Raw genomic sequence first — 57,671 nt, 5'->3', positions numbered from 1 at the left:
CCGCCACAAGCACAAAGATTACGGTTGATCCAAATGAATTGGGCGATGCGCGATGGTTAAGCCGCCAAGAGGCGATGGATGTCTTTTGTGGGTCACACCCAGAAATATCTTCGCCGCGCAAGGGCGCAATTGCGCGGTTTTTGCTGGAAAACTGGCTCGCAGATCGGTTCATATAGGCTGCAAAAGGTGCGCGACTGGGGTGGTCTTTGGCCAGACGCCCTGCCTTCACAGCGCGCAAAGGATCGGCGTATAGCATTGGGGTGATCAGCTATGAAATTCAAAGCGACCGAAGATATTGATGCCCCGCTGGAACTGGTGTTCGAGCGGTTTTGCGATTTTAGGCAGATCGAAGCCGATTTGACGGGACGCGGCGCCAAGCTCGTGCGGGAAGGCGGGTGGTTGCAGCCCCGCAAAGGCACAGGGTGGTCAAGTGAGATCAAATTGCGCGGCCGTGCGCGCCCTTGGAGTTGAAGCCAACCACGTTAAGTGCGCGGCTAGTGATTCAATCTTTGAAACTTGCGCGGGGCCGCGTTTTGCAACGGATGACGGGCTATTTGGTGCGCCGTGGCAATGAGGTCGAGGCGGAATATCGCGCCTACTTGGGCTAGGTTTAGCCTTGCGGCGTCATGGCCTTGCGTTGACGTGCGCGCTCTATCCCCAATTGCCGTTCTCTTAGTATGATGGCGATCCCTGCCGTGATGATGATGGCCGCACCCACCAACATGGTCGTGCTTGGGATTTCGTCAAATATCATATAGCCCACCCCAAGCGCCAAGAGCATCGAGCTATATTCAAACGGCGCTATCAAGGAAGCATCGGCTTCGCGATAGCTTGAGGTGAGCAGAATCTGACCCACGCCGCCTAAAACGCCAGCCAAGATCAAGAGCATCGCTTCGCGGGGCCCAGGGATGACCCACCCCCATGGTAGGGTCAAAAGGGACATTAAGGTCGCCGTGATTGAAAACCAAAAAACGATGGCCGATGTGGTTTCAGTTGCAACCATTTTGCGCACAAACACCTGTGCAAGGGCCGCGCATACCGCGCTCATCAAAACAATCATTGCGCCAAGCGCCTCGGCATGGGTGGTGTCAGCGCCGCCAAGGCTGAGGCGCGGAGAAAGAACAATCACCACGCCAAGCATCCCCAAAGCCACCATGCTGAGGCGAAAAAGCCGTACATCTTCGCCCAAGAACATGGCGGCAAAAACAACCACCAAAATCGGCGCGGCATATCCAATCGCGGTTACTTCGGGCAATGGCAAAAGGCCAAGCCCCGCGAACCCAAGCCCCATCGCACTGGTGCCCACAACCCCACGCCAAACATGGCCCAAGGGCGAGACTGTGCGCAGGCCGGTTGACAATTCATGTCGCATCCACAGCCATGCGATGATCACAGGCAGCGCAAAAAATGATCGAAAGAAAACGGCCTGACCCGGCGGCACATGGTCAGAGGTGGCTTTGATCAACGATGCCATCGCCACGAAAACGCATACAGATGCGATTTTCAGGGCAATGCCGCGAAGGGGGTTCATGAGAGGGGCGCTCGCGCAAATCTTGTGTCAGCGCAAACTTTGCGCGAGGCGCGATGGCAATGCAAGGGCGGATTAGGTCCCGTAGTCGCGGCTCGGATCAGCGGGATAGCTGCCTAAGATCCGCAGCTCGCTGGTGAAATATTCCAACTCTTCCAAGGCCAATTGCACGGCGCGATCATCGGGGTGCCCTTCGATATCGGCATAAAATTGTGTCGCCGAAAAGGATCCCCCAACCATATAGCTTTCAAGCTTGGTCATATTCACACCATTGGTCGCGAAGCCGCCCATGGCCTTGTACAGCGCCGCAGGGATGTTGCGCACACGAAAGACGAAGGTGGTCATCATATGTTCCGCGCGTGGGCGCAGATCAGCCTTTGGCTCCATGATCAAGAATCGCGTGCGGTTGCTGTCTTGATCCTCGATATGGCGGGCCAAAATATCGAGATCATAGATTTCAGCAGCAAGTTCCGAGGCAAGCGCGGCCTTGGCCTTGTCGCCCCATGCAGCAACATCGCGCGCGGCGCGGGCATTGTCGGTGGTTACACAGCCTTTAATGTTGTTTTCTTTCAAGAATTTCGAGCATTGCGGCAAAAGAACCAGATGCGACCACGCTTCTTTTACGTCAGAAATCTGGCTACCTTTGACACCCAAAAGATTGATGTGAACGCGCACAAAGGCCTCGCCCACGATATAAAGGCCACTTTCAGGCAACAGACGATGGATATCGGCCACACGGCCATAGGTCGTGTTTTCTACGGGCACCATCGCGGCTTGAGCATCGCCTTGGCGCACCGCATCCATCGTTTCCTCAAAGCTTGCACAGGGCAGCACATCCCAATCGGGGCGTGCTTCGCGGCAGGCTTGGTGAGAATAGGCACCAAGCTCTCCTTGAAAGGCGATGCGGCGTGGGTTTGCAGTGGCAGTCATAATAAATCTTTCAGATGGGCGTTCTGTCGCGCTTCCTACACCTTGCCATCTTGTGATGGAAGACGATAGATAGCCCTCAACTCGGGCTAGAGAACGGGAACGACATGTTTGATACAATGACCATCACGAAAGCAGGTGCATCGCTTTGCGCAGCCCTGCTTGCACTTCTCCTCGCTGGTTGGGCCAGTGACGGGCTATATTCAGTTGGCACTGCAAGCCATGGTGAAGAACACGTTAGCGGCTATCCGATTGAAGTGGCCGATGCTGGTAGCGCCGAACCTGCCGAAGAGGTGGTTGAGGTTGCCTTTGCCGATGTATACGCCGCCGCAGATGCGGGCGCGGGTGAAGGCCTATTTCGCCAGTGTCAGGCCTGCCATTCGCTGGAGCAAGGTGCCAATGGTGTAGGCCCCCACCTTTATGGCGTTGTTGGCCGCGCCAAGCATTCGGTTGACGGATTCAACTATTCGGATGGCATCCGTGCCTTGGAAGGCGATTGGACACCAGAGAACCTCAATGGGTTCTTGGAAGCACCTCGCGAATATGCACCTGGCACCGCCATGGCCTATAACGGGATGCGCAAGGCCGAAGACCGCGCAAACCTGATTGCTTATCTCGCGACCATCGGCAACTAAGCTCGTCTCGAGAGATTGTATTTTTCAGAAGGCCGCCCTGACACGGGGCGGCTTTTTTATTCACAGATTCGCGCGCAAACTTCATGGGGTCTGGTTCTTTGCTGTGTGATCGCTAAGTTATTAGGAAATGACATATCGCCCTGTATGGGCGCACTCAGAGATAATGGTCGGGAGGTTGCGATGCACGAGAGACGGATGGTGCCCAAATCCTTGGCAACGGGCCTGATGGGGGCCGTGATAATTGGCATGGGTGTCACGCAGGCATTTGCGCAAGACTTGATCGAAACCCACGCCATATCCACCTTCGGAACACCAAAATACGCAGCGGATTTTGAGCATCTCGACTATGTGAACCCAGATGCGCCACAGGGTGGGGAGATGTCTTTTTCGTGGCCCTCGGGCACGTTTGACTCGCTGCACCCTTACACGCGCGTGGGTAATTCGGCGGTTTTGTCCTCGATTTTCTTTGAATCCATGCTGACAGGCACGGCGGATGAAATCGGCGCCTCTTATTGTCTTTTATGCGCAACCATGCGGTTTCCTGAGAACCGTGACTATGTGATTTTCACCCTAAGGCCAGAGGTGCAATTCTCAGATGGCACGCCTGTCACCGCGGATGATGTGCTGTTCTCTTACGAAATTCTGCGCGATGAGGGTTTGCCATCCTTCCGTGCATCTCTGCCCATGACTATTGAAAGTGCGGAGGTTTTGGGCCCGCGCGAGATCAAATTCACTTTCAATCCCGAAAGCCCGCTGCGTGGTCGGATTGAGGCGGCGGGTGGCTTGCCCGTTTTCAGCCGTGCGAGCCATGAGGCATCAGGTTTGGCCTTTGAAGACAGCCGCCTCACGCCCCTCATCGGCTCTGGGCCTTATGTTTTGGGCGAAGCGGATCCGGGTCAACGTGTGGTCTATGTTCGCAATCGGGACTATTGGGGAAATGATCTGCCCATCAATCGCGGGCGAAACAATTTCGATAGCATCCGAATTGAATATTATGGCGATGCGATTGCCGCCTTTGAGGGGTTCAAAGCGGGCAATTACCTGTTCCGTCAGGAATCCAGCAGCCAAACTTGGGCCACGGGTTATGATTTCCCGCGTCTGAATGATGGGATCATTATTCGCGAAGAATTGCACGATGGGTCGACCACTTCGGGTCAAAGTTTTGCGATGAATTTGCGGCGCGAAAAATTCGCTGACCCGCGTGTGCGCGAAGCGATTGCGTTGATGTTCAATTTTGAATGGACGAACCAGACCTTGTTCTATGGACTTTACGCGCCGAATACGAGTTTCTGGGAAAACACCTATTTGGCCGCGCATGGCCTGCCATCTGAAGCTGAGTTGGCGCTTTTAGACCCATTGCGGGATCAACTGCCTGCGCGGGTCTTTACGGAAGATGCCTTTGCCACCCCGCCCTCTGATCCTGATCGCAGTCTCGACCGCCGCGCCGCGCGCCGTGCCTCTGCCTTGCTTGAGGAGGCGGGATGGGTCGTTGGTGATGACGGGATGCTGCGTGACGCAAATGGCGCAACATTGGATGTCGAATTCCTGAATGCCAGTCCGTTGTTTGATCGGATCATCAACCCCTATGTCGAAAACCTACAGGCGATTGGGGTAAACGCCATTTTGACCCGCGTTGACCCTGCGCAATTGCAACAGCGGCAACGAGATGCGGATTTTGACATTATCACGGATCACTTCCCTATGGGCTTTGAGCCGGGATCAGGGTTGCGCCAATATTTTGGGTCGCTTGGGGCGGATGAGTCACTCTTTAACGTCATGGGTTTGGCAGATGAGGGTGTCGATGCCTTGATCGAAAAAGTGGTCGATGCTGAAACGCAGGAGGAGTTGACCCCCGCCGTGCAGGCGCTTGACCGCGTGCTGCGTGCCCATGTCTTCCGCGTGCCGCAATGGTATAACCCCAACCATTGGGTCGCCTATTATGACATCTATCGCTATCCCGATACGCTGCCGCCCTATGATCTTGGCTTCCTCGATTTCTGGTGGGTTGATCCCGCGGCTGAAGCCGCGCTCGAAGAACAAGGCGTGTTGTAAGCTTTATGGCAAGCTATATCCTCAGACGTCTTTTGCTGATGATCCCCACATTATTGGGGATCATGGTGATCAATTTCGCCCTTGTGCAATTCGTACCAGGTGGGCCGATTGAGCAGGTGATCGCACAGCTTGAGGGGGAAGGGGATGTATTTGCAGGCATTTCTGGCGGCGGCGGTGACGCAGGCGCGCAGATGGAGCAGGTCGGCAGCGATTACCAAGGCGCGCGCGGCTTGCCGCCGCAATTTTTGGACCAGCTGAAGCTAGAATTTAACTTCGCGCGCCTTGTTTGCGAAGATGGGTTTACGGGCACCCCTTCGTTGCGTGCGCCAGAATGTGTGGCCGAAGACATCCCCGCGATGGAGCGGTTTTTTCTTATGATGGGGGATTATCTGCGCTTTGATTTTGGCGACAGTTATTTCCGTTCAATCTCTGTGGTGGATTTGGTGATCGAGAAATTGCCTGTCTCCATTACCTTGGGGCTGTGGTCGACCCTCATCGCCTATTTGGTCTCGATCCCGCTTGGCATCCGTAAGGCGGTGCGCGATGGCAGCCGCTTTGATACTTGGACAAGCGGGTTGATCATCGTTGCTTATGCGATCCCTGGGTTTCTGTTTGCGATCTTGCTGTTGGTTTTGTTGGCGGGTGGCAGTTATTTTCAGATTTTCCCGCTGCGTGGTCTGACCTCGGACAATTGGGAAGATCTGAGCCTCTTCGGTAAAATCGGGGATTATTTCTGGCACATCACCCTTCCTGTGCTCGCCTCAACCATTGCAGCTTTTGCCACGCTGACGCTTTTGACCAAGAACAGTTTTTTGGACGAGATCAAAAAGCAATATGTCATGACAGCCAAGGCAAAGGGGCTGTCGGAGGGGCGGGTGCTTTATGGGCATGTGTTCCGCAATGCCATGCTGATTGTCATCGCGGGCTTTCCCGCGGTTTTTGTGTCGGTATTTTTTGGCGGCTCACTGATCATCGAGACGATTTTTTCCCTCGATGGTTTGGGGCGTTTGGGCTTTGAGGCGGCTGTGAGCCGTGATTACCCCGTGATTTTCGGAACGCTTTTTGTGTTTGGGCTGATTGGTCTGGTCGTGGGGATCTTGTCCGATCTGATGTACGTTTGGATCGACCCGCGCATTGATTTTGAGACGCGGGAGGTGTGAGCGCATGATCACGCTCTCCCCTCTCAACCAACGCCGTTGGCGCAATTTTAAGGCCAATCGCCGCGCGCTTTGGTCATTGATGATCTTTCTTGTGCTTTACGGGATTAGCCTGTTCGCTGAAATCATTGCCAATGATAAACCGATTTTGGTGCAATATCAGGGCGGCTATTACACGCCTATTTTCAAATTTTACCCTGAGACAGAGTTTGGCGGCGATTTCCGCACCGAGGCGGTTTATCGTGATATTGAGGTGCAATGCCTGATTATCTCGGGCGGGTCAGACGCCTGTTGGGATGATCCTGAAGGCGTGATTGAAACCGTTCAAACCACAGGGCGTGTTGATGGCGTAGAGGTTGTAAAAGGATGGCTCCTTTGGCCGCCTATTCCCTATAGCTACAATACCGTCAACGATATCGGGCGCGCGGCCCCATCGCCGCCTGACGGGAACCATTGGCTTGGCACGGATGACACCGCACGGGATGTTTTGGCGCGTGTGATCTACGGGTTCCGTCTTTCGGTGACATTCGCGCTAATCGTCACCGCGCTGGCCTCGGTGATCGGAATCGCGGCAGGGGCGGTGCAGGGCTATTTTGGCGGTGTCATTGATCTTATTTTCCAGCGTGTGATCGAAATTTGGGGCGCGACCCCAAGCCTTTATATCATCATCATCGTCGCCGCGATTTTCACCATGGATTTTTGGCTCTTGGTGTTTTTGATGGTCTTATTCGGTTGGACATCCCTTGTCGGGGTTGTCAGGGCCGAGTTTTTGCGCGCCCGCAATTTCGAATATGTGCGCGCGGCCCGTGCGCTTGGCGTCTCGGATCGCGTGATCATGTTCCGCCATGTGTTGCCAAATGCGATGGTGGCCACGCTGACCATGCTGCCCTTTATCGTCACGGGCACGATTGGTTCACTGGCTGCGCTAGATTTCTTGGGTTTTGGCCTGCCCTCATCCGCCCCGTCTTTGGGCGAGATGACCTTGCAGGCCAAAAACAACCTGCAAGCACCATGGTTGGCCTTCACGGCGTTTTTTGCCTTTGCGATCATGCTGTCTCTATTGGTGTTCATTTTCGAAGGGGTGCGCGATGCGTTTGACCCCAGAAAGACGTTCCAATGAGCCTGCTGTCGGTCGAAAATCTACGCATCACCTTTCAGCAAGATGGGCGGCGGATCGAGGCGGTGCGCGGTGTGTCTTTTCACATTGAGGCAGGGGAAACTGTTGCTTTGGTGGGCGAGTCTGGATCAGGCAAATCTTTGACTGCGCTTTCTACTGTATCGCTTTTGCCCGATGCGGCCGAAGTATCGGGCGAGGTGCGCTATCGCGGCGAAGGTTTGATCGGCGCGCCTGAGGCGCGGCTGCGCGCGGTTCGGGGCAATGATATAAGCTTTATCTTTCAAGAGCCGATGACATCGCTGAACCCCCTGCATACCATTGAAAAGCAACTGGGTGAGGCGCTGAGCCTGCATCAGGGCCTGAGCGGTGCAGAGGCGCGGGCGCGCAGTGTCGCGCTTTTGGAGAAGGTTGGTATCCCTAATCCTGCGGCGCGGCTCGGGGCCTATCCGCATCAATTGTCAGGCGGACAACGGCAGCGCGTGATGATTGCAATGGCCTTGGCCAACGGGCCTGATCTTTTGATCGCAGATGAGCCAACCACTGCGCTTGATGTCACCATTCAGGCGCAAATCCTTGATCTTTTGGCCGAATTGAAAAAATCCGAAGGGATGAGCCTTTTGTTCATCACGCATGATCTCGGCGTTGTGCGCAAAATCGCGGATCAGGTTTGCGTGATGCAAGCGGGCGAAATTGTTGAGCAGGGCAAAACAGCGGATGTTTTTGGGGCGCCTCAGCATCCATATACCCAAAAGCTTTTGGCGGCTGAGGCCACGGGCGCGCCTGCCCCTGTGGCAAAAGATGCGCCCGAAGTGATCGCATGTGACGCCTTGCGTGTTTGGTTTCCGATCACTGCGGGGCTGCTGCGCCGCAAAGTGGGGGATGTGAAGGCGGTGGATGCCGCCACTCTCTCAATCCGTGCGGGGGAGACAATTGGCATCGTGGGCGAGTCGGGATCAGGTAAAACCACGCTGGCGCTTGCGCTGATGCGCTTGATCTCGTCACAAGGGCCGATCCGCCTTGAGGGGCGAGACATTCAAGGTTTGAAAAGCGCGGCAATGAAACCCTTGCGCCGCGATATGCAGATTGTGTTCCAAGACCCTTATGGTTCACTTAGCCCGCGCATGACGATTGAACAAATCATTGCCGAGGGGTTGAGCATCCATCACCCTGAAAGCAATTCCGCGCGACAAGACCGCGTGGCTGAGATGTTGCGTGAGGTGGGGCTTGATCCAGCCATGATGCATCGTTACCCGCATGAATTTTCGGGCGGTCAACGACAGCGCATCGCAATTGCGCGTGCGATGGTGCTTGATCCAAAGCTTGTCGTTCTAGACGAACCAACATCGGCACTTGATATGACCGTGCAAGTTCAAATCGTGGAATTGTTGCGCGAGCTGCAAGCAAAAAAGGGGCTGGCCTATTTGTTCATCAGCCATGATCTGCGTGTTGTGCGCGCCTTAGCGCATCGGATTTTGGTGATGAAATCAGGCGATGTGGTCGAGATGGGCGAGGCAGCGCAGGTCTTTGATGCACCCGCCCACCCCTATACGCAATCGTTGCTACATGCTGTTATCAGCCATTAGATGACTGAAGAATGTAGTGCACTGCGCATCTTGCGCAGTGATTTTGACAACAAACCTATAGCCGAAATTTACGGCCCAACTACCATGCAGGCTGTGTCGCGCGCCACAAGCCGTGCGCAGGCGCGGGTGGCTTCATCTTCTGTCATGCCCGCGAATTGCGCCTCAAAGCCACCTTGGCGCTGGGTAACATGGCGCAGGGCCTGTTGCAGCGAAGATTCCGACAGAGCCGTTTGCAGCAGCAAACGCTCAGCGGTGTTCTGGGTGGGGTAACGCCCCAACGATATCGCATAAAGCCGCTCGCCCGTAGACGTGGCACGGGTCACAATTTCGGGCGCAGAAGGCAATGCGTTTTCAGAAAGTGCCGCCGCCAATTCGATTGGGCGTTGGCTTGGCAAAGGCGCCTCTTCTGGCGCAAGCGCGTCCTCATCTAAACTTGCAAGGGCGGGGCTTGGTGCGTCATCCACGATCACGGGTTGGGTGTCTACCTCGCTGATGACAGAGGCCGCCCCTTCGGCACTGGGGGCTGCGGCTATGAGCGCCTCCTCAACTGCCACATCAATCGCGGCGAGTAAGGTTTCACTTGGCGGTGTAATTGGAAGCGGGCGCGGTTGCGGCACTAGGCTGCGCGCAACAACCCCTGAGGGGCGGATCGTGCGTGCAACTGGCCCGCGCTCGTAATCGCTGGCAGGCCCACTCCCGCCGCCGCCTGAGCCGCCTGAATAGACGGGGAAGCCTGCCAATCTCAATTCGGCATGGGCAGGCGCGCGGGCAAAGCCCATATCCAATAACTCCGAGACGCGTTGGTTGCGCCATGCCGTAGATTGGCCGCCAAAGACTGTGGCAATGATACGCACATTGCCGCGCTGGGCGGAGGCCACGAGGTTAAATCCTGCGGCGCGCGTATAGCCTGTCTTGATCCCATCGGCGCCACGATAGGCCGACAAAAAAGCACGGTTCGTGTTGCGCACAGTCGCGACACCTGCATCAGTCGAAAGGCGCGAGAACAGGTTATAATATTCTGGATAGTCATAAACCATGCGCCGCCCAAGCATTGTCATGTCATTAGCGGTCGACAAATGGCCCTCCGCAGTTAGGCCATGGGCATTGCGAAATGTTGTGCGCGTCATCCCCAGGGCTTCTGCGGTACGGGTCATGCGCCGTGCAAAAGCTGCCTCTGACCCCTCAATCGCTTCGCCAATGGCCGTTGCAGCGTCATTGGCCGAGCGCACAGCCGCCGCGCGCACCAAATAGCGTAGGCGAATTTGCTGGCCAGCGCGCAAACCGAGTTTCGAGGGGGGTTCTGCGGCCGCATTTTGCGAAACCGTAACCAAGGTGTCCATGGTAATTTCGCCAAGCCGCACCGCCTCAAAAGCGATGTAAAGCGTCATCATCTTGGTCAGAGAGGCGGGGTGCAGCCGGGTGTCCGCATTGCGCGAATGCAAAACCTCGCCCGTTCGTGCGTCAATCACCATAGCCGCATAAGGCGCGGCCTTTACGGGTGTCGCAGCGAAAAACACAACAATTAAAAGCCCCAAGAGGGCGGAAAAAAACCGATTATATGCCACGAGACCTGCTCACTCTGCCTCAATTAACCGTCTGACGCGGTTGTTGTCCTCCGACAATACGGCAGAAGTTTGAAAAAATCCATGATAAACTATTGGAAGGTTTCAGCTTTCTTGATCACAAGAAATTTGCGGCGTGGTGCGGGCCCCATGCTTGCATTTGCAAGCGTATTTTTCATATTTCATTCGGATTTTTGCTTTCAGCGCGTGACCTTATGTCAAAGGTGGTGTTAGGTATGCGCAATACAACTGTAGGACGATTTGCATGACCGATCCCTTTGATGAGCGCAAAGCCCGCGCTGCCGCGTGGTTTAGGCAATTGCGCGATGATATCGTGGCTGCGTTTGAAGATTTGGAAGACCGCCACCACAGCGCCGATGCCGTGGGACGATTTGATGTGTCGCAGACCAAACGTCATTCTGAGGATGGCAGCGATGCAGGGGGCGGCCTCATGAGCGTGATGCGCGGAGGCAGGGTCTTTGAGAAGGTCGGTGTCAATGTGTCCACTGTGCATGGCACATTGGGCGCGCGCGCCGTAGCGGCAATGTCTGCGCGGAAAGATATGGAAGGCCTGCGAGATGACCCGCGCTTTTGGGCTTCGGGTATCAGCTTGGTTGCGCATATGAACAACCCGCATGTCCCTGCGGTGCACATGAATACACGCATGTTCTGGACGCCGCACGGGTGGTGGTTCGGGGGCGGTTCTGACCTCAACCCTTGCATCGAATATGAGGAAGACACAGCGGATTTTCACGCTGTTCTCAAGGCGCATTGCGACAAGCATGGTGACGACATCTATCCCCGTTTCAAAGCATGGGCCGATGAGTATTTCTATGTGCCGCATCGTGGTCGTGCGCGTGGGGTCGGTGGGATTTTCTACGATGATCTGAACACGGGCGATTGGGAGGCAGATTTCGCCTTTACCCAAGATATCGGTCGTGCCTTTCTACCCGCCTTTTTAGGCGTGGTCGAAAAACGGCGCGAGATGACGTTTAATGAGGCGGATCGTGACGTTCAGTTGATTCATCGCGGTCTCTATGCCGAATATAATCTCGTTTATGATCGCGGCACAAAATTTGGCCTCGAGACAGGCCATGATGCCAATGCTGTTTTGATGAGCCTGCCGCCTTTGGCGAAATGGGTTTAAGTCTCGTTCAAGAGGCGCTGATAGACCGAGATAATCGCATCTGCTTCGCGTTCTAGCGAGAAGTGATTAACCATATGGGCGCGGGCAGCCGCGCCCATTTTGTTGCGCAACGGTGCATCCTGCAAAAGGTGGTCAATCTGCGTCTCTAGCGCCGCTTGATCTTCAATCCCGACCAGATACCCGGTTTCCCCATCGCGGATCAGTTCTTCGAATGCGCCTGCGCGGGTGGCGACAACGGGAACACCACAGGCCATTGCCTCGAGCGGGGTTAAGCCAAACCCTTCATATCGCTGCGGGGCCACAAACAGATCCAGCGCCTGATAATAGGGAGTAATCTCATGCGTTGGAACTTCTGTCGGGAAATGAACCCTCCCTGTAAGACCCGCCGCCGAGATCTTTGCCTTTAGCGCTTTCAGATAGTCTTTATGCCGATCGGTTGCGCGGCCCAAGATAACCGCCTCTGCCCCCTCATATTGGGGCAGAAGGTTGATCATTGCATCCACAAACCGATCTGTCCCTTTTGAGGGGCGAATGCGGCCATAACATCCGATCAATGGCCCTTTGCCAAAGCCAAGCTTGGCTTTCAGCGCGCTGTGATCGGGCGCAGGGCTGAACGCGTGAACATCAATTCCGTGTAAAATCACAGTTGCGGGTCGATCTAAGAAGGCCGCCGTTTTCTGAGACGTAGCGATCACATGATCCATGTGGCCAATCAGCCATTTCGTGTAGCGCGTGTGGTTGCGTTGTGATGCGGAGGTGAACAGCAGTTTTAGGCGCTTTCCAAAAACATGCTTCAGCACGATCCCCGCCAACATTTCATTATTGCGCCTTGCGTGCCAGACGCGCAGGCCATGTGGCCCGTTTTTCGGCATTGTAAGCAGATCATTGAGCGGGATTTGTGGCAAGCCTGCGGGCAAGCCGCGCCCCACGACGGCTATCGCCACCTTTTCAGCTTGATGCGGCACGAGGCGCACAATGGTCGCTGTCACCCCAGACAAGCGTTGCTTGAAATTGGGGGCGAGGATGTCGATTTGATCAATCCGTGGGTGCGCCATGCCCCGAGCGTTACCGCGCAAACGCGGCATGGGCAAGCGCCGCGCGACTTACGCGCGGCGAATTTCCTCAAGCAGAACGTGCACATTTTCAGGATCAGCTTCAGGTGTAATGCCATGGCCGAGGTTGAAAATATGAGGCCCGTTTTTCAGTGCGTCCACAATGCGCCGCGCCTCTTGGCGCAAGGCATCACCGCCTGTGATCATCAGCTTGGGGTCAAGATTGCCCTGCACGCAGCCATCTTTTTGTAAATGCTGGGCCGCCCATGTCGCATCAACACTCGTGTCGAGGGCCAAACAATCCGCACCAACAGCCTTTGCGAAGCCGATATATTTGTCGCCTGCCTCACGCGGGAATGCGATAACGGGCAAGCCTGGAAAACGCTGCTTCATCTCTTGGGTTATCTTTTTCGCGGGCTCTAGCGCATATCGGTCAAAAGCCTCGCCTTTCAGCGAGCCTGCCCAACTGTCAAAGATTTTTACGACCTCTGCGCCGGCTTCGACCTGCTTTGAGAGATATTCGATGGTCGCATCGGTCAGCAGATTGATGAGCGCGTCAAAAGTTGCAGGATCTTCTTGGCGCAGTTTATGTGCGGGCGCTTGGTCGGGTGTGCCGCGCCCTGCGATCATATATGTGGCCACTGTCCATGGCGCGCCTGCAAAACCAATGAGTGTGGTTTCTTTGGGCAATTCTCGCGACAAGATTTTAACGGTTTCATAAACGGGCGCGAGATGGTCGTGGATGTCGTCCTTGCCCTTCAAAGGCTTCAAACCGTCTGGCCCCGTGATTGTAGAGAGGCGTGGGCCTTCACTCGTGACAAACCACAAATCTGCGCCAAGCGCATCGGGGATCAAAAGAATATCCGCAAAAAGAATTGCAGCATCGAACCCGTAGCGGCGGATTGGTTGCAAGGTGACTTCTGCCGCCAAATCGGGTGTGTAGCAGAGCGAAAGAAAATCCCCAGCTTGCGCGCGTGTTGCGCGATATTCGGGCAAGTAGCGCCCCGCTTGGCGCATCAGCCAGACGGGTGGGGTGGGGAGGGTTTTGCCGCTCAACGCGCGCAGAAGTGTTTTTGTCATGGTCGATCCGATTTTCTTGCGCCAAATTTCTTTGGATGTAGGCTCAATCCTGTCCTAACCTGCCCAAGCCATGCTGTCTATGGTTGTCATGTCAAGTTGACAGAGTTAGAAAGAACCCATGAAAAACGAACGACCAACTCCCGCCTCTCCGCTGCGCATTGGCACGCGTGGTTCTCCCCTTGCTTTGGCGCAAGCTCATGAGACGCGCGCGCGGCTTGCGGCGGCCTTTGATCTGCCGCATGAGGCCTTTAAAATTGTGGTTATAAAAACCACAGGTGACACGGTTTTAGACCGCCCCCTCAAGGAAATTGGCGGCAAAGGTCTGTTCACCCGCGAGATTGAAGAGGACCTGCTATCTGGGGCGATTGATATTGCTGTGCATTCCATGAAGGATATGCCCGTGTTGCAGCCCGAAGGTTTGCTGCTTGATTGCTACCTTCCGCGCGAGGATGTGCGCGATGCATTTGTGTCACTTAAATTTGACAGTCTCGATGCCTTGCCTGCTGGCACGAAGGTTGGCTCATCTTCGCTGCGTAGGCGTGCGCAATTGACTGCGCGCCGTCCTGATCTCGAGGTGGTCGAGTTTCGTGGCAATGTGCAGACGCGAATGAAAAAACTGGAGGACGGGGTCGCAGGGGCCACGTTTTTGGCGCAGGCAGGTCTTAACCGATTGGGCATGGCCGATGTCGCGCGTTCTGCCATTTCACCCGAAGATATGCTGCCCGCTGTTGCACAAGGCGCCATCGGGATTGAGCGGCGCGCCAATGATCCCCGCACGGCCGAGATGTTGGCCGCTATTCATGATCGCGACACGGGCACCAGGCTAGCCGCAGAGCGCGCGTTTTTGGCGGGGCTGGATGGCTCATGCGAAACCCCGATTGCAGGTCTGGCCGAGATTGATGGCCCTATGTTGCGGCTGCGCGGCGAGATATTGCGCCCCGATGGCAGCGAGGTTTTAAGCGAGGATCGCAGCGCCCCCATTGCTGAGGCTGCGATGCTTGGCGCGGATATGGCGCGGGATTTACGCGCGCGCGCAGGTGAAGGATTTTTTGACTGGATCACCGCCAAAGCATGAGGCACGCGTGACAAGAGATGAAAAAAGCCCCGCTTCGCAGATGCAAAGCGGGGCTTTTTTAACGGGGCATCGCGCGCCCTAGTCCCAAGAGACGCCTGTCAGATCATTGGCCTGTGTCGGCGAATTTTCCCAAAGACCACGGATGCGCGCATCCGCAACCCCTGTTTTGGCCAACTGAAACAGGTAGCCGTTCACATAATCATCCGCGATCATGCGCTGCATTTGTCCGAGCAAGTCGCTGCGCGCAGCAGGATCGCTTTCCAAGGTCAGCGCCTCGTTCAGCCCAACAAACTCGGGACGGGCATATTGGAAATAGTAATCCTCTCGCGCATAGATGCCGATATCCATCGGTTCGGTATGGCTGACGATGGTGAGATCAAAATCGCGACCACGGAACACCTGCTCTAGCCACTGCGCCCATTCTAGATTGGTGATTTCTGTCTCAATGCCAATCTCACGCAGTTGGGCGGCAATGATCTCTCCACCACGGCGCGCATAGGCTGGCGGGGGCAGCATCAGACGCAATGTCACCCCGTCTAGCCCTGCCTCTTGCAGCAAAGCGCGTGCGCGTTCTGGGTCGTAATTCGATTGCGCGGTCAGATCGACATAGTCGGGATTATGCGGCGCGAAATGCGTGCCAATGGGTGTGCCATAACCAAACATAGCCCCGTCAATAATGTCCTGCCGATTGATCGCGTGCGAAATCGCCTCTCTCAGGCGGATATCATCAAGCGGGCTTTGCTTGTTGTTCATCGCCAAAATTGTCTCGCCTTCGGTCGAGCCGACAATTACGTTAAAGCGTGGGTCTGCCTCGAATTGGGCCAAAGTTTCAGGCGCTGGGAAATTTGGGAAAGCATCGACATCACCTGCCATCAACGCGGCATAGGCGGCATTTGGATCCGTGATGAAGCGGAAGGTTGCGCTGTCGAGCGCGATGGGCGTGCTCCAATACGCGGCATTGCGGGCCAGTTCCACGCGATCTCCTTGCACCCAATCGACAAAGCGGAAGGGGCCTGTGCCAATCGGGTTGGTCGCGTTTGTTTCTGCGCTTTCGGGGGCCACGATCACCGCATCCCCCCAAGCCATCTTGAACAAAAAGGCCCCATCAGGGGCGTTTAGCGTGACCATAACAATGTCAGGGCTTTCTGCGACAACAGAGGCGATACCTGCAAAGAGGGCGGCCTGTGCGTTGGTGGTGCCCTCAGCGCGGGCCCGATCTAGGCTAAAGACCACATCATCCGCATTCATGTCGCTGCCATCGTGAAATTGCACATTCGGCGCGAGGGTGAAGCGATAGGTTAAACCATCGTCAGAAATCTCCCATGACCGCGCAAGCGCAGGTTGCACAGAGCCATCAGGGCCGAACCGCGTCAGGCCTTCAAAAACATTGGCATAGACCACCTCATCAATGGCCGCTGCTGCACCTGCTGTAGGGTCAAGATTTGGCGGCTCAAGCACCATCCCGATTTTGATGCTATTGCCTTGCGCAAAGGCGCATGTGGTGGAAATGATCAACGCCGTTGCGGCGGATGTTAGAAACCGAACCATGTGGCCCTCCCGCGAAAGTTCAGAGGGCCATCGTAGTGCCGCAAGGCTTGGTCTGGCAAGCGTTATGGTTGTATTGCGGCCTGCTTGCTGTGCCTTTTGGCGGAATTGCTATAGGCGGAAGGCTGCGCATACTGTCGCAGAACTGTCATTTCCGACTCGCCCGAATGGTAACGAGAGGTTAACTCTCTGAGTCGGATCGGCACTTGCTGGTTCTGATAAGCCCCTCGACCATAGCGCGAGATAGGCTTTGCGGCGATGCGCTGAGACGAGGGTCGAAATCGGGAGATACGCATATGGTATGCGATACAGCACAGACTATCCTCGCCCTGTCTGCCGAAGAGGTCAGTAGTTTCGTAAAAGAGCAAGCCAGCAGCCGCAAACTTTCGGGGCTGATGAAAGCTTTGAACGATGCGGCCCTTAAGGGTGACAAGATCGCGCAACGCGCGATTGAGCATATGGGTTTTGTTCTTCAGCCCTAAGCTGTTGGCAGCAATTCTGCCAAGGTCAGCGCCATAACAAGCGCGCTGTCTGCCATGTCATCAACCCCAACCCATTCATCGGGTTGGTGGGCAAGCTCCAAAACACCTGGCCCGTAGGCGATGCAGTTTTTCAACCGACCAATTCGGTCGATATGTTTTTGGTCATAGGTGCCTGGGCTGACCACATATTCCGCTTTTTGGGCCAACACGCGTTCGATGGCCTGGCCCACCGATTGCACAAGCGGGCTGCTTTCATCTGTCATGCTGGGTTGCACCTCGAACAGATCGGAAATCTCATAGTCAAATCGGGGGCGGCTGGCTTTGATCTGCTCTAGCATATCGGTCAATTCCGCTTTGACCGCTGCGATGTCCTCTTCAATCAAAAAGCGGCGATCAATCACGATGCGGCAGCGATCTGCAACACATGGTGCGGGCAGGCCAGTGTAATCCTCGGCCTGTTCAGCCTCTCCCCCATGGATTGAATTGATATTCAGCGTGGATTGGCGCGCCTGCGGCGGCACGACTGGCATTGCCGTGGTTTTCCCTGCGAGGAGTGGCAAAAGATGCGTTTCTATTTCTGCGAGAACCGCGCCCATGTGAGAGATGGCGCTGTCGCCCAAGAATGGCATTGAGCCATGCGCGATGCGCCCCTTCGTTTCGACCTGTGCCCACCAAACGCCACGATGGCCAAGGCAGATGCGGTCTTTTTGCAAAGGTTCGGGGATAATGACATGCTGAACGCGGGTAGGGTCAAATCTGCCCTGCTCGGCCAGATAGGCAACGCCGCCAAAGCCACCTGACTCCTCATCTGCGGTGGCAGAGATTTCAATCGCACCTGCGAATCTTGGATAGGTGGCAATAAAGGCCTCAGCTGCGATGATTGAGGCCGCAAGCCCACCTTTCATATCGCACGCCCCGCGCCCGTAGATGCGGCCATCTTCGAGAACCCCACCAAAAGGCGGCTTCGTCCATCCATGCCCAACCTCCACGACATCGTGATGGCTGTTGAAATGGACGGTGTCCCCCGCCGCGCCGCCCTCATAGCGCGCCACCATATTCCATCGCGGATATGTGTCGCTATCGGCAAGCGCCCCTGTGGCGCGGATTAAGTCAACTGTGAACTCCGCTGCCTCCAAGCGCTGTTTAAGATAGCCGCAAATTTCGCGATAGTTTTGGCCGGGCGGGTTGAGGGTGGGGATGCGGATCAAATCTTGGGTCAGTGCGATCAAATCGTCCCGGCGTGTGGCAATCGCAGTCTCAAGCTGATCTTTGCTGTCCATTTTTGTCCCACCTTTTTTCTTTTTCAGCTTGCTGTGGGAATTTACGCATTGCAAGCCCGTGCAAATTTTTGCGCCGTGCCTATATCAAGGATGAGACACGGATCTGGGAGAATAGCGTGTGATTATTCGCATAGCCTTACTGATGGCGGTGCTTTTGACAGTGGTCTTTGTATCGCTCTATTTTTATATGCGCGCAGGCCAGCGTGAGGCCTTAATCGCGGAATGGCAAAAGCGGGATCCGTCTGATGCCGCGAATGAGCATCGTGAGGATTGGATCAATCGCCGTCTGGCAGGGTCTATGCGTAAAATCGCGCTGCGTTTGGCGGTAGTGGTTTATGCTTTGCCACTTGCGGCGCTGTTCCTTTATGTTGGGTTCACCGATCCGTTCGCGCCTTAGGCGGCGCAATGGGAAAATAAACGACAAAGGGGCAGGCGGCGCATGCGTTGGCCACGGATCATAGCATTACTGATATTGGGCGCGCTCCTTGTCGCGTTCTTCCACTATACGCTGCCGCAGCGTGATATTTTGCGGATCACGCAGACAGAAATCATCAGGCAAGATTTCTCAGGCCTCAACCGCATTTTCTACGCCCGCGGCGATACAGGCAGCGCACAACTCGCATCGCGCGATTTGCGTTTGATCAATACGGTCGATACGCAGGGCGAGGTTCACGTGTTCCGCAATGAGGATACGGGCTTTGGGTGGCCTCCTTATTTCAAATTGGACAGCTCAGACTTGCAGGCCGAAGCGGCAAACCTGATTTCGACTGCGGCTGACCCGATTTGGGTGGCGGTAACGCATTACGGATGGCGTTCGCGCATTTTGACGACCTATCCCAATGCTGTGGCCTTGCGTCAGGTGGCAGGGCCCGATGTGATGCTGATCCCATGGATGCCGATTACGATTCTCGTCCTTCTTTTGGTTGTCTTGTTTGCCCTATGGCGCTTGTGGGAGCGGTTTGAAGCCCGCATTCTTGATCCGCTTTATGACAGGGCGGCTGTGTTTTGGTCGAAAAGCCTTGATCGTTTGCGCGGCAAGTGAAGGGTGCGATGATGGATGCATGGGATGAGGTGCGCACGGCCTATCATGTGGCACGACTGGGCACAGTGTCTGGGGCCGCAGATTATCTATCGGTGCATCATGCTACAGTGATCCGGCATATAGACGCGCTTGAAGGGCGTCTTGGGGTGCGGCTGTTCCATCGCCATGCACGCGGCTACACCCCCACCGAGGCCGGGCAGGATTTGCTTGCGACTGCCGCTGAAACTGAAGCGCGGTTTTCACAATTGGCCTCGCGTATTGCGGGGCAGGGCGATACGCTGTCAGGGGAATTGGTGCTGACCGCTCTTGGCTTCGTGGCGCAGTTGTTGATGCCCGCATTGGCGGAATTACAAAACGATCATCCAGATTTGCGCATTCGTTTGGTGACGGATGAGCGCGTCTTTCGGATGGAATTGGGCGAGGCGCATATTGCCATTCGCGCAGGGTCTGCCCCATCGGAGCCTGATAATGTCGTGCAGCCCTTTTTCACGCTCAGGGCGCGCCTTTGTGCAACCAAGTCCTATCTCGAACAGCACGGGCCATTCAGCCTAGAAACAGCAGCGCAGCATCGCTTTGTGGCAACCACTCAAGCCGATAGCCGCGCGCCGTTTTTAAGATGGCTCAAGGATCATGTGCCTGAAGATGCAATCGTGTTTCGGGCCTCCGATTTCGCGAGTGCGATTGAGGCCGTTCATGCGGGGATCGGCATAGGCTTCGCGCCCGCCTTTGCCCTCGAGCAAAATGCAGACTTGGTTGAGGTGATGCCCTCACTGGACGAATGGAATTCTTCTGTCTGGTTGGTCACCCATGTCGATTTGCATCGCAGCCCAAAGGTGCAGCGCGTTTTGGCCTATCTTAAAGATAACGCCAAAAATATCGTAGGGACGGCTTAATCGCGCTGCGTATCAGCCCCATCCAATTCGCGGGCGAGAAAGGCTTCGAACTCGTCTAGGTGGATGGGTTCGAATTGACCAAACCCCTGCATCCAAACACTTGCGGCGCGCAGCGCGTCAGGCTCGAGTTTGCACCACTTGACCCGTCCCCGCTTTTCTTGGGCAATCAGTCCCGCATGGGCAAGGATGGCGAGGTGCTTTGAGATCGCTGCCAGAGACATCTCAAACGGTTCCGCCACATCGGTCACGGCCATGTCATCTTCGAGCAGCATCGACAAGATCGCGCGGCGGGTTGGGTCTGCCAAGGCAGCAAAGGTCAGATCTAGGGAACTGGCGCTCATAATGGCATCCTATCCTGCCTTCCGAGGCAATCGTCAACCATTTGGTTGAATATGGGAAATTGTCGAAAATTGCCGCAGACCGTCTGACGAATGGATTTGACCAACTTGTCGCAGGTCATTTTATTGATTTATATTCAATAGCTTATGCATTTCTCTGCGGGTGCAAAGTTTCGTTGACTCTGGCGCGGCCTGTTCTTAGGTTCCGCGCGACACCCGAGGGGCGTTTTCTGAAGGTGCTTTGCATATGACCGAGCCATCGCCGAATCCTGATCGCCTGAAGGCGTTGGAAGAAAAACTGGCGAGCATTCGGTCGCGCGAAGCTGACAAGAAGCCACCGATGGGGGAGCATTATTCCCAAGCGCAGCACGCGTGGCGGATGGTGATTGAATTGGTCAGCGGGTTGTTGATCGGTGTTGGCATAGGCTGGGGCTTAGATAGCCTCTTGGGCACGCGCCCTTGGCTGATGGTCGTTTTTACATTGCTGGGCTTTGTGGCTGGGGTCAAAACGATGATCCGATCTGCGCAAGAGCTTCAGAACCAAGCCCAAGCCCGCGAAAACGCGGATGAGGGCGGTACAAAATAAGGGGATACACCGTGGCTTCGGATGTAACGAATTCTGATCAGAGCAAGCCCTCCAATTCGGGCAAGCCGATTGCATTTGTCCTTTTGGCCATTGCGGCTGTGCTTTTCGTCTTGGGTCTTCTTGACGATTACGAAGGCGGCTTGTCGATCCACCCGATGGATCAATTCGTCATCTCCCCATTGTTTGGTGACACGCTGAACTGGTACACGCCGACCAATTCCACGCTCTGGATGGCGCTCTGCGTCATAGCGATTGTGGCTTTGATGGTTATGGGCACGCGCGGTCGCGCCGTGGTTCCATCGCGCGGCCAGTCGGTTGCTGAGTTGATCTATGGCTTCGTGCGCAAAATGGTCGAAGATGTTGCAGGCAAAGATGCGCTGCCCTTCTTCCCCTACATTTTCGCCCTGTTCATGTTCATCTTGCTGTCGAATCTCTTGGGCCTGATCCCAATGAGCTTTACCACGACATCGCATATCGCGGTGACCGCGATTTTGGCGGCGGCGGTGTTCCTGACAGTGACCTTGGTGGGTTTCATCAAGAACGGCGCAGGCTTCCTCAGCCTGTTCTGGGTCAGTTCCGCGCCTTTGGCGCTGCGCCCGATCCTTGCCATCATCGAATTGATTTCTTACTTCGTGCGCCCCGTCAGCCACTCTATCCGTCTTGCCGGTAACCTGATGGCGGGCCACGCAGTTTTGAAAGTGTTTGCAGGTTTCGCTGGCGCGATGGGCGCCGCGGCCTTCGCCCCAATCTTGGGCATTGTCGCGATCTACGGGCTCGAAGTGCTCGTATCCGTGATCCAAGCCTACGTGTTCACCATCCTGACCTGCGTCTATCTGAAAGACGCGCTGCATCCGCACCACTAAGCGGATCACGGTTCAGGACATTTATTCAGCCAATTCCAACGTAAGGAGAAACGGAAATGGAAGGCAATATCGCAGAACTCGGTCAATTCATCGGTGCAGGCCTTGCCGCTATCGGCTCTGGCGCAGCAGCGATCGGTGTGGGCCATGTTGCAGGCAACTTCCTCGCAGGTGCTTTGCGTAACCCATCTGCAGCTGCAGGTCAGACCGCAACGCTCTTCATCGGCATCGCGTTCGCAGAAGCTTTGGGGATCTTCGCGTTCCTCGTGGCACTTCTGCTGATGTTCGCAGTCTAAGCCTTTAGCGAACCATCCTTACGGCTGGGTCGCTTTGCGCGCAGCGCGCCACAGCGGCCCAGTGTAATCACCGGTTCCAGGAGGACATGATGGCAGAGACTGCCCACAACGTTGCCAGTGCAGCCCATGGTGGTGAAGCCGCCTCGGGGGGTATGCCGCAACTCGACTTCTCCACCTTCCCGAACCAGATTTTCTGGCTCGTGGTTACACTGGTGGTCGTTTATTTGATCTTGAGCCGCGTGGCGTTGCCCCGCGTTGCATCCGTTTTGGCAGACCGCCAAGGCGTGATTGCAAAGGACATTGCCGCTGCTGAAGAACTGAAGGCTAGAGCTGCTCAAGCGGAAGAGGCCTATAACGAAGCCCTCGCAGATGCGCGCGCGCAAGCGCAAGACATCATTGCCCAGACCCGCAGCGAAATCGCGGCTGAATTGGCGGAAGCCACTGCAAAGGCGGATGCGCAGATCGCTGCGAAGGCAAAAGAATCTGAAGCGCGTATCGGTGAGATCCGCGCAAGCGCTGTGAAAAACATCGAAGCGGTCGCAAAAGATGCGACAGCCGAGATTGTAACAGCTCTTGGTGGCGGCAAGCCAGATGCCAAGGCGCTGAAAGCGGCCATTGCAGAGCGGATGAAAGGATAAGCCATGACACTGCGTTACGCGACATTGGCAACATCTGCCCTGACCCTAATCGCGGCGCCTGCTTTTGCAGCAGGTGGTGATTACGGCTTTGCGTCTTTCTTCAACACCAATTACGTGGTGCTGATTGGCTTCATCTTGTTCTTGGCGCTGTTGTTCTATTTCAACGTGCCTGCGATGATCCTAAAGATGTTGGATGACCGTGCGGAAACCATCCGTTCCGAATTGGATGAGGCCCGCAACCTACGCGATGAAGCGCAAGCCGTTCTGGCGGCCTATGAGCGCAAAAGCCGCGAAGTGGCTGAACAGTCTCAGCGCATTATTGATCATGCCCGCGAAGAGGCCCGTTTGGCTGCCGATGCTGCCAAAGAAGACCTCAAGCAATCCATCGCGCGCCGTCTAAAGGCAGCTGAGGAGCAGATCACGAGTGCCGAAGAAAAAGCGACCCGTGAATTGCGCAACCGTGCTGTGGATGTTGCAATTGCGGCTGCGGCAAAGATTTTGGCCGACAGCACCACTGCAACAGAAGCGAACAAGCGCATTGATGCGGCCATCGCTGAAGTGGAAAGCCGCCTGCACTAAGCAGGTATGCTTGAAAGGTAAAAGTTATGAAAAAGGCCCCCTAAGAGGGGCCTTTTTTTTGTTGATTATGTGGCCTGTGTCATAGATGTCGTTTTCTGTCTTTTTTCGGTCGGGCGGGCGAGGCCGCGCGGCTTGACCTCTGGCAAGAGGGGACAACCACAGATCACGCGCGGGAGCGGATATCATGAAGACACATGTCAAAGCCTTGGTTGTCGGCGGCGGTGCCGTTGGCGCATCTATTGCCTATCATCTTGCAAAAGCGGGATGGCAGGATGTGATGCTGTTGGAGAGGGATGAATTGACCTCTGGCTCGACATGGCACGCGGCTGGACTTTTGCCCTTGTTCAACATGAGCTACGCAACCAGCCATATTCACGACTATTCTGTGAAATTCTATAAGACGTTGGAAGAAGAGACAGGCCTAAACGCAGGGTTTGCTGTGGTCGGTAACTTGCGCATGGCGCAGACCGATGCACGCATGGACGAGTTCCGCCTTTATGCATCAACCGCTGAGACAGTTGGTATCCCCTACGAGTGGTTGACGCCTGCGCAGATTAAAGACCGCTACCCGCTTGTGCGCACCGAAGATCTCAAAGGGGCGCTGTTCCACCCGACTGACGGCTATATCAACCCTGCAGACGTGACCCAAGCTATGGCCAAGGGCGCGCGCCAGCGCGGTGTGATCGTCGAGCGCAAGTGGCAAGTTGATGGCTATGAATGGACAGGCGAGGCATGGCGCGTCACGGTCACCAAGATGGTCGAAAAGGGCGGCAATTTGGTTCCGTCTGAGGAAACCCAAGTGATCACTGCCGAACATGTTGTGACCGCAACAGGAAACCATGCGCAGCGCACAGCGAAATTGTTGGGCATCAAAATCCCTGCCATCCCAGTCGAGCATCAATATATCGTCACAGAGCCTGATCCAGAACTGGTGGCCTTCCGTCAAAATGGCGCGCCTGAGCATCCCGTTTTGCGCGATGCAGATGCAAAATGGTATGTGCGCGAAGAACGCGGCGGATGGATCCTAGGGCCTTATGAAGAAGGCGCACCTGCCTGCTTCAAATATGCTGTGCCCGACAGTTTCCGCGCGGATCTCTTCCCGCTCGATCTGGAGCGGATCGAAGAAGAATATATGTCCATGATCCACCGCATCCCCTCCAGTGAGACAGTGGGTCTGAAAGACGATTACAATGGCCCGATCTGCTACACCCCCGATGGGAACCCATTGGTTGGCCCTGCGCCTGGCCTGCGGAATATGTGGTTGGCTGAAGGTTTCAGCTTCGGCATCACCGCGGCAGGTGGCACAGGCTATTATCTGGCACAGATGATGGTCGAAGGTGAGGCGGAAATCGATATGGCGAGCCTTGATCCCAAGCGCTACGGCCAAGATTGGATGACGACCGAATATGCAGCGCGCAAAAATGAAGAATGCTATGCGCATGTCTATATCCTGCACCACCCTGACGAAGAACGCGAAGCCTGCCGTCCTTTGCGCACAGGACCTGCCTATGATCGTCAAAAGGCGCTTGGTGCGCAATTTGGCTGTGTGAACGGATTTGAACGTCCAAATTACTATGGCCCCGAAGATGCGCCGTCTCATTTCGACCATGATGCGCGCAGTTTCCGCCGCGGCGGATGGTGGAACTTTGCCCGCGAGGAAGCGGAAGCGATCCGTAAAACCGCTGGTCTGATTGATGCAACAGCCTTTGCCAAACATCGTGTGTTTGGGCCTGGGGCGACTGCTTTCTTGGATTGGTTCACTTGTAACGCATTGCCCAAAGTGGGGCGGATTAACCTGACCTATGCGCTGACCGATGCAGGCACGACCCGCACTGAATATACTATCATGCGGATTGCTGAGAATGATTACTACCTCGTCTCTGCAGGCGCGTGGGAGGCCTATGACGGCGATTATCTGCGCAAGGCCGAAGAAGATTTCTGGGCCAAAACCCAAAGCACAGGCAACTGGTTTGCGGTCGAGAATGTGACCACGAAATGGGGTGTCTTTGCCCTTGCAGGGCCAAATTCCCGCGCGATCTTGAACGAGCTTGTGCGTGACGCAGAGCCAGAAACACGCCTCTCGAACAAGCGTTCGCCGTGGCTGTCTGTGCGCGACATCGAGCTGGGCATGGTGCCTGTGCGCGCTGCGCGTGTGGCCTATACGGGTGAGTTGGGTTGGGAATTGCACCATCCAATTGAGATGCAAAATCACCTGTGGGATCAACTTATGGCCGCGGGCGAAAAGCATGGGCTTAAGCTGGTTGGTGCGCGTGCGCAGAACTGGCTGCGTCAGGAGAAATCCTATCGTGCCTTTGGTAATGAACTCGGCCGTGATGCAACGCCGTTGGAGGCGGGTCTAGATCGCTTTGTTGATCTCTCCAAGGAGTTCCATGGCAAGCAAGCAATGCTTGATAAGGGTATCCGCTCTAAATGTGTGACGCTGTTGATAGACGGGCCTCAGGATGCTGATCCATGGGGGCGCGAAGCCTTGTTTGATGGTGAAACCCGTGTTGGGCGTCTGACATCAGGTGGCTATTCCGTGCATTTCGGAAAACAGATCGGCATGGGCTATGTGAACGCTGACTATGCGCAGGTTGGGCAAAAGCTGAAGGTGATGATCATGGGCGCAATTTATGATGCGGAAATTACCGAAGACAGCCCTTATGATCCGAAGAACGTCACGATCCGCGTGGATGGCTAATCCAGTCTGATTGAGACAGGGTTCCTCCCGTGAAGGCCGCCTGCATCCCTTTGGAGATGCAGGCGGCTTTTTTGCTTTTCTGCTCGGCGCGCATTTCATAGGCTGGGTTTATGTCAAAGCCTCGATTCATCCATTTGCGTGTGCATAGCGAATATTCGCTGCTTGAAGGGGCGATGCGGATCAAATCTTTGCCGCAATTGGTGGCCGATGCAGGCATGCCCGCTGTCGCAGTGACTGACACCAACAACATGTTCTGCGCGCTTGAGTTTTCCGAATATGCGGTCAAGGCAGGTGTGCAGCCGATATTGGGGTGCCAGATTGATTTGGCCTATGAGGCGGCAGCGCAGGGCGAGAAACCTCGCCCCCCGCGCGGCATCGTTCTTTTGGTGAAATCGCGTCAGGGCTACTTGAACCTATTAAAGCTGAATTCGCATTTCTACTTGCGCGGCGATGGCCAAATTCCCCATGTCACCCTTGATGAATTGGCGGCGCATAATGAGGGGTTGATCTGTCTTTCTGGTGGCCCTGAGGGGCCGTTTGGCGCGCTGCTCTCTGCGGGGCAAATTGCCAAAGCCGAAGGATTGATGGCACGATTGGCTGAGATCTTTGGAGATAGGCTTTATGTTGAATTGCAACGCCACCCAATTGATCAAGGCCTACCTGAGGCCGAGGCGCTGAGCGAGCCGCATTTGATTGATATGGCCTATAAGATGGGCCTGCCGTTTGTGGCGACTAATGACGTCTATTTCCCCAAACCAAAAATGTATGAGGCGCATGATGCGTTGATCTGCATTGCGCAAGGGGCCTATGTCGATCAACAAGAACCACGCCGTATCCTGACATCGCAGCATTATTTCAAAACCCCCGAAGAGATGGTGACACTCTTCGCTGATCTGCCCGAGGCGATTGAAAACACGGTTGAGATTGCACAGCGCTGCGCCTATCGCGCGCGCACCCACGACCCGATCTTGCCGCGCTTTGCCGAGAACGAGGTGGAAGAACTGCGGCGTCAGGCCAATGAAGGTTTGCAAGCGCGCCTTGCGGTGATCCCGCATGCGGCATCAGTTGAGGACTATCAAAAGCGCCTCGATTTCGAATTGGACATCATCGAGGGGATGGGCTTCCCGGGCTATTTCTTGATCGTGGCCGATTTCATCAAATGGGCCAAGAAGCACGACATCCCAGTTGGGCCTGGGCGCGGGTCGGGTGCAGGCAGCCTTGTGGCCTATGCCTTGACCATCACCGACCTTGATCCTCTGCGTTATAGCTTGCTGTTCGAGCGCTTCCTCAATCCTGAACGCGTCTCAATGCCCGATTTCGATATCGACTTCTGCATGGATCGCCGTGAGGAGGTGATCCAATATGTGCAGGAAAAATATGGTCGCGACCGCGTGGGGCAGATCATCACCTTTGGGGCGCTGTTGTCTAAGGCGGCTGTGCGCGATATCGGGCGGGTTTTGCAAATGCCCTATGGTCAGGTGGATCGCCTGTCAAAAATGATCCCTGTTGAGGGGGTCAAACCCGTGAGCATCGAAAAAGCCTTGGCCGATGAGCCGCGCTTGCGCGAAGAAGCGCAGACCGAAGAAGTGGTCGCGCGGCTTTTGGATTATGGGCAACAGGTCGAGGGGCTTTTGCGCAATGCCTCAACCCACGCCGCGGGCGTGGTGATTGGTGACCGCCCGTTGGACGAGTTGGTGCCACTTTACCAAGACCCGCGCTCGGACATGCCTGCGACCCAGTTCAATATGAAATGGGTAGAACCTGCGGGCTTGGTGAAATTCGATTTTCTCGGCCTGAAAACCCTGACTGTGGTGCAAAATGCGATTGATCTGATCCATTCATCGGGCCGCGATTTGCATGTCGCACCAGATGGCCACGCGCTCTATCAACCGCCTGAGGGGGCAGAAAACCAGATCAACGCGATCCCGTTAGACGATGAAGCGACCTATGCGCTCTATGCTTCGGCCAAGACGGTTGCGGTGTTTCAGGTGGAAAGCTCGGGCATGATGGATGCCCTAAGGCGTATGCGCCCCACCTGCATTGAGGATATCGTGGCCCTTGTGGCGCTCTATCGTCCGGGCCCGATGGAGAATATCCCAACCTATTGCGAGGTTAAGAACGGGGTCAAAGAGCGTGCCTCGATCCATCCGTTGATTGATCACATCCTCGAAGAGACGCAAGGCATCATCGTATATCAAGAACAGGTGATGCAAATTGCGCAGGTCATGGCAGGCTATAGCCTTGGCGGTGCGGATTTGCTGCGCCGCGCCATGGGGAAGAAGATCAAAGAGGCCATGGATGCCGAACGCCCCAAATTTGTGGAAGGCGCCAAGGCAAATGGGGTCGACAAGGCCAAGGCCGAAGAAGTGTTCGACCTTCTAGAAAAATTCGCCAATTACGGCTTCAACAAATCGCACGCGGCCGCTTACGCGGTTGTCAGTTATCAAACCGCTTGGCTTAAGGCGAACCATCCTGTCGAATTCATGGCTGCGGTGATGAATTGCGATATCCATTTGACGGATAAGCTGTCTATTTACAGCCAAGAGGTGGGTCGCCTTGGCATCGAGATCGTGCCGCCTTGCGTTAATCGCTCGCTTGCTACGTTCTCCGTGTCTGACGGGCGCGTGGTCTATGGCTTGGGTGGCTTGAAAAATGTCGGTGTCGATGCAATGCGCCTGATCGTTGAGGGGCGCGGAGATCATCCCTTTGCATCGCTCTTTGATTTCGCTCGGCGGGTTGATTTGAAACGGGTGGGCAAGCGGCCGCTTGAGATGTTGGCGCGCGCAGGCGCCTTTGACGAATTGGATGCGAACCGCCGCCGCGTGTTTGATAGTTTGGATGCGCTGGTCGCCTATTCTGCTGCAATTCATGATCAAAAATCATCAAACCAGACCTCCCTGTTCGGGGAAGGGGGCGATGATTTGCCTGAGCCACGCCTGTCTAATCCGCCAGATTGGTTGCCGAATGAACGGCTTTCCCAAGAGCATCAGGCGGTTGGTTTCTATCTTTCTGGCCATCCTTTGGATGAATATATGCCAAGCTTGAAACGCTCAGGCTGCTTGTCGCTGCGTGAGGTTGAGGCGCGGGTGCAAGGGGGGGCTTTTGTCACCAAATTGGCAGGGGCGGTTGCGGTCAAGCAAGAGCGCAAAAGCCAGCGCGGCACCCGTTTTGCCTTTGTGGGTCTTTCTGATCCAACGGGCCTTTATGAAGTCACAGTGTTCTCCGACCTGCTTGAGTCTGCGCGGCATCTGTTGGAGGCAGGCCAGAATGTGGTGTTGACCGTTGAGGCCACCTATGAAGCGGAGCAATTAAAACTCCTTGCGCGCGCAGTGCAGCCCATTGATGCGGTTGCCGCACAAGGTGGGGCTACAGGCTTGAGGGTGTTTGTCGAGGACGCGACCGCTTTGCCGCAATTGGCCAATGTGTTGGGCGAGGCCAAAAAGACCAATGCATCGCGGGTGACAGGCCCAATTCAATTATGCCTGACAGCCGCCGATCTTCCGGGTGAGGTCGAAGTCCTCTTGGGCGAGGATTACCCCGTCAATCCCGCTATAAAAGGGGCGCTGAAATCTTTGGGCGGTGTCATCGCGGTAGAAGAGGTCTAACCATTCACCAATGGGGCGGCTTTTGATTGGCGGCAGGCATATCGCCTGCGGCTTCACGATCTGCCTCACGCTGCATCAGCATCTCAACACGAGCAGTGAGACGGGTGATTTCCCGATCTTGGCGTGCGACCACCTCTGAGAGGTCATCGACTGTGCGGGTGAGATGGGCCAAATGCATCTCCAAATCATCGCGAGAGGCGCTCATGGGGCCTATGATCCTTGTCTGGGATTCTGTCATTGCGTTCGGATGCAAACTAACCTTTGCAGGGGCCCCATGACCACCCCTCTCTTGCCCCTTTGACGCGAGGGCGCTACACCACGCGCGAGATCGAGGATATGGTTATGGCAAAAGAGAAAAAACAGCCCCGCCCTAAGGCAGAGACGCCGCGTGGATTTCGCGATTACTTCGGCGCGGAGGTGTTGGAGCGGCAAGAGATGCTTGCCAACATTGCCGAAACCTATCAGCGCTATGGCTTCGACCCGCTTGAGACATCCGCCGTGGAAACCGTGGAGGCCTTGGGGAAATTCCTGCCTGACACTGATCGCCCCAATGAGGGCGTTTTTGCTTGGCAGGAGGAGGAAGACGGCGGTTGGGTCGCGCTGCGCTATGACATGACCGCCCCCTTGGCCCGTGTAGCGGCGCAATATCGCAATGATTTGCCAAGCCCCTATCGCCGCTACACCTTTGGCCCCGTTTGGCGCAATGAAAAGCCAGGGCCGGGGCGCTTCCGCCAGTTTTACCAATGCGATGCTGATACGATCGGCGCGGCCAGCGTTGCCGCGGATGCCGAGATTTGCGCGATGTTGTCAGACACGCTTGAGGCTGTGGGTATTCCGCGCGGCGATTATGTGGTGCGGGTGAACAACCGCAAGGTTTTGGATGGGGTTCTGGCGACCATTGGATTGTCATCCGAGGATGAAGCCACCCGCCAAGCAGTGCTGCGCACGATTGATAAATTCGACAAAGTGGGCCGCGAAGGCGTGATCCAATTGCTGACCAAGGGCCGTTTGGATGAGTCTGGGGCTTATATCGATGGTGTGGGTCTTGATGCGGCAGCGGCCGATCAGATCGTGGCATTCCTGTTGGCGCGCGCAGATAGCAATGCCGAGACCTTGGTGATGCTGCGTAAGCTGATTGGCACATCTGCGCTTGGTGAGGCTGGGGTGGCCGAACTTGAAACCATTGCCACGCTCCTTGATGCGCAAGGCTATGGCCCCGACCGGATCGTGATTGATCCTTCGGTGGTGCGTGGCCTTGGCTATTATACGGGCCCCGTGTTTGAGGCGGAGTTGACCTTTGAGATTCTGGATGACAAAGGCCGCCCGCGTCAATTTGGGTCTGTTGCAGGCGGCGGACGTTATGACGATTTGGTCAAACGCTTCACAGGCCAAGATGTGCCTGCAACGGGTGTTTCCATCGGGGTTGATCGCCTCTTGGCCGCATTGCGCGCCAAGGGACGGATCAGCGGTGCAATGCAGGGGCCTGTCGTGGTGACGGTCATGGATCGCGACCGCATGGCGGATTATCAAGCCATGGCGACTGAGTTGCGCAATGCAGGCATCCGCGCCGAGGTTTACTTGGGCAACCCTAAGAATTTCGGAAATCAGTTGAAATACGCCGATAAACGCGAAAGCCCTGTTGCGGTCATCCAAGGTTCGGACGAGGCCGCGCGCGGCGTGGTTCAGATCAAGGATCTGATCTTAGGGGCCGAGATTGCAGCCAATGCAAGCCTTGAGGAATGGAAGGCGCAACCTGCACAGCGCGAAGTGGCGCGCGGTGATCTGGTCGCTGAAATTCGCGCCATATTGGAGCGTCAGGGATGAGCCAAAAAGCGGCCATTCGTTCGGAAGCGGAGCGGTTCTTTGTGGCATTCCAAGCCGCGGGCGCCGTGGCTTTTGAGGCCGATCATTTGCTGCCTGCTGATACGCTGCTTGATCTGTATGGCGAAGATATCCGCGCTCGGGCCTATGTCACGCATGACCCCAATCGCGGCGAAATGATGCTACGGCCCGATTTCACCGTGCCCGTGGTGCAGCGCCATATGTCGGACGGGGCGGAGCCCGCGCGTTACAGCTATATGGGCGAGGTTTTCCGCAAACAGGAGGCCAGTCCCGCCCGCGCGAGCGAATATCTGCAAGTGGGATATGAGCTGTTTGATCGTGATGACCCTGCGCGCGCGGATGCCGAAGTCTTTGCCCTCTTTACCACGTTGCTTGCCCCTTATGGCCTGCGTGCCGTCACAGGGGATATTGGCGTGGTTTTGGCCGCGATATCTGCCCTTGATACAACCGAGCGGCGCAAACGCGCCTTGCGGCGTCATGTGTGGCGCCCGCGCCGTTTTCGGCGCTTGCTAGATCGTTTTTCAGGCCGCAGCGATGCCCCTGCGACCCGCGCAGCATTGATTGCCCAAATGGCGGATTTGGGGCCTGAAGCCATGATTGATGCCACTGAAAATTGGAGTGGGTTGCGCAGCCCCGCTGATGTCTTGCGCCGTATGCGCGCTTTGGCTGAGGATGATGATGCGCCCAGTATTTCGGCGGCGCAGGCCGAAGCCTTGGAGCGGGTTTTGTCCTTGCGCGAAACCCTGCCGAACGCAGTTGCACAATTGCGGGATTTGGCTCTGGATTTACCGCAGATCGACAGCGCCATTTCAGGCTTGGTGCGCCGTATTGAGGCGCTGTCCGCCGCAGGTGTCGCCGTAGATGACCTATGGTTCGAGGCCTCCTATGGGCGGACGAATATGGAATATTATGATGGGTTTGTGTTCGGCTTTTTCAACGAAACTGACCCGCATATGCCCCCCGTTGCCACAGGTGGACGCTATGATGCGCTGACCAAAATCTTGGGCAATGGCCGTGAGATTGCCGCCGTGGGCGGGGTGATCCGTCCTGAATTGCTGCATGGCCTCTCGCGTCAGGGAGGTGGCATATGACTTTGCGTATTGCGGTGCCGTCTAAGGGGCGGTTGATGGAAAAAACCTTTGATTGGTTTGCAGCGCGTGGGGTTGAGATGCGCCGCGCAGGCTCAGAGCGCGATTATGCCGCCGAAGTTTCGGGGGCGGATATGCAGTTGATGTTGCTGTCTGCGGGAGAAATTCCGCGCGAAATGGCGGCAGGCCGCATTCATTTGGGCGTGACGGGCACCGATCTTGTGCGTGAGAAGATCCCAGCATGGGATCAGTCGGTGGAAGAATTGGCCGAGCTTGGATTTGGCTTTGCGGATTTGGTCTTGGCCGTGCCGCAATGTTGGATTGATGTGGATTGCGTGGATGATCTTGATGCTGTTGCCGCAGATTTCCGCGAGGCCCATGGGATGCGTTTGCGGATCGCCACGAAATACCATCGTCTGGTGCGGGACTATCTGCGCGCTGCAGGGGTTGCCGATTATCAATTGGTTGACAGCCAAGGCGCGACCGAGGGCACCGTGGCGCATGGCACGGCGGAATTGATCGCTGATATCACCTCAACAGGGGAAACCTTGCGAGCCAATAACCTGAAAATCCTGTCGGATGGGATGATCTTGCGCAGCCAAGCGATGCTGTTTCGGGCGCGCGGCGCAGATTGGACGGATGGGGCCCGAGCCGCCCTTGATGGGCTGAAAACCAAGCTTTCGATCTAAAGAACGCCAATTTCGGCCAAAGCGGTTTGCAATTCACGCGGCAAAGTTTCTTCTTCTGCGCGATTGGCGTTTAAATCGCGGGGGCTGTCTTCGGGTTTGAGGTAGCGCCACCCTTGAAACGGGCGTTTGGGCGTGGGTGTTACGCGGGTGACGTCTTGTTCCAAAACGATGCCGCAGCGTCTGATCCCATCGCCGCGATCAACCTCCTCTAGGGCCAAGATTTTTTGGCGGCACAGGATCAATCCTTTGAACACCCAATAAAGCGACCCGCCTGCAAGAATTTCTGCCTCACGCTTGGGCCACATCCGTGTCACATGGCGCGGCAGGCCCGATGGCCCCAAAGCGCGCGGGTTCTTTTGCCAGTTCAAAAGATCCTGCACCTCTTCGGCGCCGACACATAATTTGACCAGATTTATGGTGCTGCTCACATCTATTCCCCAAAGTCCCTCGAGATATTTTATGCTATTTTTCGCAAGGTTCAAGTTGACCGCTTGCGACAAGGCCCCTAGGTTGTGTTTCCCCATCTGATCGTGAAAGTCTGCGCTATGTCTCGTTTTTCTGCCCCAATTGCTGAACAAATTTGGGATATGAAATATCGCCTCAAAGAGGCCGATGGCACACCCATTGACCGCACTGTCGAGGACACATGGCGGCGGATCGCGCGGGCTTTGGCCTCGGTGGAGAAAGATCCCGCCTATTGGGAAGAAAAATTCTACGAAGCCCTAGAGGATTTCAAATATCTACCCGCTGGTCGCATCACGGCAGGTGCGGGAACGGGGCGCAGTGTCACGCTTTTCAATTGCTTTGTCATGGGCACAATTCCCGACAGCATGAGCGGCATTTTTGATATGCTCAAAGAGGCGGCTTTGACGATGCAGCAGGGGGGCGGGATCGGCTATGATTTCTCGACCATCCGACCCAAAGGCGCGGATGTTAAGGGGGTGGCCGCGGATGCCTCTGGCCCGCTGAGTTTTATGGATGTTTGGGATTCCATGTGCCGCACGATTATGTCCGCTGGCTCGCGCCGCGGCGCGATGATGGCAACAATGCGCTGCGACCACCCAGACATCGAAGATTTTATCACCGCCAAATCTGATGCGGCGCGGCTGCGGATGTTCAATGTCTCTGTCCTCGTCACCGATGCCTTTATGGAGGCGGTCAAAGCGGACGGGCCTTGGGAATTGGTTTTTGATAACAAGGTTTACCGCACGGTGCAGGCGCGTGACCTGTGGAACCAGATTATGCAATCGACCTATGATTACGCTGAGCCAGGTGTGATTTTTATCGATCGCATCAACCAATCCAATAATCTGGCCTATTGCGAAACTATTGCGGCAACCAACCCGTGCGGCGAACAACCTTTGCCGCCCTATGGGGCGTGTTTGCTCGGCTCTGTTAACCTTGCGCGGCTTGTGCGCTCGCCCTTTGAGGCGGATGCGGCCCTTGATCTTGATGCGCTTAAGGTTTTGGTGCGGGTCGCTGTGCGGATGATGGATAACGTGGTGGATGCCAGCCGTTTTCCCCTCGAGGCGCAGGCCCGTGAGGCCCAAGCAAAGCGGCGCATTGGTTTGGGTGTGACGGGTTTGGCCGATGCCCTTTTGATGCTTGGCCTGCGCTATGGGGCCGATGACGCTGTGGCGCAATCCGAGATTTGGATGAAGGAAATTGCCCATGCGGCCTATTGGGCTTCGGTTGAATTGGCGCGAGAAAAAGGCGCATTCCCCTTATTTGACGCCGAGGCGTTCTTGGCGTCCGGGAATATGGCGCAAATGGATCAAGATTTGCGCGAGGCGATAGCCAAAGATGGCATCCGAAATGCGCTTTTGACCTCGATTGCGCCCACAGGCACCATCAGCCTTTATGCGGGAAATGTCTCCTCTGGGATTGAGCCCGTTTTTGCCTATAGCTACACGCGCAAAGTGTTGCAGCGGGATGGGTCACGCAGCGAGGAGGAGGTGACCGATTACGCGGTCAAACTTTGGCGCGAAAAACAGGGTGATGCAGAATTGCCTGCGTTTTTTGTGAATGCCCAAACCCTTGCCCCTGCTGATCACGTGCGCATGCAGGCAGCCGCGCAGAAATGGGTGGATAGTTCGATTTCGAAAACCATCAACGTGCCGCAAGATATCAGCTTTGAGGCTTTCAAAGATGTCTATCTGCAGGCTTATGAAACGGGCTGTAAGGGGTGCACCACTTATCGCCCCAATGATGTGACAGGCAGTGTCCTGAGTGTTTCTGAGGCAGAAGCAAAGTCAGATGGCGCCACCGCGCGCGAGGCCTCTACGGGCGAAGTGGTTTATATCTCCGAGCCGCTAGAGCGGCCGCAGACCCTAGAGGGCAATACCTATAAACTGAAATGGCCCGATAGCCCGCACGCGATTTATATCACGATCAATGACGTAGTGCTCAGCGGTCATCGTAGGCCGTTTGAGGTGTTTATCAATTCCAAGAATATGGAACATTATGCGTGGACAGTGGCGTTGACGCGGATGATGTCGGCTGTCTTCCGCCGCGGCGGTGATGTGAGTTTCGTGGTAGAAGAACTCAAAGCCGTGTTTGATCCGCGCGGGGGGGCATGGATTGGGGGTAAATATGTGCCCTCGATCTTAGCGGCGATTGGCGGTGTTATCGAACGGCATCTGATCTCAATTGGGTTTATTTCGGGCGAGGGGATGGGGTTGAAAACCGACCCCACCGCCGAGGTTTATGATTTGGGTGCAGGCCGCACAGGGGCGGCAGAGTGTAATTCCTGTGGGTCGTCTGCGATGCGGATGAGCGAGGGGTGCATGACCTGCACCGATTGTGGCTATTCAAAATGCGGCTAAGGTCCTGTGGATAATGCACCACAATCATAAACAAATTTTATACACAATTTTATTATTAACTGCCTTGTGAACGCGGCTGCCGTAATCTGGCCCCGTCAGGTTTATTGTGCGCTCGCCTTTGGCGAGAGTGACGTTTGCAAGGATTTTTAATAATGCGATTTGGTTCCAAAGCGCGTCAAAGGGGATTCACAGAACGAATCACCCATGCTAGCTTGCCTCCCAAGCCGAAACATAAACGGCACGCATTGAGGCAAGTAAGGCAGGCATCGCATGAGCATGGGGTTGCGCGGTGCGTTCATCATTTCTTGGGCGCAGACGCGGATCGAGGGAGACTCGGACTATAACAAGAAAGATCTGGCTGAAGGGATGAGTTGGAGCTGGCACGGTCGTGCCTTCCCGCTTGAAGGCAAAGACGCCGCCCTTGTTCTGACATCCAGCCGTGATCTTCTCCAACTTCGTGCCAAAGCGGCGCGGGTCGTGCATAAGTTCATGCAAAGACCCGCGCCCCTGCCTCACTTGTCGAGCGACTTTGACGATCCCCTGTATCGTGATGTGATGGTGCTGTCCGATGGTGTGCGGTTTTTTAGTGCCGTTCCCCTTACCCTTGAGGATAGCCGCGAAACGGTGTTGCTCTTTCCCGATGGCATGCCACCCTCGCGCCAACATTTGACAATCATCTCTTTGGGCGGCGGGTGTTCCGCGCGCTTTCGGCGCCAAGGCCCTATTGTTTGCTTTGTCAAAGGCACGCGATTGGCGGCACTGAAAGGGGAAATTGCGGTCGAGGATGTGCGGGCAGGGGATTATCTTGTCACCCGCGACAATGGTCTGAAAGAAGTCCTATGGGTGGGCCAGCGCAGCCTGTCAGGCGCGCAACTTTTTGCCATGCCACATCTTTGCCCAATTCGATTGCCGCAGGGTCTTTTTGGGAAAGGCAAACCTGAACCCGATCTCTTGGTGTCCCCTGATCATCGCGTGTTGATTAAATCGCCCGAGGCGCGGGCGCTTTGGGGCGAAGATGGGGTCATGATGCGCGCACAGGATTTGGTAGGGGATTTGGCTGCGCGGGTGGATCACCGCGCGGCCTCTGTCACATATTTCACGTGATGCTTGAGGGGCATCAGGTCTTGATTGCAAACAGTGTCGCGGTTGAAAGTTTCCACCCGGCTTATGCGGCACTGCCCGAGGACGAGATGGATGCCGATGCGGCCGCCTGCCTAGATGACCGTTATGAACGTCACCTATATCTTGCAGGGCATCCCGATCTTTTTGGCCCCGCTGTGCGGCGGATGTTGGGCGCGGCGGAGGCCGCGATTTTATCCGCGCATCTAGGGCCATCGCGTGGGATTTACGGCTTAAGCTAGGCTTGAATTCCCCCATGCGCTTGACAGCGCGAGGAATCCCCTATAGCCCGCGCGTCACTGAGGCACCGTTTGCGGTGCTTCTTTTCATTGGTGTTGGTGGCCCCCGCAAGGGAATGCCTGTCGGCCAAAGCGAAAGCAGCGGCAAAGGACAACGCCCTTCATAGCTCCGATCTGGGGCGTTCTAACGAAGGAGATCAGCCGTGACCAAACGCACGTCTGCCAAGTATAAAATCGACCGCCGCATGGGCGAAAACATTTGGGGCCGCCCCAAATCCCCAGTAAACCGCCGCGAATATGGCCCAGGCCAGCATGGTCAGCGCCGCAAGGCGAAACTGTCTGACTTCGGCACGCAGTTGCGCGCCAAGCAGAAGCTGAAGGGCTATTACGGCGATTTGACCGAAAAGCAATTCCGCCGCATCTATGCAGAAGCAGAGCGCGTAAAAGGTGATACAGGTGAAAACCTTATCGGCCTGTTGGAGCGCCGCTTGGACGCCGTTGTTTACCGCGCGAAATTCGTGCCAACCGTTTTTGCGGCCCGCCAATTCGTAAACCACGGCCATGTTTTGGTGAACGGCAAGCGCGTCAATATCCCATCCTATCGCGTGAAAGAGGGTGATGTTGTTGAGGTGCGTCAGAAATCTAAGCAATTGGCAACAGTTCTGGAAGCTGTGCAATTGGCAGAGCGTGATGTGCCTGACTATGTCGAGGCCGACCATTCCAAAATGACCGCGACTTTCGTGCGCACTCCTGGTTTGGGCGATGTGCCATACCCTGTCGTGATGGAACCAAACCTCGTGGTTGAATTCTACGCGAAGAACTAATCTTCGCCGCCACAAGTTCAGAAGATCAAAAGCGCGCCCCCTGTGGCGCGCTTTTTTGTGACTGTTCCTCTGCAGGGTTCTTTGCTTATGCTCTCCCTTGCGGGTGACGGAGAAGTGAGGAGGGGGGGCGTATGGCCACGCGGAAAAACCCAATCATTTTGGATGAGGCAGCGGAGAGCGTTGGTGGCGCATCCCCCGTGGACGCGCCTGCGATTTTTGACGCGCCATCCGCCGCGCCCGATGAACCGCCCGCGCCCCAAAAGATGTCAGGTGCATCGCGGTTTTTGCTCTGGTCGGCGGGCGGCCTTGCCAGTGCTCTGTTGATCAACGCTGTTTGGGGTTTTGTTCTTGATATGATGGCGCGCGGCACAATCTGGGGGCAGGTGGCCCTTGCGATTGTGGGCCTGTTTTTCGTGGCTGTGATCGTCTTTGCGATCAGCGAATGGCGGGCCTATGCGCGGCTGTCGCGCATGACGGCTTTGCAGGCTGAGGCCCAATCGGCCTTGACCGCCCAAAACCTAGCACAGCTTTCCGCTTTGATCCCCAAACTGCGCGCGCTTTATCGCGACCGCATGGGCGTGCAGGGCGCAGCAGACCACCGTTTGCAGAGTGTCGAGGATGTGCTTGATGCAGATTTGCGAATGGGCGTGATTGAGACAGCGTTTTTGGAAGGGCTAGATGCACAGGCCCGTGCTGAGGTGGCCCAAGCCACCCGCCGTGTTGCCAGTGTCACGGCCCTCGTCCCGATGGGGTCGCTTGATATGGTCATCAGCTTTTGGATCAATCTGCGGATGATCCGCCGTGTGGCCGAGATTTATGGCGGGCGTGCGGGCACGTTTGGCGCCATGCGCTTGGCGCGGTCAGCGATTGCGCAACTTGTGGCGACAGGGGCCATTGCCATTGGGGATGATTTGCTCAGTTCTACTTTGGGCGGGTCATTGGTAGGGAAATTATCGCGCCGCTTTGGTGAAGGCGTCTTCAATGGGGCGATGACCGCGCGGCTTGGGGTAATTGCGATGCAGCTTTGCCGACCTTTGCCCTTTCACGCCTTACCCCGCCCAGCTTTGCGCAGTGTTTTATCCGAGGCATTTTCTGGGCTTTTCACGGGGTCAAAGGGCTGATCGCGCAAAGCGCAGCTTTACCCCGCGCGCCTGCAGCGATATAGGGCTAAACATGAGACGGATGAACACGCAGATTTCCCTACGAATTATCTGCCCGGCGCTCTGATCAGCAGGGCCGCCGGGACTAAGGTGTTGAGCTATCGCGCCGCTCTTTCCCCTCTCATTGGTCATGGCTTGCCATAACCCGTTTCAGCCAATAGGACGTCCTTCCCATGTGTGCCGATCTTCCCGATTATAAAGACACGTTGAACCTTCCCCAAACTGATTTCCCGATGCGCGCAGGCCTGCCACAGCGCGAGCCTGATTGGCTGGCCCGTTGGGAGAAAATTGGCGTTTATCAACGCCTGCGCGACAAGGCGGCAGAGGCGGCTAAGGCAGGCGCGCCACGCCCACCATTCGTGCTGCATGATGGCCCCCCCTATGCCAATGGTAATCTGCATATCGGTCACGCACTGAACAAAGTGCTGAAGGATATGGTTGTGCGCAGCCAACAGATGATGGGCCATGAGGCGCGCTACATTCCTGGTTGGGATTGTCACGGCCTGCCCATCGAATGGAAGATTGAGGAGGCCTATCGCGCCAAAGGCCAAGATAAGGATAAAATTGACGTTGTCGATTTTCGTCAGGAATGCCGCCGCTTTGCCGAAGGGTGGATTGATGTGCAGCGCGCGGAGTTCAAGCGCCTTGGCGTAACAGGGAATTGGGACAAGCCATACCTCACCATGGATTTCCACGCCGAGGCGGTGATCGCGGGCGAGTTTATGAAATTCCTGATGAACGGCGCGCTTTACCAAGGCTCGAAGCCCGTGATGTGGTCGCCCGTTGAAAAGACCGCATTGGCCGAGGCGGAAGTGGAATATCACGACCGCCAGACCGATGCGATTTGGGTGCCGTTCAAGGTGCAGAATTCTGGCGTGCTTGGTGGTGCTTTTGTCGTGATCTGGACAACCACCCCTTGGACGATTCCGCAAAACCGCGCGATTTGTTTTGGCCCTTCGATTTCCTACGGGCTTTACGAGGTCACCGCGACCCCTGACGAATGTTGGGCCAAGGTTGGTGATCGGTATCTTGTAGCTGATAAACTGGCCGAGGATGCGCTTGGCGCGATGCGTCTTGAGGCGGGCCACTACACGCGCCTGCGTGACGTCAGCGCCGATGAATTGGCCACGCTTGTCACCCATCACCCGCTGAATGGGGCTGAGGGCGCGAATGGCGAATGGGATTTTGAGGTCAAACTTTTTGCAGGCGACCATGTCACCGATGATGCGGGCACGGGTTTCGTGCATACCGCGCCAAGTCACGGGGATGATGACTATCAAATCGGCCTCAAGCATGGGCTTGAGATGACCTATAATATTCTGGATGACAGCAGTTTCCGCGCTGATCTGCCTTTCTTTGCAGGGCTTCGCGTCATCGAAGAAAACGGCAAGGCGGGTAAGGCCAATAAGGCCGTGATCGACAAGCTGGTTGAGGTTGGCGGCCTGCTGGCCCGCCGCCGCATCACCATCTCGGACGCGCATAGCTGGCGTTCAAAAGCGCCTGTGATCCGCCTGAACCGCCCGCAATGGTTCGCCGCCATTGATCGCGAGATTGGCGGGGATGACAACTATGGCAAGACCATCCGCGAACGCGCGCTGCGCTCGATTGATGAATTGGTGACATGGACACCGCAGACCGGGCGCAATCGTCTGCATTCGATGATCGAGGCGCGGCCCGATTGGGTGTTGTCGCGGCAACGTGCATGGGGTGTGCCGCTCAGCTGTTTTGTCAAAAAAGATGCACAGCCAAGTGACCCCGATTTCTTACTGCGCGATGACGCGGTGAATGCCCGCATCCTTGAGGCCTTTGAGGCTGAGGGCGCAGATGCATGGTATAAGGAGGGGGCCAAAGCCCGCTTCTTGGGCAATGAATATGACCCAGATGCCTATGAGCAGGTCTTTGATATCTTGGATGTTTGGTTTGACTCTGGCTCGACCCATGCCTTTGTCTTACGGGATCGCGAGGATGGCTCAGAGGACGGGATTGCCGATCTCTATCTCGAAGGCACAGACCAGCATCGCGGGTGGTTCCATTCCTCGATGTTGCAGGCTTGCGGCACAATCGGTCGCGCGCCCTATCGCGGTGTTCTGACCCATGGCTTCACGCTGGATGAGAAGGGCATGAAAATGTCCAAATCCTTGGGCAATACGGTCGCGCCGCAGGCGGTTATTGACCAATATGGCGCCGATATTCTGCGGCTTTGGGTGGCGCAATCCGATTACACGGCGGATTTGCGCATCGGGCCTGAGATCTTGAAGAACGTGGCCGACAGCTATCGCCGTTTGCGCAATACGATGCGGTTTATGCTTGGCTCCTTGGGTGATTTAACGGAAACCGACCGCACAGAAGCCGCTGATATGCCCGAGTTGGAGCGGTTCATCCTGCATCGTTTGTCAGAGTTGGATCGGATCGTGCGCGAAGGCTATGCGAAATATGATTTCCAAGGCGTGTTCCAAGCGCTGTTCAATTTTGCGACCACTGATTTGTCGGCCTTTTACTTCGATATCCGCAAAGACGCGCTTTATTGTGATGGTGATACTGCGCAACGCCGTGCGGCGCGCACAGTTTTGGATCACCTATTCCAACGCCTGACCACTTGGCTTGCGCCAATTTTGACCTTCACCATGGAGGAGGTCTGGCTTGAGCGGAACAAAGACCCTGAGGCCTCAGTGCATCTGGTGGATTTCCCCAACACCCCTGCGGCGTGGCATGATCCAGACTTGGCCGCGAAATGGGCGATGATCCGCCGTGCGCGCCGCGTGGTGACAGCCGCGCTTGAGGTGCAGCGCCGTGACAAGGTGATTGGGGCCTCCCTAGAAGCCGCGCCTGTGATCTACGTGGCAGATGCCGCAATGCGCGCAGCGCTGCAATCTGTGCAGTTCGAGGATTTGGTCATCACCTCTGCGGTCACGCTGAGCGATGAGGCGATGCCCGCGGATGCCTTCACCTTGCCCGAAATTGAGGGGGTTGGTGTGGTCTTTGCCAAAGCGGATGGCGAAAAATGTGCGCGCTGTTGGAAGATCCTGCCTGATGTGGGCAGCCACAGCCATGCCCATGTTTGCGGGCGCTGCAACAGCGCGTTGACCTGAAAGGGTTAGGTTCCTTTTTATGTTCAAGAAATGAGGGACGGATCATGTCGGAAAATGCGCCATATACACCGCCAAAGGTTTGGGTTTGGGACAAGGAAAATGGCGGCAAATGGGCGGGTTTGAACCGCCCAATTGCAGGGCCTACCCATCACAAGGATTTGCCACGGGGCGATCATCCGTTTCAGCTTTATTCATTAGCCACCCCCAACGGGGTAAAGGTCACGGTGATGTTCGAGGAATTGCTCGCCGCGGGTCATGCGGCGGAGTATGACGCTTGGCTGATCCGTATCCTGGATGGCGATCAGTTCGGTTCCGGCTTTACTGATGTGAACCCCAATTCGAAAATTCCCGCGCTGATGGATTATTCTGGCCAAACCCCTGTGCGCGTTTTTGAATCGGGCGCGATTTTGATGCATTTGGCCGAAAAATTTGGCGCCTTCTTGGGCCGCCCAGAGGATCGGCCAGAACTCTTGTCGTGGCTCATGTGGCAAATGGGAAGCGCGCCCTATTTGGGCGGCGGTTTTGGGCATTTCTATGCCTATGCCCCATTTGCGCAAGAATACCCGATCAATCGTTTCGCGATGGAGGTGAAGCGCCAATTGGATGTGCTTGATCGTCATCTTGCAGGGCGCGATTGGATGGTGGGGAATGAGATAACCATTGCCGATATTGCCATTGCCCCATGGTATGGTCGCCTTGTGCGCGGTGAGGCCTATGACGCGGGTGAGTTTCTCTCTGTGCATGACTATAAAAATGTGGTCGCTTGGGCCGAGCGGTTCTATGCCCGCCCTGCTGTGCAGCGCGGTGCGATGGTCAACCGCACCTATGGCCCGCTTGAAGGGCAATTGCACGAGCGTCATTCTGCCGATAATTTCCTGAACCGCACGCAGGATAAAATCGACGGGTGATTACTCCGCGAAATGCACCTCGGCTGCGCCCGCCTGCATAACAGGTTGGGCGCGGTCAAAACGTAAGTACGCCAGTGCTTGATCCCCAGAAATGCTATGAAGCTGCCCGACCTCGCGGCCGTTCGCGGTGATGAGGTCGCCTTCCGCAGCTGTGCCGCTGACCGTAACCCGCGCCAGCCCTTTGCGCAACTCGGTCTTGTGTTTCATCCGCGCTGTCACCTCTTGGCCGACATAGCACCCTTTTTTGAAATCCACACCATTTAGCCGCTCAAATCCAAGTTCTAGGATATAGCTGTCATTGGGGATCAGTTCGCGCCCATGCTCGGGGATCAAATGGGCAATGCGCGTTGTTTTCCATTCTGCTGCATCCCATAAGTTGGGCAAGCCCGACTGGCCATAGGCGCGCCAACCAAGGGCAGGGTCACGCGGATCAGCATATGCCCCTTGTGGCAGGGTGCCATGCCCCACGGCCACTGTCATATCCGAGAGGGTCAGTGCTACATCTGCGCGCAGCTTATACATCGACAAGCGCTGCATCAGCGGTGCGGCCAAATCACCGTCCACATCAAGCAAAACGCGATCGCCGCGGGTCAGCATCAAAAAATCAGCCAGATACTTCCCTTGCGGGCTCAGGATCGCGCTGTAGCGCAGCCCTTCGGCATCTTCAGGGACGGCATTGGTGGTCAAACCTTGCAAGAATTTCTCGCGGTCAGACCCTGATACCTCAATGATTTTACGATTTTGTGGCTGCTCTTTGGTCATGGCGCTTTTTCCCTTGTCTTGACCAGAGAGCTAATCATTCTTGCGCTCTTGCCAAGGCCGTCAGAGTAATTGAAATTGCACCAAGACGCAAAAGCCTGTGCCTTGCTTTTTGCCGATTTCAACAAAGGGACACTTCCATGAGCCTTGCCAACGGTCGTCACTATCTTGCCATTCCTGGCCCTTCGGTCATGCCTGATCGCGTATTGCAGGCCATGCATCGTCCCGCGCCGAATATTTACACGGGCGAGTTGGTCGAAATGGTGCATGGGCTGATCCCTGATCTCAAGGCGGTTGGTCGTGCGCAAAAGGCGAATGTGGCGATTTATATTGCCAATGGTCATGGTGTCTGGGAGGCGGCGCTGTGCAACACGCTGTCGCGGGGCGACAAGATTTTGGTGCTTGGCACGGGGCGCTTCTGCCTTGGATGGGGCGAGTTTGCGGCGGGTCTGGGTATTGACTGCGAGATCATTGATTTTGGCCCTCAATCCGATATCGACATGACCCGTGTTGCTGAGGCCTTGGCGGCAGATAAGGCTCATGAGATCAAGGCCGTTCTCGCGGTGCAGGTGGATACCTCTAGCAGTGTGCGCAATGATATTTTGGCCTTGCGGCAGACCTTGGATGCAGCGGGGCACCCCGCGCTGTTATTCTCTGACAACATCGCCTGTCTCGCCTGTGATGCGTTTGAATTTGACGCATGGGGCGTGGATGTGATGGTCACAGGCAGCCAAAAGGGTTTGATGACCCCGCCCGGGATTGGGTTTGTCTATTTCTCGGAAAAAGCGGATCAAGCGCGGGGACGGGCCAATTGTGTGACGCCCTATTGGGATTGGCGGCCCCGTGTGAATCCGACCGAATTTTACAAATATTTCAACGGCACTGCGCCGACCCATCACCTCTACGGGTTGCGTGTGGCTTTGGACATGATCTTGCATGAAGAAGGGTTGGAGGCCGTTTGGGCGCGCCATGCGACTTTGGCCCGTGCCGTATGGGCGGCCTTAGATCGTTGGGGTGCGAATGGCCCTGTTGCGGCCAATATTGCGGATCCTGCTAAACGCTCGCATGCTGTGACCACCGTGGATATGGGCACGGGGAATGGCGCGAAGATGCGTGATTGGATGACAGCAACGGCAGGCGTGACACTGGGCATCCCGTTGCAGGGGTTGCGGCCTGACCCTGCGCGAGCAGTTGATTTTTTCCGTATCGGCCATATGGGGCACGTGAATGCGCATATGGTTTTGGGCCTGTTGGGCAGTTTGCAAGCAGGTATGAAGGCGATGCAGATCCCGCATGACCCAACAGGGTTAGAGGCCGCGATTGAGGTCATTGGCGAAGCAGGCTGATCTAGCCGAAGGTGGCAAGCGCCTTTGGCAATTCTGCCTCAAGATGTGCCAACATCGCGGCATCCCCGCATGAGATGCGGATTGTGCGATTGAGCGGGGCAATCGCGGGCATGCGGAGAAATACGCCGCGCTTGGTTAACTCGTTGAGAAGCGCCTCTGCATAGGCGCCATCGCGACCGCAATCCACCGCCACGAAATTCGTGGCCGAAGGCAGCGGCGTTAAACCATTCTCTTGCACGATACGGGCAATCTCGGCGCGGGCTTGGGTGATTTTCTGAACGGTTTGATTGAGGTAATCTTGATCCTTCAGGGCCGCCAAAGCGCCCGCTTGTGCGATACGCCCCATCCCAAAATGGTTGCGGATTTTGTCAAACGCACGGATCAGCTGGTAATGGCCGATGGCATAACCCACGCGAAGCCCCGCAAGACCATAGGCTTTGGAGAAGGTGCGCATTCGGATCACACGGGGATGGCTGACATCCATCGCAGGAATGGCCTCTTGCGGCGCTGTATCGGCATAAGCCTCGTCCAAGATTAGCACCGTCTCAGGGGGCAGCGCGGCGATAAGCCGTTCGATTGCCTCGGCCTTGTGCCATGTGCCCATAGGATTGTCAGGATTTGCAAGATAAAGCAGCTTTGCGCCGGTCGCCCGCGCCGCCGCAAGCAGTGCTTCAGGGTCTTCGTGATCGTCTTTGTAGGGCACAGTCGTAACCTGCCCACCGAATCCCGCGACATGGTAAAGAAAAGTGGGGTAAGCCCCAAGCGAGGTAACGACAGCATCCCCCTCGGCCACCAACAGCCGCACCAAATATCCAAGTAACCCGTCTATCCCTTCGCCCACCACGATGTTTTCAGGCGCGACCCTATGGAGCGCTGCAAGGGCATGCCGCAAATTATGGAGTTCAGGATCGCCATACATCCACACATCGCGCGCTGCGGCCTGCATTGCGGCGATCGCCTTGGGCGAAGGGCCAAAAACACTTTCATTGGCGCCAAGCCTTGCGACAAAGTTAAAGCCTTGCGCGCGTTCTTGCGCCTCGGGGCCGACAAACGGGACTTTTGCGGGCAGGCTATCAATAAGCTTGGTGTAGCGTGGGCTGGTCATGAAATGGTTTGGTCCTCAGGCCCCGTATGGAACCCAAACGGTTTTGACTTCAGTTGCTTCTTCCAAAAATACCACGCCCTCACAAGCGGGATTGCGCCAGTCGGGACTTTTGCCCTTAAAGCCTGCCAGGCCCCAACTGCGTTTGAGGTTGAGAGAGGCCTTAGTGTCCATGAGATGCGCCTCTATATTTGCATTGAAATTCCAGATTGCATCAACGGCCATATGCGCTGCTAAATCTGTGGCCATCTCGGATGGGTTGCCCGTCACAATATTGATCACGCCTGCGGGCACATCGGATGTGTCGAGCACTTGATAGAAATCGGTCATCGCAAGACCACCTTCCAAACTGGGCAGGAGAACCACGCGGTTCCCCATCGCGACCGCAGGCGCAAGAAGCGAAATTGCGCCCAAGAGCGGGGCGTTTTGCGGGGCTATGATGCCAATCACCCCGACCGCCTCGCGTAGCGCCATCGCCAAGCCGCGCAACGGCACGGCCCGCGCTTCGCCTGCGAATTTGTCGGCCCATGCGGCATAGCTGAACAGGCGGCTTAGGCTTGTTTCAACCTCCGCTTTGGCGGTGGCTCTGGATTGTCCTGTGAGATCACAGAGACGTTCCGCAAATTCCTGTCCGCGCGCCGCCAAATTCTCGGCGAGGTAATACAGGATTTGCGCGCGGCTATGGGCTGGCATCGTGCCCCATCCTGACGCGGCTTCCGCAGCCTCAACGGCGTTGCGAATATCCTTGCGGTTGCCGCGGCCCAATTGGCCAAGCATGTCACCCGATTTTGACCAAATTGGAATGACATGGCCGCCATCAGGGCGGGCTTGTTTGCCGCCAATGTAAAGTTTGGCGGTGCGGTCTATCGCGGGTGTATTGGCTTGCTTGGGCGTTGCAGGGGCGGGGTGGTGCACTGGTTTTTCAATTTTGGTCAGGGGCAGCGGTACCTTCATATAGGCGCGCAGCCCCTCAACCCCACCTTCACGACCAACCCCTGATTGACGCACCCCGCCAAAGGGCGCAGCAGCGTCAAACATATTGGTGCCATTGACCCAGACAACACCCGCTGCCAATTTCGGGGCAATATCAAGCGCAAGGCTGATATTCTCACTCCAGATTGACGCGGCAAGGCCGTAACGCGTGTTATTGGCAAGGCTCACGGCCTCCTCAGGGGTGCGAAACCGCGCGGCCACAAGAACGGGGCCAAAAATTTCTTCCTGCATCAGGGGGTGGGCGGTGCCGAGATCAGTGATCAGCATCGGCGGCAAAAAGCAGCCTGTCTCAGGCAAGGCACATTCAGGGCTGAATGCATCAACACCCGACACCATGTCGCGCACGCGCGCGGCTTGGCTGTCATCGACCATCGCACCGATGTCGATGGATTTATCCAGCGGATCACCCACGCGCAGTTTTGCCATCCGCGCGCGAATTTTGGCATAGACCTCATCGGCCACGCTGTCCTGCACCAACAGGCGTGACCCCGCGCAACAGACCTGCCCTTGATTGAACCAAATCGCATCAACCAAGCCCTCAACAGCGCTGTCGAGATCGGCATCATCAAAGATGATGAAAGGCGATTTACCACCCAATTCGAGGCTGAGTTTCGTGCCTGATCCTGCGCGGGCTTGATAAATTTTGCGCCCAACTTCGGTTGAGCCTGTGAAGGCCAATTTGTCGATACCTGCATGCGCGGCCAAATAGGCACCCGCTGTGCCATCACCTGTCATGATGTTCACAACACCTTTGGGCAGGCCAACCTCCTGACAGATTTCTGCGAATAGAAGGGCGGTCAACGGGGTGAATTCCGCAGGCTTCAACACAACCGTATTGCCCGCGGCCAAGGCAGGGGCAATTTTCCAAGCGAGCATCAACAGCGGAAAGTTCCAAGGGATGATTTGCCCACAAACGCCAAGCGGTTGATGGTCTTCGGCAACAGTTCCGCGCAATTGGGCGAGGCCTGCATGATAGTAGAAATGCCGCTGAGCAAGCGGAATGTCGACATCGCGTGCCTCGCGGATTGGCTTGCCATTGTCGAGAGTTTCGAGAACTGCAAAGAGGCGACTGTGTTTTTGCAAGGCTCGCGCCAAAGCATAAAGGTAGCGCGCGCGCGCATGATCGCTGAGCCGTGACCATGGCCCAAAGGCCTTTCGCGCCGCGCTAATGGCCGTGTCTATCTCCGTTTCAGTTGCTTGCGCGACATGCGCCAAAACCTCGCCACAGGCAGGGTTGCGGGTTTCCAAATGATCTTGGCCTTTAGTGAAGCTGCCATTGATGAAATGTCCAAACTGGCCATGATGCCCCGCAATCCATGCGCGCGCCTCAGTATCGGCTTCGGGCGCGGTGCCATAGTCCATGGTTTCGAAAATTTCGGTGATATTCATGATCTGCCTCAGGCCATCGGGTGATTGTAACGGGCGGAATAAGCACCCGTGGCTTGGTGTTCGAGTTGGCGTTCAATATCGCCAAGGAGAGAGGACGCGCCAAAGCGGAAAACCTGCGCGGACATCCAAGCTTGTCCCAATTCTTCTTTCATTAGCGCCAGATAGGTCAGCGCGTCCTTCGCTTTGGAAATGCCACCTGCGGGTTTGTAGCCGACCTTAAACCCTGTGCGCGCCTCATAAGCGCGGATTGCGCGGATCATGGTTAGGCTGACGGGTAGGGTGGCATTGACCGCTTCCTTACCTGTTGAGGTCTTGATGAAATCTGCGCCCGCCATCATGCAAACGAGGCTTGCGCGCGTGACATTGCGCAATGTTCCAAGTTCGCCTGTGGCCAAGATCGCTTTGACATGGGCCGCGCCGCAAGCCGTGCGAAACTCTCGCATCTCGTCATAAAGCGCCTGCCAATTCCCCTCGAGGATATGGCGGCGCGAAATCACAATATCGATTTCTTGCGCGCCCGCGGCAACGCTTTCCTTGATCTCTGCCACGCGCAGATGAAAGGGCGACAACCCCGCAGGAAAACCGGTGGATACCGCTGCCACAGGGATGCCGCTGCCCTCCAGCGCCTTAAGCGCGGGCTCGACCATGTCGTGATAGACGCAGACCGCCCCCACTGTGATCTGCGGCAGTCCCAGACGCTCTAGAATATCTGCGCGCACGGGCTGCTTGGCCTTTTCACAAAGCCGCGCCACACGCGCTTTGGTGTCATCGCCTGACAATGTGGTCAGGTCGATCATCGTTACGGCGCGGGCGAGCCATGCTGTTTGATATGCTTTTTTCACGCTGCGCCGTGTGCCAATTGTGGCTGCGCGCCGTTCAATTGCAGATCGATTTGCTGTAGCACGCGCAACCCAATCAAGGTCGAGCGCCATTCCCTCGTTGCGGGGGAGGTGCAATTGCGGCAGCTGCGCATGGCCCGTCTGGTGGCCCGTTGCGGCAAAAGTTTTGGTGGTTTGGGTCATGTTTTGGCGTCACTCATACAGTCAGCTCTTACGCTTACACGCGCGGCGATGCTTGGCAAGGTGGTGACAGGGGTAGAATTGAGCGTTAAGGGAGAGACAACGCTTTAGCCCAAACTTTTGAAAGCCCTGCCCGATGCCCTTTGATCGCTCGATAAAAATCGCCCCGTCTATTCTCTCTGCGGATTTTGCCAATTTTGGTGCAGAGATCCGCGCCATTGAGGTGCAAGGGGCGGATTGGGTGCATATCGATGTCATGGATGGGCATTTCGTGCCGAACCTCACCTTTGGCCCGCCTGCGGTGAAGGCCTTTCGCCCTCATGTGAAAACGGTCATGGATGTGCATCTGATGATCGCGCCTGTTGACCCCTATATTGATGCCTATGCGGATGCAGGGGCAGATATTTTGACCGCGCATATTGAGGCGGGCCCGCATATTCACCGCACGCTGCAGGCCATTCGTGGTGCAGGCATGAAAGCTGGGGTGGCGTTGAACCCTGGAACACCCGCCGACAGTGTCGCGCATCTTTTGGATTTGTGCGATTTGGTTTGCGTTATGACGGTCAACCCAGGCTTTGGTGGGCAGAAATTTATTGATCTGACGGACAAAATCTCGCGTCTGTGCGCGATGATCGGGGATCGTCCGATCCATATTGAGATCGATGGGGGTGTTGATCCTGTAACTGCACCATTGGTGGCTGCCGCGGGCGCGGATGTGTTGGTCGCAGGCTCAGCCGTTTTCAAGGGCGGCTCGGTTGATCGCCCTGAGGTTTACGGCGATAATATCGCGTCTATCCGAAAAGCGGCCGCATCCGCGCAATAAAAAAGGCGCGCAAAACTGCGCGCCTCTGGATTAGTTTGTCTGAAAGAGGGGCTATGCTTTATTGGGGCCCGCCTCAAGCACATCTTCTAAGGTGCGCAGGCCTGTGCGGGGCGCTTGGACCAACACCGACATATTGCCAGGCTTGTGTTGGTTGTTGAGCATTTTGTTATGCGCATCGGGCAACTCGGCCCATGGCATGACCTCGGACATACACGGATCAAGACGGCGCTCGCACATTAAGCGATTGGCGGCTGCAGCTTGCTTGAGATGGGCAAAGTGGCTGCCTTGCAGGCGCTTTTGATGCATCCACATATAGCGCACATCAAAGGTGCAGTTGAACCCTGTTGTGCCTGCACAGATAACAACCATGCCGCCCTTTTTACACACGAGAGTCGAGACGGCGAAGGTCGATTCACCTGGGTGCTCAAACACCATATCGACATTCACGCCTTTGCCAGTGATGTCCCAAATTGCTTTGCCAAAGCGGCGGGCCTCTTTCAGCCACGCGTTATATTCTGGGGTGTTCACCTTGGGCATTTGACCCCAGCAGTCAAATTCCTTGCGATTGATCACACCTTTTGCGCCAAGGCTGAGGACGTAGTCGCGCTTACTTTCATCTGAGATGACGCCAATCGCATTCGCGCCTGCGGTGTTGATCAACTGAATGGCATAGACACCAAGCCCACCTGATGCCCCCCAGACCAGAACATTCTGGCCAGGTTTTAACTCATGCGGGTGATGGCCAAACAGCATACGATAGGCCGTGGCAAGGGTCAGGGTGTAACACGCGGATTCTTCCCAAGTCAGGTGCTTGGGGCGTGGCATTAATTGCTGAGCCTGCACGCGGGTAAATTGGGCGAAAGACCCATCGGGGGTTTCATAGCCCCAAATGCGCTGTGTCGGCGAGAACATTGGATCACCGCCATTACATTCTTCGTCATCCCCGTCATCTTGGTTGCAGTGGATCACGACCTCGTCCCCAACTTTCCAAGATTTCACTTTGTCGCCAACGGCCCAGACAATGCCTGCGGCATCAGAGCCTGCGATGTGATAGGGGGCGCCATGCCCATCGAAGGGGCTGATCGGTTGACCCAAGCCCGCCCAAACGCCGTTATAGTTTACACCCGCAGCCATAACCAAAACCAATACTTCTTGGCTGTCGATGCTGGGTGTTTCTACGACTTCAAGCTGAAACGCTTTGTCGGGCGTGCCGTGGCGCTCTTTCCGGATAGCCCATGCGTGCATTTTTGGCGGCACATATCCCATCGGAGGCATCTCGCCCATATCATAGAGGTCTTTTTCGGGCGCCTCGTAATAGAGGGGCGTCTGATTGCTGTCCAAAGCCATTGGGGCCTCCGTAAATTGCGCCCCAAGGGGCGTGTGGTGCTGCGATGCGGAATCGCTGATGTGCTATTGCAGCATTGAATAGCAAGGGCTGCGCAACAATTCAAATAAAAATACAAATTTGAGAAATAAAATGTCTCACGAGGCATGGCGGATCGCCATTTTAGTCGCATCAGCTTTGCGAGATCATAGGTAGATTTTCTTCAATATATTGATTTTATTGTAAATTATTGTGGGCTGATGAGTACGCGCCTTCATTCTGCATTGCAGCGAATTGACAGAGACATAAAGTTTTCCATATACCTCTATTTGAGTAAGGATATTGCTAAAGACGAATCTGGAGGGCGCTGATGGCCGAGATGCAGAAAGATAAGCCTTGGTTGATCCGCACCTATGCGGGTCATTCTACGGCCGAAGCCTCGAACGCGCTGTATCGGAGCAATCTGGCCAAAGGCCAAACGGGCCTATCCGTTGCCTTCGATTTGCCGACCCAAACGGGATATGACAGCGACCATGCGCTTGCGCGCGGTGAGGTGGGTAAGGTCGGCGTGCCTGTCAGCCACTTGGGCGATATGCGCACCCTGTTTGAGAATATCCCACTGGAGCAGATGAACACCTCAATGACCATTAACGCGACTGCGCCGTGGCTTTTGGCGCTCTATATCGCCGTGGCTGAGGAGCAGGGCGCCGAGGTGGCGGCCCTACAAGGCACAGTGCAAAACGATCTCATCAAAGAATACCTGTCGCGCGGGACATATATTTGCCCCCCTGCGCCGTCTCTGCGGATGATCGCAGATGTGGCTGAGTATTGTTATACGCATGTGCCAAAATGGAATCCGATGAATGTCTGCTCGTATCACCTGCAAGAGGCGGGTGCGACACCTGAGCAAGAACTGGCATTCGCCCTAGCGACAGGGATTGCGGTTCTTGATGCGCTAAAGCCCCGCGTTGCAGCAGAAGATTTCCCAGCACTTTGCGGTCGCATCTCGTTTTTTGTGAATGCGGGCATCCGTTTTGTGACCGAGATGTGCAAGATGCGCGCTTTTGTTGATCTTTGGGATGAAATTTTGGAACAGCGCTATGGGGTGGAAGACCCTAAATTCCGCCGTTTCCGATATGGGGTTCAGGTGAACTCTCTCGGCCTGACAGAGCAGCAGCCTGAAAATAATGTCTACCGCATCCTGATTGAGATGCTCGCCGTGACATTGTCGAAACGCGCCCGCGCGCGGGCGGTGCAATTGCCTGCATGGAATGAGGCCTTGGGCCTGCCGCGCCCTTGGGATCAGCAATGGTCGATGCGGATGCAGCAGATCATGGCCTATGAAACCGATTTGTTGGAATATGGCGACCTTTTTGACGGCAACCCTGTGGTTGATGCTAAGGTCGAGGAATTGAAATCAGGTGCGCGGGCCGAATTGGCCAATCTCGACTCGATGGGCGGCGCGATCATGGCTATTGATTACATGAAAGCGCGTTTGGTCGAAGCGAATGCTGACCGTGTGGGGGGGATTGAGCGGGGCGAGACCACTGTTGTCGGCGTCAATCGCTTTACGCAATCAGAGCCTTCGCCTTTGGTCGATGAAGAGGGCGGGATCATGGTTGTTGATCCTGCGGTTGAGGCCGATCAAATCGGGCGCCTTACTGCGTGGCGCGCCGCGCGTGACAGCGCCGCTGTCGAGGCAGCTTTGGCGCGATTGCGCGATGATGCAACCGCAGGGCGCAATGTCATGCCCGCCTCGATTGACGCCGCAAAGGCGGGCGTGACGACTGGCGAATGGGCCGAGGTCATGCGCGCCGTGCATGGTCAATATCGTGGCCCAACGGGTGTTTCGAAATCTGTGTCGAACAAAACCGAAGGTCTGGAGGATATCCGTGCTGCCGTGGATGCACTCAGCGATAAACTGGGCCGCCGTCTTAAGTTTATGGTGGGCAAGCCCGGGCTTGATGGGCATTCCAACGGGGCAGAACAAATCGCCTTCCGCGCGCGCGATTGTGGAATGGATATCAGCTATGAGGGTATCCGCCTGACGCCCGAGGAAATCGTTCAAGCGGCCCTTGCGGAAGAACCCCATGTTATTGGGCTGTCGATCCTATCAGGCAGCCATGTGCCCCTGATCGAGCAATTAATGGGGCACTTAGAGGCTGCAGGATTGGGGCATTTACCTGTGGTTGTCGGCGGCATTATCCCAGAGGCGGATGAAAAGCGCCTTTTGTCTATGGGCGTGGCGCGGGTTTATACACCCAAGGATTTCGAATTAAACCGCATTATGTTTGATATCGTTGCCTTGGTTGAGCCCCGTTCCGTTGCGGCCGAGTGAATAATAACGCGCTAGATTTTCAATAATTATAGCGCGCGCATTAAATATATTCTTGTTGCCAATATAAAATAACAGGCTTGATCCTTCTGCCAGTTTGAAATTCCAAACGGGTTGGAGGCATTATGTCTATTGATCTTTCAAAAATGTCGAAAGATGAGCTTGTCGCACTTCAAAAAGATGTCGCAGCGGCAATTAAAGACTTTGATAAACGGAAAAAGAAAGAAGCCCTGATTGCAGCCCAAAAAGCGGCGCAAGAATTTGGGTTTAGCCTTGAAGAGTGTTGGGCGGTCGTAAAGCGGGTGCGAAAGTTGCGCCACGCTATCGTAACCCAAGCAATCCTGACCAAACATGGACGGGCCGTGGCCGCAAACCCCTTTGGGTTGTGGACGCGTTGAACTCTGGAAAATCTTTGGATGATCTAGCGATCTAAAATGAATAAAGCCGCCCAAAAGGGGCGGCTTTTTCTTTTAAATGGCAACCACATCTAAAGGTGGAAAGCCATTAAATCCTACGGATGCATAGGTTGATGTATAGGCCCCGCAGGCGCGGATAATTATTTTATCTCCGCCCTTCAGCCCAAGCGGCAATTGCACCGGCCGCTTTTCATAGAGAACATCCGCGCTGTCACAAGATGGGCCTGCAAGAATGCAGGGGCCCGTGACTTCATGGTCGCGCTCTGTGATGAATTGATAGCGGATCGCCTCATCCATTGTCTCGGCAAGGCCTGAGAATTTGCCGATATCAAGATAAACCCAACGGCATAGGTCATCGCTTGATTTGCGCGAAACAAGCAGCACCTCTGCGGCGATCATGCCCGCCTCACCGACCAGACCGCGGCCAGGCTCGGCCATGATCTGCGCCACATCCCCAAAGCGGGCGTGAACCTGATCCATAACGGCGCGGGCATATGCGGTGGGGTGTGGGATGTCATCGCCGTAAAAGGCGGGGAAACCGCCCCCGATATTCAGCAAGTCCAAACCATGCCCAGCGGCTTGTGCGGCGTGCCAAACGGCGGCGATCTGATCAAGCGTATCAGCCCACATCATCGGATCACGGGTCTGGCTGCCCACATGGAAGGACAGGCCGCGCGGGGTCAAACCAACGGCGTGGGCGTGCTCGATCAGGCCCAATACAGTTTCGCGGCTTGTGCCAAATTTGCGTGTCAGCGGCCAATCGGCACCCGAGGCTTCGACAATCACGCGGATATAAACCTGGGCATTCGGGGCATGGGTCGCAATTTTGTCCAACTCTTCCACCGCATCGGCGGCAAAGAGCGTGATCCCTTGCGCATGGGCATAGGCAATATCGGCAGGGCGCTTAATCGTGTTGCCATAAGAGATATGCGCAGGCCGCGCGCCATGGGCCAAGCAGGCCTGAATCTCGGCGCGAGACGCCGCGTCAAAATGCGCGCCAAGACCTACAAGACGGGCCAAGATTTCAGGCGCAGGATTGGCTTTGACCGCGTAATGAATATCCGCATGGCCCAAGCCCGCTTTGAGTGCGTGATACTGTGCTTCGATCCGCTCAAGATCCAGAACAAGGGTTGGGCGATCAAAGTTTGTGCTGCGGATATAGCCCAACAGACGGGCATTGGGATCAACGGGTTGAGAAATAGCTGCGCAAACCGAAGGCTCGGCAAATGTAGCATTCATAGGCATCTCCAATAGACATGGGCCGAAACTCGACCAGACGTTCCAAGGGAGACGTTACCGTCGCTACATTAACCGCGTGGGTGCTAGCCCACCTCGCCAGAGGCGCGTGCGTTGGCGTCTGTGCGCGGGCGTGTGCATCACCTGCGATCAAATAGCAAGAAGTTTTTTGCAGCCCGCCTCACAAACCATGGCTGCGGTCGTAACCATTGGCGGGGCGGGGGGTAAAATCAGCGGTCAACTCGCTGTCAAACACCTCCACCAACATCGGGTGGCAGGTGGCGCTGTCAGAGGAATGCTCCGCCCCGCAATCCCCACCCGGACAGGCAGAGAGCGCACCCAAAAGATCGATCTCGGCAAGGAAATCGAGATGATCCCCCGCGCGCGCGGGCGTGGCCTTCATGAAATATTGGCCCGTATCACGGGTGAACCCTGTGCACATAAACACGTTGAGCACGTCATGCACCGCCATCTCGGCCTCGGTCAAAGATAGGCCGCGATGTGAGGCCAGCGCGCGGGTCAGGTTGGAATGACAGCAGTGGTGATACTGCCCGCCAGACAGCAGGTTATGCGTATAGGGGTCGCAGCGCGTGCCGATCACATCATGCACCGCGCCGCCAAAATCATCGCGCCCATACCACGCCAAACTGTCCTCAAGGATCAGGGCCATGGCGCGCAGATGCGGAAGGTTGGAATAAAGCGTGTGGCCCGTGCTGACATGGCTACCATGGATGGCGCGGGTTTTGCCCGAAAAGAACCGCTCGGACAGGTCATGCGCATTCCATAGGTTGAGATCCCCCACCTGTGCCCCTTGCGGCAGGGAGATGCGGAAGGATTGCCCTGCCTTCACCTCGAAACAGGCCGCTTCGCGCGGGGGGATCAGCACCTCGGCCGTTTTGCGCCAATGCTTGCGCGCGCGCGCCATACGGACGGGGTCGGGCGCGGGCAGGCTGTCGGTGGGATAGCAGATCACAGGCGCCACCGTGCGGCGCGCCTCGGCATCGTTTGGGGCCGTTATATGGTCTGTCATAGTGCTCCCTCCTGCATTACTTGGGCAGTTGTAATTTCACAGTGCAATTCTCCGTCTCAAGTGGAGAAGTGGTATTTGAGCAAGAAGGCGCTTTTTATGCGATGTTGAGCTACGCGGATTTGATTTATGTGATTTCGGATACCTATGAGCGGCCACAAATTTATTTTCTGTCAACATAGTGCTGAAAACTAAAAGGGCCTTTGGGCCCCTTTTTCTTTCACCTCATAACTGCCGTTCCACCATCATCTTTTTGATATTGGCGATAGCCTTGGCGGGATTTAGGCCTTTGGGGCACGTTTTGGTGCAGTTCATTATCGTGTGGCAACGATAGAGTTTGAACGGATCTTCCAGCTCGT

The 57,671-nt window shown here is 55.9% G+C and carries 52 protein-coding genes (2 of these 52 running past the window's edge); 34 read left to right on the top strand and 18 right to left on the bottom strand.

Annotated elements, in window-relative coordinates; all coding sequences use genetic code 11:
* Together nudC and AAC621_RS04750 are read left to right on the top strand one after the other, a co-directional pair.
* Positions 1–176, top strand: partial view of an NAD(+) diphosphatase gene (nudC, locus tag AAC621_RS04755; RefSeq protein WP_340252704.1) — the 3' end only. It extends 808 nt beyond the left edge of the window; 176 of the gene's 984 nt are visible here — the last part of the coding sequence; the start codon falls outside the window, past its left edge; it ends in the stop codon at positions 174–176.
* Positions 177–270: 94 nt separating this feature from the next.
* Complete coding sequence (locus tag AAC621_RS04750) at positions 271–471, top strand: hypothetical protein (RefSeq protein ID WP_340252702.1); 201 nt, start codon at positions 271–273, stop codon at positions 469–471.
* A 139-nt stretch (positions 472–610) separates the two neighbouring features.
* Here AAC621_RS04750 and AAC621_RS04745 read toward each other — a convergent pair whose 3' ends face one another.
* A complete protein-coding gene (locus AAC621_RS04745; protein ID WP_340252700.1) occupies positions 611–1,531 on the bottom strand; it encodes a DMT family transporter in 921 nt (306 codons plus the stop codon).
* A gap of 72 nt (positions 1,532–1,603) precedes the next feature.
* Positions 1,604–2,458 carry a prephenate dehydratase gene (locus AAC621_RS04740; RefSeq protein WP_340252698.1) on the bottom strand — a complete coding sequence of 285 codons (855 nt, stop codon included), beginning with the start codon at positions 2,456–2,458 and terminating at the stop codon, positions 1,604–1,606.
* Between the two features lie 104 nt (positions 2,459–2,562).
* Here AAC621_RS04740 and AAC621_RS04735 point away from each other — a divergent pair, with 104 nt between their 5' ends.
* The 5 genes from AAC621_RS04735 to AAC621_RS04715 all read left to right on the top strand — a co-directional run bounded on the left by AAC621_RS04735 (position 2,563) and on the right by AAC621_RS04715 (position 8,999).
* The gene (locus AAC621_RS04735) at positions 2,563–3,090 is read left to right on the top strand and encodes a c-type cytochrome (protein ID WP_340252696.1); all 528 of its coding nucleotides are present in this window, start codon (positions 2,563–2,565) and stop codon (positions 3,088–3,090) included.
* A 180-nt stretch (positions 3,091–3,270) separates the two neighbouring features.
* Positions 3,271–5,142, top strand: coding sequence for an extracellular solute-binding protein (locus AAC621_RS04730; RefSeq protein ID WP_340252694.1), 1,872 nt, complete (start codon positions 3,271–3,273; stop codon positions 5,140–5,142).
* A 5-nt stretch (positions 5,143–5,147) separates the two neighbouring features.
* Positions 5,148–6,302 carry a microcin C ABC transporter permease YejB gene (locus AAC621_RS04725; protein WP_340252692.1) on the top strand — a complete coding sequence of 385 codons (1,155 nt, stop codon included), beginning with the start codon at positions 5,148–5,150 and terminating at the stop codon, positions 6,300–6,302.
* 7 nt (positions 6,303–6,309) lie between these two features.
* Positions 6,310–7,419 (top strand): ABC transporter permease, encoded by a 1,110-nt coding sequence (locus tag AAC621_RS04720; protein WP_340256328.1) that lies wholly within the window; start codon positions 6,310–6,312, stop codon positions 7,417–7,419.
* Entirely contained in the window at positions 7,416–8,999 is a 1,584-nt protein-coding gene (locus tag AAC621_RS04715; protein ID WP_340252690.1) for an ABC transporter ATP-binding protein, read from the top strand. Before AAC621_RS04720 ends, AAC621_RS04715 begins: the two co-directional genes overlap by 4 nt.
* 68 nt (positions 9,000–9,067) lie before the next feature.
* Here the strand turns inward: AAC621_RS04715 and AAC621_RS04710 are convergent, their stop codons facing one another.
* Positions 9,068–10,564: a D-alanyl-D-alanine carboxypeptidase family protein gene (locus AAC621_RS04710; RefSeq protein WP_340252688.1), complete on the bottom strand. Its 1,497-nt coding sequence runs from the start codon at positions 10,562–10,564 to the stop codon at positions 9,068–9,070.
* Between the two features lie 262 nt (positions 10,565–10,826).
* On the opposite strand from AAC621_RS04710, the gene hemF reads away from it, so the two are divergent.
* The gene (gene hemF, locus AAC621_RS04705; protein ID WP_340252686.1) at positions 10,827–11,708 is read left to right on the top strand and encodes an oxygen-dependent coproporphyrinogen oxidase; all 882 of its coding nucleotides are present in this window, start codon (positions 10,827–10,829) and stop codon (positions 11,706–11,708) included.
* Here hemF and AAC621_RS04700 read toward each other — a convergent pair.
* Entirely contained in the window at positions 11,705–12,763 is a 1,059-nt protein-coding gene (locus AAC621_RS04700; protein ID WP_340252684.1) for a glycosyltransferase family 4 protein, read from the bottom strand. The genes hemF and AAC621_RS04700 overlap by 4 nt on opposite strands.
* Before the next feature lie 48 nt (positions 12,764–12,811).
* Entirely contained in the window at positions 12,812–13,840 is a 1,029-nt protein-coding gene (gene hemE, locus AAC621_RS04695) for a uroporphyrinogen decarboxylase (protein ID WP_340252682.1), read from the bottom strand.
* A gap of 118 nt (positions 13,841–13,958) precedes the next feature.
* Here hemE and hemC point away from each other — a divergent pair, with 118 nt between their 5' ends.
* Positions 13,959–14,915 carry a hydroxymethylbilane synthase gene (gene hemC / locus AAC621_RS04690; RefSeq protein ID WP_340252681.1) on the top strand — a complete coding sequence of 319 codons (957 nt, stop codon included), beginning with the start codon at positions 13,959–13,961 and terminating at the stop codon, positions 14,913–14,915.
* A gap of 78 nt (positions 14,916–14,993) precedes the next feature.
* Here hemC and AAC621_RS04685 read toward each other — a convergent pair whose 3' ends face one another.
* Positions 14,994–16,463: an ABC transporter substrate-binding protein gene (locus tag AAC621_RS04685; protein ID WP_340252680.1), complete on the bottom strand. Its 1,470-nt coding sequence runs from the start codon at positions 16,461–16,463 to the stop codon at positions 14,994–14,996.
* Between the two features lie 293 nt (positions 16,464–16,756).
* Between AAC621_RS04685 and AAC621_RS04680 the strand changes: the two genes are divergently transcribed.
* Positions 16,757–16,942, top strand: a complete 186-nt coding sequence (locus tag AAC621_RS04680; protein ID WP_340252678.1) for a hypothetical protein — start codon at positions 16,757–16,759, stop codon at positions 16,940–16,942.
* Here the strand turns inward: AAC621_RS04680 and AAC621_RS04675 are convergent.
* On the bottom strand, positions 16,939–18,222 hold the full coding sequence (locus tag AAC621_RS04675) for an acetylornithine deacetylase/succinyl-diaminopimelate desuccinylase family protein (RefSeq protein ID WP_340252676.1): 1,284 nt from the start codon (positions 18,220–18,222) through the stop codon (positions 16,939–16,941). The two genes, AAC621_RS04680 and AAC621_RS04675, sit on opposite strands and share 4 nt — an antisense overlap.
* 118 nt (positions 18,223–18,340) lie before the next feature.
* Between AAC621_RS04675 and AAC621_RS04670 the strand changes: the two genes are divergently transcribed.
* The 3 genes from AAC621_RS04670 to AAC621_RS04660 are packed head-to-tail and all read left to right on the top strand — an operon-like array spanning position 18,341 to position 20,157.
* Entirely contained in the window at positions 18,341–18,619 is a 279-nt protein-coding gene (locus AAC621_RS04670) for a hypothetical protein (RefSeq protein ID WP_340252674.1), read from the top strand.
* Between the two features lie 42 nt (positions 18,620–18,661).
* The gene (locus AAC621_RS04665) at positions 18,662–19,264 is read left to right on the top strand and encodes a DUF1523 family protein (RefSeq protein WP_340252672.1); all 603 of its coding nucleotides are present in this window, start codon (positions 18,662–18,664) and stop codon (positions 19,262–19,264) included.
* Positions 19,265–19,275: 11 nt separating this feature from the next.
* Positions 19,276–20,157, top strand: coding sequence for a LysR family transcriptional regulator (locus tag AAC621_RS04660; protein ID WP_340252670.1), 882 nt, complete (start codon positions 19,276–19,278; stop codon positions 20,155–20,157).
* On the opposite strand, the gene AAC621_RS04655 is transcribed toward AAC621_RS04660, so the two are convergent.
* Complete coding sequence (locus tag AAC621_RS04655) at positions 20,154–20,498, bottom strand: ArsR/SmtB family transcription factor (protein ID WP_340252668.1); 345 nt, start codon at positions 20,496–20,498, stop codon at positions 20,154–20,156. The genes AAC621_RS04660 and AAC621_RS04655 overlap by 4 nt on opposite strands.
* A 244-nt stretch (positions 20,499–20,742) precedes the next feature.
* Here AAC621_RS04655 and AAC621_RS04650 point away from each other — a divergent pair, with 244 nt between their 5' ends.
* From AAC621_RS04650 to dnaE, 7 genes are all read left to right on the top strand, one after another.
* On the top strand, positions 20,743–21,081 hold the full coding sequence (locus AAC621_RS04650; RefSeq protein ID WP_340252666.1) for an AtpZ/AtpI family protein: 339 nt from the start codon (positions 20,743–20,745) through the stop codon (positions 21,079–21,081).
* Between the two features lie 83 nt (positions 21,082–21,164).
* Entirely contained in the window at positions 21,165–21,944 is a 780-nt protein-coding gene (locus tag AAC621_RS04645; protein ID WP_445322511.1) for a F0F1 ATP synthase subunit A, read from the top strand.
* Between the two features lie 56 nt (positions 21,945–22,000).
* Positions 22,001–22,237 carry a F0F1 ATP synthase subunit C gene (locus AAC621_RS04640; protein WP_050928673.1) on the top strand — a complete coding sequence of 79 codons (237 nt, stop codon included), beginning with the start codon at positions 22,001–22,003 and terminating at the stop codon, positions 22,235–22,237.
* 89 nt (positions 22,238–22,326) lie between these two features.
* Positions 22,327–22,875: a F0F1 ATP synthase subunit B' gene (locus AAC621_RS04635; protein ID WP_340252664.1), complete on the top strand. Its 549-nt coding sequence runs from the start codon at positions 22,327–22,329 to the stop codon at positions 22,873–22,875.
* A 3-nt stretch (positions 22,876–22,878) separates the two neighbouring features.
* Positions 22,879–23,454: a F0F1 ATP synthase subunit B family protein gene (locus AAC621_RS04630; RefSeq protein ID WP_340244782.1), complete on the top strand. Its 576-nt coding sequence runs from the start codon at positions 22,879–22,881 to the stop codon at positions 23,452–23,454.
* A 184-nt stretch (positions 23,455–23,638) separates the two neighbouring features.
* The gene (locus tag AAC621_RS04625) at positions 23,639–26,155 is read left to right on the top strand and encodes a GcvT family protein (RefSeq protein WP_340252662.1); all 2,517 of its coding nucleotides are present in this window, start codon (positions 23,639–23,641) and stop codon (positions 26,153–26,155) included.
* Positions 26,156–26,265: 110 nt separating this feature from the next.
* Entirely contained in the window at positions 26,266–29,760 is a 3,495-nt protein-coding gene (gene dnaE / locus AAC621_RS04620) for a DNA polymerase III subunit alpha (RefSeq protein ID WP_340252660.1), read from the top strand.
* Between the two features lie 4 nt (positions 29,761–29,764).
* Here the strand turns inward: dnaE and AAC621_RS04615 are convergent, their stop codons facing one another.
* On the bottom strand, positions 29,765–29,965 hold the full coding sequence (locus tag AAC621_RS04615) for a SlyX family protein (RefSeq protein ID WP_317656489.1): 201 nt from the start codon (positions 29,963–29,965) through the stop codon (positions 29,765–29,767).
* 137 nt (positions 29,966–30,102) lie between these two features.
* On the opposite strand from AAC621_RS04615, the gene hisS reads away from it, so the two are divergent.
* The 3 genes from hisS to hisG are packed head-to-tail and all read left to right on the top strand — an operon-like array spanning position 30,103 to position 33,379.
* Positions 30,103–31,584, top strand: a complete 1,482-nt coding sequence (gene hisS, locus AAC621_RS04610) for a histidine--tRNA ligase (protein WP_340252658.1) — start codon at positions 30,103–30,105, stop codon at positions 31,582–31,584.
* Positions 31,581–32,693, top strand: a complete 1,113-nt coding sequence (locus AAC621_RS04605; protein WP_340252656.1) for an ATP phosphoribosyltransferase regulatory subunit — start codon at positions 31,581–31,583, stop codon at positions 32,691–32,693. The genes hisS and AAC621_RS04605 overlap by 4 nt, the downstream gene beginning before the upstream one ends.
* Positions 32,690–33,379 carry an ATP phosphoribosyltransferase gene (gene hisG / locus AAC621_RS04600; protein WP_317656485.1) on the top strand — a complete coding sequence of 230 codons (690 nt, stop codon included), beginning with the start codon at positions 32,690–32,692 and terminating at the stop codon, positions 33,377–33,379. Before AAC621_RS04605 ends, hisG begins: the two co-directional genes overlap by 4 nt.
* Here the strand turns inward: hisG and AAC621_RS04595 are convergent.
* Positions 33,376–33,807 carry a DUF1489 family protein gene (locus AAC621_RS04595; RefSeq protein WP_317656483.1) on the bottom strand — a complete coding sequence of 144 codons (432 nt, stop codon included), beginning with the start codon at positions 33,805–33,807 and terminating at the stop codon, positions 33,376–33,378. The two genes, hisG and AAC621_RS04595, sit on opposite strands and share 4 nt — an antisense overlap.
* A 117-nt stretch (positions 33,808–33,924) precedes the next feature.
* Between AAC621_RS04595 and AAC621_RS04590 the strand changes: the two genes are divergently transcribed.
* From AAC621_RS04590 to yghU, 7 genes are all read left to right on the top strand, one after another.
* Entirely contained in the window at positions 33,925–36,204 is a 2,280-nt protein-coding gene (locus AAC621_RS04590) for an adenosylcobalamin-dependent ribonucleoside-diphosphate reductase (RefSeq protein WP_340252653.1), read from the top strand.
* 270 nt (positions 36,205–36,474) lie between these two features.
* A complete protein-coding gene (locus AAC621_RS04585; RefSeq protein WP_340252651.1) occupies positions 36,475–37,308 on the top strand; it encodes a Hint domain-containing protein in 834 nt (277 codons plus the stop codon).
* Positions 37,309–37,328: 20 nt separating this feature from the next.
* Positions 37,329–37,565 (top strand): hypothetical protein, encoded by a 237-nt coding sequence (locus tag AAC621_RS04580; RefSeq protein ID WP_340252649.1) that lies wholly within the window; start codon positions 37,329–37,331, stop codon positions 37,563–37,565.
* 200 nt (positions 37,566–37,765) lie between these two features.
* Positions 37,766–38,386, top strand: coding sequence for a 30S ribosomal protein S4 (gene rpsD / locus AAC621_RS04575; RefSeq protein ID WP_340244762.1), 621 nt, complete (start codon positions 37,766–37,768; stop codon positions 38,384–38,386).
* Positions 38,387–38,517: 131 nt separating this feature from the next.
* Positions 38,518–39,507: a YcjF family protein gene (locus AAC621_RS04570; RefSeq protein ID WP_340252647.1), complete on the top strand. Its 990-nt coding sequence runs from the start codon at positions 38,518–38,520 to the stop codon at positions 39,505–39,507.
* Positions 39,508–39,719: 212 nt separating this feature from the next.
* Entirely contained in the window at positions 39,720–42,635 is a 2,916-nt protein-coding gene (gene ileS / locus AAC621_RS04565; RefSeq protein WP_340252645.1) for an isoleucine--tRNA ligase, read from the top strand.
* Between the two features lie 44 nt (positions 42,636–42,679).
* Positions 42,680–43,543, top strand: a complete 864-nt coding sequence (gene yghU / locus AAC621_RS04560; protein ID WP_340252643.1) for a glutathione-dependent disulfide-bond oxidoreductase — start codon at positions 42,680–42,682, stop codon at positions 43,541–43,543.
* Here yghU and ygfZ read toward each other — a convergent pair whose 3' ends face one another.
* Positions 43,544–44,305, bottom strand: coding sequence for a CAF17-like 4Fe-4S cluster assembly/insertion protein YgfZ (gene ygfZ / locus AAC621_RS04555; protein WP_340252641.1), 762 nt, complete (start codon positions 44,303–44,305; stop codon positions 43,544–43,546).
* Positions 44,306–44,442: 137 nt separating this feature from the next.
* Between ygfZ and AAC621_RS04550 the strand changes: the two genes are divergently transcribed.
* Positions 44,443–45,648 carry a pyridoxal-phosphate-dependent aminotransferase family protein gene (locus AAC621_RS04550; protein ID WP_340252639.1) on the top strand — a complete coding sequence of 402 codons (1,206 nt, stop codon included), beginning with the start codon at positions 44,443–44,445 and terminating at the stop codon, positions 45,646–45,648.
* A gap of 1 nt (position 45,649) precedes the next feature.
* On the opposite strand, the gene AAC621_RS04545 is transcribed toward AAC621_RS04550, so the two are convergent.
* Genes AAC621_RS04545 through deoC form a run of 3 tightly spaced genes read right to left on the bottom strand, consistent with a single transcriptional unit; the run spans position 45,650 to position 50,154 of the window.
* Positions 45,650–46,753, bottom strand: coding sequence for a pyridoxal phosphate-dependent aminotransferase (locus AAC621_RS04545; protein WP_340252637.1), 1,104 nt, complete (start codon positions 46,751–46,753; stop codon positions 45,650–45,652).
* A gap of 15 nt (positions 46,754–46,768) precedes the next feature.
* Positions 46,769–49,132 carry an aldehyde dehydrogenase family protein gene (locus AAC621_RS04540; RefSeq protein ID WP_340252635.1) on the bottom strand — a complete coding sequence of 788 codons (2,364 nt, stop codon included), beginning with the start codon at positions 49,130–49,132 and terminating at the stop codon, positions 46,769–46,771.
* 8 nt (positions 49,133–49,140) lie between these two features.
* Positions 49,141–50,154, bottom strand: a complete 1,014-nt coding sequence (deoC, locus tag AAC621_RS04535) for a deoxyribose-phosphate aldolase (RefSeq protein WP_340252633.1) — start codon at positions 50,152–50,154, stop codon at positions 49,141–49,143.
* Between the two features lie 133 nt (positions 50,155–50,287).
* On the opposite strand from deoC, the gene rpe reads away from it, so the two are divergent.
* Positions 50,288–50,974: a ribulose-phosphate 3-epimerase gene (gene rpe, locus AAC621_RS04530; protein WP_340252631.1), complete on the top strand. Its 687-nt coding sequence runs from the start codon at positions 50,288–50,290 to the stop codon at positions 50,972–50,974.
* A 51-nt stretch (positions 50,975–51,025) separates the two neighbouring features.
* Here the strand turns inward: rpe and ccrA are convergent, their stop codons facing one another.
* Positions 51,026–52,321 (bottom strand): crotonyl-CoA carboxylase/reductase, encoded by a 1,296-nt coding sequence (gene ccrA, locus AAC621_RS04525; RefSeq protein WP_317656462.1) that lies wholly within the window; start codon positions 52,319–52,321, stop codon positions 51,026–51,028.
* 347 nt (positions 52,322–52,668) lie between these two features.
* On the opposite strand from ccrA, the gene AAC621_RS04520 reads away from it, so the two are divergent.
* Both AAC621_RS04520 and AAC621_RS12260 read left to right on the top strand, forming a co-directional pair.
* Positions 52,669–54,636: a protein meaA gene (locus AAC621_RS04520; protein ID WP_340252629.1), complete on the top strand. Its 1,968-nt coding sequence runs from the start codon at positions 52,669–52,671 to the stop codon at positions 54,634–54,636.
* Positions 54,637–54,913: 277 nt separating this feature from the next.
* On the top strand, positions 54,914–55,066 hold the full coding sequence (locus AAC621_RS12260; RefSeq protein WP_445322487.1) for an H-NS histone family protein: 153 nt from the start codon (positions 54,914–54,916) through the stop codon (positions 55,064–55,066).
* 37 nt (positions 55,067–55,103) lie between these two features.
* Here AAC621_RS12260 and AAC621_RS04510 read toward each other — a convergent pair whose 3' ends face one another.
* The 3 genes from AAC621_RS04510 to AAC621_RS04500 form a co-directional block, all read right to left on the bottom strand.
* A complete protein-coding gene (locus AAC621_RS04510) occupies positions 55,104–56,288 on the bottom strand; it encodes a type III PLP-dependent enzyme (protein WP_340252627.1) in 1,185 nt (394 codons plus the stop codon).
* 178 nt (positions 56,289–56,466) lie between these two features.
* Positions 56,467–57,315, bottom strand: coding sequence for an urea carboxylase-associated family protein (locus AAC621_RS04505; RefSeq protein ID WP_340252625.1), 849 nt, complete (start codon positions 57,313–57,315; stop codon positions 56,467–56,469).
* A gap of 222 nt (positions 57,316–57,537) precedes the next feature.
* Positions 57,538–57,671, bottom strand: the end of a protein-coding gene (locus AAC621_RS04500; RefSeq protein WP_340252623.1) for a succinate dehydrogenase iron-sulfur subunit. The gene runs 646 nt beyond the window's last position; only the last 134 of its 780 coding nucleotides appear in the window; the start codon falls outside the window, past its right edge — the gene reads right to left on this strand; it ends in the stop codon at positions 57,538–57,540.

This window comes from Roseobacter sp. HKCC-CH-9208 (assembly GCF_037805125.1).
GTDB lineage: Bacteria > Pseudomonadota > Alphaproteobacteria > Rhodobacterales > Rhodobacteraceae > M30B80.
This window is presented reverse-complemented; position numbering and strand designations above follow the sequence as displayed.

Excerpts from the sequence above, each read along its gene's own strand:
- AAC621_RS04625 (WP_340252662.1), top strand. The coding sequence starts at position 23,639 with ATGAAGACACATGTCAAAGCCTTGGTTGTCGGCGGCGGTGCCGTTGGC.
- AAC621_RS04615 (WP_317656489.1), bottom strand. The coding sequence starts at position 29,965 with ATGAGCGCCTCTCGCGATGATTTGGAGATGCATTTGGCCCATCTCACC.
- hisG (WP_317656485.1), top strand. The coding sequence starts at position 32,690 with ATGACTTTGCGTATTGCGGTGCCGTCTAAGGGGCGGTTGATGGAAAAA.
- AAC621_RS04685 (WP_340252680.1), bottom strand. The coding sequence starts at position 16,463 with ATGGTTCGGTTTCTAACATCCGCCGCAACGGCGTTGATCATTTCCACC.
- AAC621_RS04605 (WP_340252656.1), top strand. The coding sequence starts at position 31,581 with ATGAGCCAAAAAGCGGCCATTCGTTCGGAAGCGGAGCGGTTCTTTGTG.
- dnaE (WP_340252660.1), top strand. The coding sequence starts at position 26,266 with ATGTCAAAGCCTCGATTCATCCATTTGCGTGTGCATAGCGAATATTCG.
- AAC621_RS04635 (WP_340252664.1), top strand. The coding sequence starts at position 22,327 with ATGGCAGAGACTGCCCACAACGTTGCCAGTGCAGCCCATGGTGGTGAA.
- AAC621_RS04655 (WP_340252668.1), bottom strand. The coding sequence starts at position 20,498 with ATGAGCGCCAGTTCCCTAGATCTGACCTTTGCTGCCTTGGCAGACCCA.
- AAC621_RS04680 (WP_340252678.1), top strand. The coding sequence starts at position 16,757 with ATGGTATGCGATACAGCACAGACTATCCTCGCCCTGTCTGCCGAAGAG.
- hemF (WP_340252686.1), top strand. The coding sequence starts at position 10,827 with ATGACCGATCCCTTTGATGAGCGCAAAGCCCGCGCTGCCGCGTGGTTT.
- rpe (WP_340252631.1), top strand. The coding sequence starts at position 50,288 with ATGCCCTTTGATCGCTCGATAAAAATCGCCCCGTCTATTCTCTCTGCG.
- AAC621_RS04740 (WP_340252698.1), bottom strand. The coding sequence starts at position 2,458 with ATGACTGCCACTGCAAACCCACGCCGCATCGCCTTTCAAGGAGAGCTT.
- AAC621_RS04520 (WP_340252629.1), top strand. The coding sequence starts at position 52,669 with ATGGCCGAGATGCAGAAAGATAAGCCTTGGTTGATCCGCACCTATGCG.
- AAC621_RS04660 (WP_340252670.1), top strand. The coding sequence starts at position 19,276 with ATGGATGCATGGGATGAGGTGCGCACGGCCTATCATGTGGCACGACTG.
- AAC621_RS04700 (WP_340252684.1), bottom strand. The coding sequence starts at position 12,763 with ATGGCGCACCCACGGATTGATCAAATCGACATCCTCGCCCCCAATTTC.
- AAC621_RS04730 (WP_340252694.1), top strand. The coding sequence starts at position 3,271 with ATGCACGAGAGACGGATGGTGCCCAAATCCTTGGCAACGGGCCTGATG.
- AAC621_RS04545 (WP_340252637.1), bottom strand. The coding sequence starts at position 46,753 with ATGACCAGCCCACGCTACACCAAGCTTATTGATAGCCTGCCCGCAAAA.
- ccrA (WP_317656462.1), bottom strand. The coding sequence starts at position 52,321 with ATGGCTTTGGACAGCAATCAGACGCCCCTCTATTACGAGGCGCCCGAA.
- AAC621_RS04675 (WP_340252676.1), bottom strand. The coding sequence starts at position 18,222 with ATGGACAGCAAAGATCAGCTTGAGACTGCGATTGCCACACGCCGGGAC.
- AAC621_RS04715 (WP_340252690.1), top strand. The coding sequence starts at position 7,416 with ATGAGCCTGCTGTCGGTCGAAAATCTACGCATCACCTTTCAGCAAGAT.
- ileS (WP_340252645.1), top strand. The coding sequence starts at position 39,720 with ATGTGTGCCGATCTTCCCGATTATAAAGACACGTTGAACCTTCCCCAA.
- AAC621_RS04550 (WP_340252639.1), top strand. The coding sequence starts at position 44,443 with ATGAGCCTTGCCAACGGTCGTCACTATCTTGCCATTCCTGGCCCTTCG.
- ygfZ (WP_340252641.1), bottom strand. The coding sequence starts at position 44,305 with ATGACCAAAGAGCAGCCACAAAATCGTAAAATCATTGAGGTATCAGGG.
- AAC621_RS04570 (WP_340252647.1), top strand. The coding sequence starts at position 38,518 with ATGGCCACGCGGAAAAACCCAATCATTTTGGATGAGGCAGCGGAGAGC.
- hisS (WP_340252658.1), top strand. The coding sequence starts at position 30,103 with ATGGCAAAAGAGAAAAAACAGCCCCGCCCTAAGGCAGAGACGCCGCGT.
- AAC621_RS04750 (WP_340252702.1), top strand. The coding sequence starts at position 271 with ATGAAATTCAAAGCGACCGAAGATATTGATGCCCCGCTGGAACTGGTG.
- AAC621_RS04590 (WP_340252653.1), top strand. The coding sequence starts at position 33,925 with ATGTCTCGTTTTTCTGCCCCAATTGCTGAACAAATTTGGGATATGAAA.
- AAC621_RS04540 (WP_340252635.1), bottom strand. The coding sequence starts at position 49,132 with ATGAATATCACCGAAATTTTCGAAACCATGGACTATGGCACCGCGCCC.
- AAC621_RS04725 (WP_340252692.1), top strand. The coding sequence starts at position 5,148 with ATGGCAAGCTATATCCTCAGACGTCTTTTGCTGATGATCCCCACATTA.
- AAC621_RS04510 (WP_340252627.1), bottom strand. The coding sequence starts at position 56,288 with ATGAATGCTACATTTGCCGAGCCTTCGGTTTGCGCAGCTATTTCTCAA.
- AAC621_RS04745 (WP_340252700.1), bottom strand. The coding sequence starts at position 1,531 with ATGAACCCCCTTCGCGGCATTGCCCTGAAAATCGCATCTGTATGCGTT.
- AAC621_RS04640 (WP_050928673.1), top strand. The coding sequence starts at position 22,001 with ATGGAAGGCAATATCGCAGAACTCGGTCAATTCATCGGTGCAGGCCTT.
- AAC621_RS04505 (WP_340252625.1), bottom strand. The coding sequence starts at position 57,315 with ATGACAGACCATATAACGGCCCCAAACGATGCCGAGGCGCGCCGCACG.
- AAC621_RS04630 (WP_340244782.1), top strand. The coding sequence starts at position 22,879 with ATGACACTGCGTTACGCGACATTGGCAACATCTGCCCTGACCCTAATC.
- yghU (WP_340252643.1), top strand. The coding sequence starts at position 42,680 with ATGTCGGAAAATGCGCCATATACACCGCCAAAGGTTTGGGTTTGGGAC.
- AAC621_RS04650 (WP_340252666.1), top strand. The coding sequence starts at position 20,743 with ATGACCGAGCCATCGCCGAATCCTGATCGCCTGAAGGCGTTGGAAGAA.
- AAC621_RS04735 (WP_340252696.1), top strand. The coding sequence starts at position 2,563 with ATGTTTGATACAATGACCATCACGAAAGCAGGTGCATCGCTTTGCGCA.
- AAC621_RS04585 (WP_340252651.1), top strand. The coding sequence starts at position 36,475 with ATGAGCATGGGGTTGCGCGGTGCGTTCATCATTTCTTGGGCGCAGACG.
- deoC (WP_340252633.1), bottom strand. The coding sequence starts at position 50,154 with ATGACCCAAACCACCAAAACTTTTGCCGCAACGGGCCACCAGACGGGC.
- AAC621_RS04665 (WP_340252672.1), top strand. The coding sequence starts at position 18,662 with ATGCGTTGGCCACGGATCATAGCATTACTGATATTGGGCGCGCTCCTT.
- hemC (WP_340252681.1), top strand. The coding sequence starts at position 13,959 with ATGAAAAACGAACGACCAACTCCCGCCTCTCCGCTGCGCATTGGCACG.
- hemE (WP_340252682.1), bottom strand. The coding sequence starts at position 13,840 with ATGACAAAAACACTTCTGCGCGCGTTGAGCGGCAAAACCCTCCCCACC.